Source organism: Kitasatospora sp. NPDC056446 (genome assembly GCF_042796115.1).
In the GTDB taxonomy this organism is placed as follows: domain Bacteria; phylum Actinomycetota; class Actinomycetes; order Streptomycetales; family Streptomycetaceae; genus Kitasatospora.
Window position 1 is genome coordinate 109,934 of the sequence record NZ_JBHTRF010000009.1, and the last position, 54,598, is coordinate 164,531.

54 protein-coding genes (2 of these 54 cut by a window edge) are annotated in these 54,598 nt (G+C 74.0%); 28 read left to right on the plus strand and 26 right to left on the minus strand.

What is annotated here, in order from left to right:
• Both ACFQ6N_RS08865 and ACFQ6N_RS08870 read left to right on the plus strand, forming a co-directional pair.
• Positions 1 to 119, plus strand: partial view of an ATP-binding protein gene (locus ACFQ6N_RS08865; RefSeq protein ID WP_380647886.1) — the end only. Its footprint begins 247 nt before the window's first position; the window shows 119 of its 366 coding nt (coding positions 248-366); its start codon lies beyond the left edge, outside the window; it ends in the stop codon at positions 117 to 119.
• Positions 119 to 370, plus strand: a complete 252-nt coding sequence (locus tag ACFQ6N_RS08870; RefSeq protein WP_380647888.1) for a hypothetical protein — start codon at positions 119 to 121, stop codon at positions 368 to 370. Before ACFQ6N_RS08865 ends, ACFQ6N_RS08870 begins: the two co-directional genes overlap by 1 nt.
• A gap of 182 nt (positions 371 to 552) precedes the next feature.
• Here ACFQ6N_RS08870 and ACFQ6N_RS08875 read toward each other — a convergent pair whose 3' ends face one another.
• A complete protein-coding gene (locus ACFQ6N_RS08875; protein WP_380647889.1) occupies positions 553 to 921 on the minus strand; it encodes a nuclear transport factor 2 family protein in 369 nt (122 codons plus the stop codon).
• A gap of 70 nt (positions 922 to 991) precedes the next feature.
• Here ACFQ6N_RS08875 and ACFQ6N_RS08880 point away from each other — a divergent pair, with 70 nt between their 5' ends.
• Positions 992 to 1,912: a LysR family transcriptional regulator gene (locus ACFQ6N_RS08880; RefSeq protein WP_380647891.1), complete on the plus strand. Its 921-nt coding sequence runs from the start codon at positions 992 to 994 to the stop codon at positions 1,910 to 1,912.
• Positions 1,913 to 1,928: 16 nt separating this feature from the next.
• On the opposite strand, the gene ACFQ6N_RS08885 is transcribed toward ACFQ6N_RS08880, so the two are convergent.
• The gene (locus tag ACFQ6N_RS08885) at positions 1,929 to 2,525 is read right to left on the minus strand and encodes a TIGR03086 family metal-binding protein (protein ID WP_380647892.1); all 597 of its coding nucleotides are present in this window, start codon (positions 2,523 to 2,525) and stop codon (positions 1,929 to 1,931) included.
• 65 nt (positions 2,526 to 2,590) lie between these two features.
• Between ACFQ6N_RS08885 and ACFQ6N_RS08890 the strand changes: the two genes are divergently transcribed.
• Entirely contained in the window at positions 2,591 to 3,436 is an 846-nt protein-coding gene (locus tag ACFQ6N_RS08890) for a DUF6597 domain-containing transcriptional factor (RefSeq protein ID WP_380647893.1), read from the plus strand.
• Between the two features lie 46 nt (positions 3,437 to 3,482).
• Here ACFQ6N_RS08890 and ACFQ6N_RS08895 read toward each other — a convergent pair whose 3' ends face one another.
• The 4 genes from ACFQ6N_RS08895 to ACFQ6N_RS08910 form a co-directional block, all read right to left on the minus strand.
• Entirely contained in the window at positions 3,483 to 4,466 is a 984-nt protein-coding gene (locus ACFQ6N_RS08895) for an ABC transporter substrate-binding protein (protein ID WP_380647894.1), read from the minus strand.
• 199 nt (positions 4,467 to 4,665) lie between these two features.
• Complete coding sequence (locus tag ACFQ6N_RS08900; protein ID WP_380647895.1) at positions 4,666 to 5,493, minus strand: ABC transporter ATP-binding protein; 828 nt, start codon at positions 5,491 to 5,493, stop codon at positions 4,666 to 4,668.
• Positions 5,493 to 6,539, minus strand: a complete 1,047-nt coding sequence (locus ACFQ6N_RS08905) for a FecCD family ABC transporter permease (RefSeq protein WP_380647896.1) — start codon at positions 6,537 to 6,539, stop codon at positions 5,493 to 5,495. Before ACFQ6N_RS08905 ends, ACFQ6N_RS08900 begins: the two co-directional genes overlap by 1 nt.
• The gene (locus ACFQ6N_RS08910; RefSeq protein WP_380647898.1) at positions 6,536 to 7,573 is read right to left on the minus strand and encodes a FecCD family ABC transporter permease; all 1,038 of its coding nucleotides are present in this window, start codon (positions 7,571 to 7,573) and stop codon (positions 6,536 to 6,538) included. Before ACFQ6N_RS08910 ends, ACFQ6N_RS08905 begins: the two co-directional genes overlap by 4 nt.
• 99 nt (positions 7,574 to 7,672) lie before the next feature.
• On the opposite strand from ACFQ6N_RS08910, the gene ACFQ6N_RS08915 reads away from it, so the two are divergent.
• Complete coding sequence (locus tag ACFQ6N_RS08915; RefSeq protein ID WP_380647899.1) at positions 7,673 to 8,299, plus strand: HAD family hydrolase; 627 nt, start codon at positions 7,673 to 7,675, stop codon at positions 8,297 to 8,299.
• 56 nt (positions 8,300 to 8,355) lie between these two features.
• On the opposite strand, the gene ACFQ6N_RS08920 is transcribed toward ACFQ6N_RS08915, so the two are convergent.
• The gene (locus ACFQ6N_RS08920; protein WP_380647900.1) at positions 8,356 to 8,586 is read right to left on the minus strand and encodes a hypothetical protein; all 231 of its coding nucleotides are present in this window, start codon (positions 8,584 to 8,586) and stop codon (positions 8,356 to 8,358) included.
• A 484-nt stretch (positions 8,587 to 9,070) separates the two neighbouring features.
• Between ACFQ6N_RS08920 and ACFQ6N_RS08925 the strand changes: the two genes are divergently transcribed.
• Entirely contained in the window at positions 9,071 to 9,454 is a 384-nt protein-coding gene (locus tag ACFQ6N_RS08925; RefSeq protein WP_380647901.1) for a cold-shock protein, read from the plus strand.
• A 65-nt stretch (positions 9,455 to 9,519) separates the two neighbouring features.
• Here ACFQ6N_RS08925 and ACFQ6N_RS08930 read toward each other — a convergent pair whose 3' ends face one another.
• The 4 genes from ACFQ6N_RS08930 to ACFQ6N_RS08945 form a co-directional block, all read right to left on the minus strand.
• On the minus strand, positions 9,520 to 10,374 hold the full coding sequence (locus tag ACFQ6N_RS08930) for a 1,4-dihydroxy-6-naphthoate synthase (protein ID WP_380647902.1): 855 nt from the start codon (positions 10,372 to 10,374) through the stop codon (positions 9,520 to 9,522).
• An 11-nt stretch (positions 10,375 to 10,385) separates the two neighbouring features.
• Positions 10,386 to 11,153, minus strand: a complete 768-nt coding sequence (locus ACFQ6N_RS08935) for a futalosine hydrolase (RefSeq protein ID WP_380647903.1) — start codon at positions 11,151 to 11,153, stop codon at positions 10,386 to 10,388.
• 10 nt (positions 11,154 to 11,163) lie between these two features.
• On the minus strand, positions 11,164 to 11,694 hold the full coding sequence (locus ACFQ6N_RS08940) for a hypothetical protein (RefSeq protein WP_380647904.1): 531 nt from the start codon (positions 11,692 to 11,694) through the stop codon (positions 11,164 to 11,166).
• A gap of 130 nt (positions 11,695 to 11,824) precedes the next feature.
• Complete coding sequence (locus tag ACFQ6N_RS08945) at positions 11,825 to 13,189, minus strand: MFS transporter (protein ID WP_380647983.1); 1,365 nt, start codon at positions 13,187 to 13,189, stop codon at positions 11,825 to 11,827.
• 654 nt (positions 13,190 to 13,843) lie between these two features.
• Between ACFQ6N_RS08945 and ACFQ6N_RS08950 the strand changes: the two genes are divergently transcribed.
• Together ACFQ6N_RS08950 and ACFQ6N_RS08955 are read left to right on the plus strand one after the other, a co-directional pair.
• Complete coding sequence (locus tag ACFQ6N_RS08950; protein WP_380647906.1) at positions 13,844 to 14,725, plus strand: DUF3027 domain-containing protein; 882 nt, start codon at positions 13,844 to 13,846, stop codon at positions 14,723 to 14,725.
• Between the two features lie 213 nt (positions 14,726 to 14,938).
• On the plus strand, positions 14,939 to 18,235 hold the full coding sequence (locus ACFQ6N_RS08955; protein ID WP_380647908.1) for a sacsin N-terminal ATP-binding-like domain-containing protein: 3,297 nt from the start codon (positions 14,939 to 14,941) through the stop codon (positions 18,233 to 18,235).
• A 58-nt stretch (positions 18,236 to 18,293) separates the two neighbouring features.
• Here ACFQ6N_RS08955 and ACFQ6N_RS08960 read toward each other — a convergent pair whose 3' ends face one another.
• From ACFQ6N_RS08960 to ACFQ6N_RS08970, 3 genes are all read right to left on the minus strand, one after another.
• Positions 18,294 to 18,503 (minus strand): hypothetical protein, encoded by a 210-nt coding sequence (locus tag ACFQ6N_RS08960; protein ID WP_380647910.1) that lies wholly within the window; start codon positions 18,501 to 18,503, stop codon positions 18,294 to 18,296.
• Between the two features lie 158 nt (positions 18,504 to 18,661).
• A complete protein-coding gene (locus ACFQ6N_RS08965) occupies positions 18,662 to 21,121 on the minus strand; it encodes an HAD-IC family P-type ATPase (RefSeq protein WP_380647911.1) in 2,460 nt (819 codons plus the stop codon).
• A 52-nt stretch (positions 21,122 to 21,173) separates the two neighbouring features.
• The gene (locus ACFQ6N_RS08970) at positions 21,174 to 21,476 is read right to left on the minus strand and encodes a DUF2530 domain-containing protein (RefSeq protein WP_380647913.1); all 303 of its coding nucleotides are present in this window, start codon (positions 21,474 to 21,476) and stop codon (positions 21,174 to 21,176) included.
• 253 nt (positions 21,477 to 21,729) lie between these two features.
• Between ACFQ6N_RS08970 and ACFQ6N_RS08975 the strand changes: the two genes are divergently transcribed.
• Complete coding sequence (locus ACFQ6N_RS08975) at positions 21,730 to 23,190, plus strand: NCS2 family permease (protein ID WP_380647914.1); 1,461 nt, start codon at positions 21,730 to 21,732, stop codon at positions 23,188 to 23,190.
• A gap of 101 nt (positions 23,191 to 23,291) precedes the next feature.
• Here the strand turns inward: ACFQ6N_RS08975 and ACFQ6N_RS08980 are convergent, their stop codons facing one another.
• Entirely contained in the window at positions 23,292 to 23,741 is a 450-nt protein-coding gene (locus tag ACFQ6N_RS08980; protein WP_380647915.1) for a VOC family protein, read from the minus strand.
• Positions 23,742 to 23,872: 131 nt separating this feature from the next.
• Between ACFQ6N_RS08980 and ACFQ6N_RS08985 the strand changes: the two genes are divergently transcribed.
• Complete coding sequence (locus tag ACFQ6N_RS08985) at positions 23,873 to 24,796, plus strand: DUF4231 domain-containing protein (RefSeq protein WP_380647916.1); 924 nt, start codon at positions 23,873 to 23,875, stop codon at positions 24,794 to 24,796.
• 261 nt (positions 24,797 to 25,057) lie between these two features.
• Positions 25,058 to 26,767, plus strand: coding sequence for an enoyl-CoA hydratase-related protein (locus ACFQ6N_RS08990; protein ID WP_380647917.1), 1,710 nt, complete (start codon positions 25,058 to 25,060; stop codon positions 26,765 to 26,767).
• Between the two features lie 99 nt (positions 26,768 to 26,866).
• Here the strand turns inward: ACFQ6N_RS08990 and ACFQ6N_RS08995 are convergent, their stop codons facing one another.
• Positions 26,867 to 27,721, minus strand: coding sequence for an MHYT domain-containing protein (locus tag ACFQ6N_RS08995; RefSeq protein WP_380647920.1), 855 nt, complete (start codon positions 27,719 to 27,721; stop codon positions 26,867 to 26,869).
• Positions 27,722 to 28,043: 322 nt separating this feature from the next.
• Complete coding sequence (locus ACFQ6N_RS09000; protein WP_380647922.1) at positions 28,044 to 28,475, minus strand: VOC family protein; 432 nt, start codon at positions 28,473 to 28,475, stop codon at positions 28,044 to 28,046.
• Positions 28,476 to 28,597: 122 nt separating this feature from the next.
• Here ACFQ6N_RS09000 and ACFQ6N_RS09005 point away from each other — a divergent pair, with 122 nt between their 5' ends.
• Both ACFQ6N_RS09005 and ACFQ6N_RS09010 read left to right on the plus strand, forming a co-directional pair.
• A complete protein-coding gene (locus tag ACFQ6N_RS09005; protein WP_030235202.1) occupies positions 28,598 to 29,032 on the plus strand; it encodes a MarR family winged helix-turn-helix transcriptional regulator in 435 nt (144 codons plus the stop codon).
• A gap of 92 nt (positions 29,033 to 29,124) precedes the next feature.
• Entirely contained in the window at positions 29,125 to 30,678 is a 1,554-nt protein-coding gene (locus tag ACFQ6N_RS09010) for an MFS transporter (protein WP_380647923.1), read from the plus strand.
• Positions 30,679 to 30,741: 63 nt separating this feature from the next.
• On the opposite strand, the gene ACFQ6N_RS09015 is transcribed toward ACFQ6N_RS09010, so the two are convergent.
• Entirely contained in the window at positions 30,742 to 31,260 is a 519-nt protein-coding gene (locus tag ACFQ6N_RS09015; RefSeq protein WP_380647925.1) for a GNAT family N-acetyltransferase, read from the minus strand.
• Positions 31,261 to 31,306: 46 nt separating this feature from the next.
• Between ACFQ6N_RS09015 and thpR the strand changes: the two genes are divergently transcribed.
• Positions 31,307 to 31,999, plus strand: coding sequence for an RNA 2',3'-cyclic phosphodiesterase (thpR, locus tag ACFQ6N_RS09020; protein WP_380647927.1), 693 nt, complete (start codon positions 31,307 to 31,309; stop codon positions 31,997 to 31,999).
• Between the two features lie 236 nt (positions 32,000 to 32,235).
• Here thpR and serC read toward each other — a convergent pair whose 3' ends face one another.
• Both serC and ACFQ6N_RS09030 read right to left on the minus strand, forming a co-directional pair.
• Positions 32,236 to 33,354 (minus strand): phosphoserine transaminase, encoded by a 1,119-nt coding sequence (gene serC, locus ACFQ6N_RS09025; RefSeq protein ID WP_380647929.1) that lies wholly within the window; start codon positions 33,352 to 33,354, stop codon positions 32,236 to 32,238.
• A gap of 150 nt (positions 33,355 to 33,504) precedes the next feature.
• Complete coding sequence (locus ACFQ6N_RS09030; protein ID WP_380647930.1) at positions 33,505 to 34,605, minus strand: citrate synthase 2; 1,101 nt, start codon at positions 34,603 to 34,605, stop codon at positions 33,505 to 33,507.
• Between the two features lie 417 nt (positions 34,606 to 35,022).
• Here ACFQ6N_RS09030 and pdxH point away from each other — a divergent pair, with 417 nt between their 5' ends.
• The 9 genes from pdxH (at position 35,023) to ACFQ6N_RS09075 (ending at position 48,175) form a co-directional block, all read left to right on the plus strand.
• On the plus strand, positions 35,023 to 35,655 hold the full coding sequence (pdxH, locus tag ACFQ6N_RS09035; protein WP_380647984.1) for a pyridoxamine 5'-phosphate oxidase: 633 nt from the start codon (positions 35,023 to 35,025) through the stop codon (positions 35,653 to 35,655).
• Between the two features lie 180 nt (positions 35,656 to 35,835).
• On the plus strand, positions 35,836 to 36,027 hold the full coding sequence (gene fxsA / locus ACFQ6N_RS09040; RefSeq protein WP_380647932.1) for an FxSxx-COOH cyclophane-containing RiPP peptide: 192 nt from the start codon (positions 35,836 to 35,838) through the stop codon (positions 36,025 to 36,027).
• 275 nt (positions 36,028 to 36,302) lie between these two features.
• Positions 36,303 to 37,697: a TIR-like protein FxsC gene (locus ACFQ6N_RS09045; protein ID WP_380647934.1), complete on the plus strand. Its 1,395-nt coding sequence runs from the start codon at positions 36,303 to 36,305 to the stop codon at positions 37,695 to 37,697.
• Positions 37,687 to 41,700: an FxSxx-COOH system tetratricopeptide repeat protein gene (fxsT, locus tag ACFQ6N_RS09050; RefSeq protein WP_380647936.1), complete on the plus strand. Its 4,014-nt coding sequence runs from the start codon at positions 37,687 to 37,689 to the stop codon at positions 41,698 to 41,700. The genes ACFQ6N_RS09045 and fxsT overlap by 11 nt, the downstream gene beginning before the upstream one ends.
• 43 nt (positions 41,701 to 41,743) lie before the next feature.
• On the plus strand, positions 41,744 to 43,009 hold the full coding sequence (locus ACFQ6N_RS09055; protein ID WP_380647937.1) for an FxsB family cyclophane-forming radical SAM/SPASM peptide maturase: 1,266 nt from the start codon (positions 41,744 to 41,746) through the stop codon (positions 43,007 to 43,009).
• A 175-nt stretch (positions 43,010 to 43,184) separates the two neighbouring features.
• Positions 43,185 to 44,285, plus strand: a complete 1,101-nt coding sequence (locus ACFQ6N_RS09060; RefSeq protein WP_380647938.1) for an aKG-HExxH-type peptide beta-hydroxylase — start codon at positions 43,185 to 43,187, stop codon at positions 44,283 to 44,285.
• Between the two features lie 372 nt (positions 44,286 to 44,657).
• Positions 44,658 to 44,843, plus strand: a complete 186-nt coding sequence (locus ACFQ6N_RS09065; protein WP_380647939.1) for a hypothetical protein — start codon at positions 44,658 to 44,660, stop codon at positions 44,841 to 44,843.
• Positions 44,844 to 44,907: 64 nt separating this feature from the next.
• Positions 44,908 to 47,304 (plus strand): FxsB family cyclophane-forming radical SAM/SPASM peptide maturase, encoded by a 2,397-nt coding sequence (locus ACFQ6N_RS09070; protein ID WP_380647940.1) that lies wholly within the window; start codon positions 44,908 to 44,910, stop codon positions 47,302 to 47,304.
• A gap of 157 nt (positions 47,305 to 47,461) precedes the next feature.
• Positions 47,462 to 48,175: an aminoglycoside N(3)-acetyltransferase gene (locus ACFQ6N_RS09075; protein WP_380647941.1), complete on the plus strand. Its 714-nt coding sequence runs from the start codon at positions 47,462 to 47,464 to the stop codon at positions 48,173 to 48,175.
• 71 nt (positions 48,176 to 48,246) lie between these two features.
• Here ACFQ6N_RS09075 and ACFQ6N_RS09080 read toward each other — a convergent pair whose 3' ends face one another.
• Entirely contained in the window at positions 48,247 to 49,353 is a 1,107-nt protein-coding gene (locus ACFQ6N_RS09080; RefSeq protein ID WP_380647943.1) for an alpha/beta fold hydrolase, read from the minus strand.
• An 83-nt stretch (positions 49,354 to 49,436) separates the two neighbouring features.
• Between ACFQ6N_RS09080 and ACFQ6N_RS09085 the strand changes: the two genes are divergently transcribed.
• The 3 genes from ACFQ6N_RS09085 (at position 49,437) to ACFQ6N_RS09095 (ending at position 51,289) form a co-directional block, all read left to right on the plus strand.
• The gene (locus tag ACFQ6N_RS09085; protein WP_380647946.1) at positions 49,437 to 50,171 is read left to right on the plus strand and encodes a TetR/AcrR family transcriptional regulator; all 735 of its coding nucleotides are present in this window, start codon (positions 49,437 to 49,439) and stop codon (positions 50,169 to 50,171) included.
• Positions 50,172 to 50,251: 80 nt separating this feature from the next.
• On the plus strand, positions 50,252 to 50,395 hold the full coding sequence (locus tag ACFQ6N_RS09090; protein WP_380647948.1) for a hypothetical protein: 144 nt from the start codon (positions 50,252 to 50,254) through the stop codon (positions 50,393 to 50,395).
• Positions 50,396 to 50,476: 81 nt separating this feature from the next.
• Positions 50,477 to 51,289, plus strand: a complete 813-nt coding sequence (locus ACFQ6N_RS09095; protein WP_380647950.1) for a hypothetical protein — start codon at positions 50,477 to 50,479, stop codon at positions 51,287 to 51,289.
• 85 nt (positions 51,290 to 51,374) lie between these two features.
• Here the strand turns inward: ACFQ6N_RS09095 and ACFQ6N_RS09100 are convergent, their stop codons facing one another.
• The 4 genes from ACFQ6N_RS09100 to ACFQ6N_RS09115 all read right to left on the minus strand — a co-directional run bounded on the left by ACFQ6N_RS09100 (position 51,375) and on the right by ACFQ6N_RS09115 (position 53,299).
• Positions 51,375 to 51,569, minus strand: coding sequence for a DUF397 domain-containing protein (locus ACFQ6N_RS09100; protein ID WP_380647951.1), 195 nt, complete (start codon positions 51,567 to 51,569; stop codon positions 51,375 to 51,377).
• A gap of 234 nt (positions 51,570 to 51,803) precedes the next feature.
• The gene (locus ACFQ6N_RS09105; RefSeq protein ID WP_380647951.1) at positions 51,804 to 51,998 is read right to left on the minus strand and encodes a DUF397 domain-containing protein; all 195 of its coding nucleotides are present in this window, start codon (positions 51,996 to 51,998) and stop codon (positions 51,804 to 51,806) included.
• A gap of 234 nt (positions 51,999 to 52,232) precedes the next feature.
• Entirely contained in the window at positions 52,233 to 52,427 is a 195-nt protein-coding gene (locus tag ACFQ6N_RS09110) for a DUF397 domain-containing protein (protein ID WP_380647953.1), read from the minus strand.
• Positions 52,428 to 52,429: 2 nt separating this feature from the next.
• A complete protein-coding gene (locus tag ACFQ6N_RS09115) occupies positions 52,430 to 53,299 on the minus strand; it encodes a helix-turn-helix domain-containing protein (protein WP_380647954.1) in 870 nt (289 codons plus the stop codon).
• Positions 53,300 to 53,445: 146 nt separating this feature from the next.
• Here ACFQ6N_RS09115 and ACFQ6N_RS09120 point away from each other — a divergent pair, with 146 nt between their 5' ends.
• Positions 53,446 to 53,814, plus strand: a complete 369-nt coding sequence (locus ACFQ6N_RS09120) for an ATP-binding protein (protein ID WP_380647955.1) — start codon at positions 53,446 to 53,448, stop codon at positions 53,812 to 53,814.
• Positions 53,811 to 54,062, plus strand: a complete 252-nt coding sequence (locus tag ACFQ6N_RS09125; RefSeq protein ID WP_380647957.1) for a hypothetical protein — start codon at positions 53,811 to 53,813, stop codon at positions 54,060 to 54,062. The genes ACFQ6N_RS09120 and ACFQ6N_RS09125 overlap by 4 nt, the downstream gene beginning before the upstream one ends.
• Before the next feature lie 160 nt (positions 54,063 to 54,222).
• On the opposite strand, the gene ACFQ6N_RS09130 is transcribed toward ACFQ6N_RS09125, so the two are convergent.
• Positions 54,223 to 54,598: the end of an alpha/beta fold hydrolase gene (locus ACFQ6N_RS09130; protein WP_380647958.1), read on the minus strand. The gene runs 416 nt beyond the window's last position; the window shows 376 of its 792 coding nt (coding positions 417-792); the start codon falls outside the window, past its right edge — the gene reads right to left on this strand; it ends in the stop codon at positions 54,223 to 54,225.

Here is a 54,598-nt window from a genome sequence, read left to right on the forward strand (position 1 = left end):
TGCTCGCCGAGTCCGGCCGGGGCCTCCAACTCGTCGCCGGCCTGACCCACCGCTGGGGCGTCGACCCCCAGGAGCACGGCAAATCGGTCTGGTTCGAGCTCGAGAAGGACGCGGCCTGATGATCTACCGCCCCCTCCCGCAGCCCATGCTGCCGACGGACCACCGGATCCGGTACTACACCCACGACCACATCCTCTCCCTCCTGGACGAAGTCGACGACCGGGGCCGCGAGTTCGGCCTCATCTTCCCCACCCTCAACACCAAGCGCACCCCGGACGGCCGCGTCCTCGTCCGCTTCGGCACCGCGCCGGCCTCCACTCTCCTCAACCTCCTCACCCTGCTCCTGGCCGCCGAGCGCAGGACCAGGTGAGGTTCCTGGTCGGGACGGCCTTCGCCGTCCTCCTCGCCCTCGCCTTCGTGACCGTCGCCCTGGGCGTCGTCACCGCCCTCCGCACCACCCCGCCCGACGAGGACGCATAGGAGCACGCAGAGGAGGGCCGTCACCGCCCCCGGCGATCACGGCCCTCCTGCTCTCCCTTGCTTTGCCCGAAGTCAGCTGGTCTTTTCGAATCCGGCGAGCAGTCCGCGCGGGTCGAAGGTGACCCGGATTCGGGCGATCTTCCCGTTCTCCGTGTGCATCCAGTTCGCCGTCGGTGCCGGCGGCGCGATGCTGGTGTTCAGTTCGAACCAGGTGACCACGTCGTCCCCCTCGGCGACCCGCACCTTCACGTCGATCTTCTCCAGCACCTGCCCGAGCCCCCGCAGTCCGGCCAGTGCCTCCTCCACCCCCGATGCCGTCCCCAGTGCCCCGACGAACTCCACATCGTCGGCCAGCAGTCCCCGGATGGTCTCGAACTCGCCCGCCTCCCAGGCGGTGAAGTAGCTCTCGGCCAGCTCGCGCGCGTTCTTCGTCGTCGTCATGACTCCATCCTCCGCCCGCCCCGTCCATCCGTCCAATAGATGGATCCGATGCCAGCTATCATCATGAGTTATGGAGATGCACCAGCTGCGCTACCTTGCCGCCGTCGTCGACGAGGGCACCTTCACCGCCGCGGCCGCCCGCCTGCACGTCAGCCAGTCCGGCATCAGCACCCAGGTGGCCAAGCTGGAGAAGGAGTTGGGCCAGCAACTGCTCGACCGCACCAGTCGCCAGGTCCGCCTCACCCCGGCCGGCGAGGCCGTCCTCCCGCTGGCGAAGAGTGCCCTGGCCACCCTCGACGCCATCCGCCACACCGCCGCCGAGTTCGCCGACGCCGTCCGCGGCCGGGTCCGGCTGGGCATGATCATGGGCTGCTCGATCCCGCCCTTCCTCGATGTCGTCGCCGACCTCGGCCGCACCCACCCCGGCATCGAACTCAGCCTGCACGAGGGCCACTCCGACCGGCTTCAGGCCCAGGTCCTGTCCGGCGGACTGGACCTGGCCCTGGTCGGCTTCGCGGGCGAGGCCGCCCCCGGCCTGGACGTCGACATCGTCGTGGATGAGCGGATCGTCGCCGTCGTCCCGGTCGGGCACCCGCTCGACCGCGCGGAGCTGTCCCTCGCCGACCTCCGGACCGAGAAGGTCTTGTGCCTCTCCCCGGGCACCGGCCTCCGGGCCGCCTACGAGGACTCCTGCCGCCGGCTCGGCCTCGACCCGCGCGTGGACATCGACGCCAGCTCCCCGCTCGCCGTGCTCCGCCTCGCCGAGCGCGGCGCCGGGGTCGCCGTGCTCAGTGCCTCCTCCGTGGAGGGCGCCGGCCTGCGGGCCGTCCCGATCACCGACGCGGCGACCTACGCCCGGCTCGGCCTGGTCGCCCGGCCGGACCAGCACGCCCCGGCGGTCCGGCTGCTGCGGGACAAGCTCCGCGCCGCGATGAGCGGTCCCCAGGCGCTCCCGGGTTTCCCAGGCGTTCCCGGGCCCGGGCCTCACTAGGCCTTCCTAGGCCTTCCTAGGCCTTCCAGCGCGGGTCGCGCCCGGAGGCGGCCAGCGCGCGGTCCCAGGCGGAGGCGTCCTGCGGCAGGGCGACCGGCTCGGCGAAGCCCGCGAACTGCCGGTACAGCTCGGCGTTCTCCTCGACGATCTCCAGCGCCACCGCCGCGAGTTCACCGTCGACCTCGACCCCGGCGGTCTCCCCACCGACCGCCCGGGCGACGTCCCAGCCGTGCAGCAGCAGCTCCAGCACCAGCATCCGGGCGATCCCGGTCGCCGGTGCCGGCGAGCCGCCGAGGTCGACGTCCCCCTCCCAGACGGCCGGGTCGGCCCAGGCCGCGACCGCCCGCTCCAGCTGTGCCGCGTACGCGGAGCGCCATTCGGTGTCGGCGGTGAAGTCCCGCGCGACCAGTTCTTCGGGCAGTTCGGTGCGCAGCGCCCGGTGCTCCAGGCCGTGCGAGGTGTAGAGCACCCAGTGGTTGATCAGCGTGCGGGTGTCGAACTCCCCGCAGGGCGTCGGCGCGTCCAGCGGGTGGCCGGCCGGGACGGCGGCGGCGATCCCGGCGGCCACGGCGGCGGCGCGGGCGAGAAGGGGGTGCATCGGGTGGACGTTCATGGTCCCGATCCTGCGCCGGGCGGTGCCGCGCGGTCTTGAAGAAACGCGACGCTAGCCTGGCCGCCATGGACTCAGCGGACGCACCGGACTCACCGGGGACAGCGGGTGCAGCGGACACGCCGGGCTCGCCCGATCTCGGGCGCGGCGTGCTGCACCCGGCCCGGGCCGCCGAACTGATCAGCGTGGAGAGGATCGCGCCCGACCCCGCGGTGGCGCGGTTCGTCGAGTACTACTGGCTGGTCCGCTGGGACCTGCACGGCCTGCCCCCGTACGAGCAGAAGGTGCTCGCGCACCCCAACGTCCACCTGGTCTTCGAGGCCCCGCGGGCCCGGGTCTACGGGGTCGACCGCTCGCTCTTCGTCCGCCGCCTGGAGGGCGCCGGGCACGTGCTCGGCGTGCGGTTCCGGCCCGGCGCCTTCCGTCCCTTCGCGGGCCGCCGGGTGAGCGACCTCGCGGACCGGTCCGTCCCCGCCGCCGAGTACTTCGGCCCTGCCGCCGACCGGTTCAACTCGGTGCTGCTGCACGGCGGTCAGGGCGATCCGGGCGCCCTCGCGGACGGCTTCCTGCTGCCCCGGCTGCCCGCCCCGGACCCGGTCGCCGACGAGGTCGCCGCCATGGTGGAACGCGTCACCGGCAGGCCGGACCTGCGCCGGGTGGACGACCTGGCCGGGGAGTTCGGCCTCAGCGTCCGGCGGCTCCAGCGGCTGTTCGCCGAGTACGTCGGCGCCTCCCCGAAGTGGGTGCTGCGCCGCGCCCGGCTGCACGAGGCCGCCGAACGCGCCGTCAGCGGCGGCGAGTCGGACCTGGCCGCGCTCGCCGTCGAGCTGGGGTACTCCGACCAGTCGCACTTCACCAGGGACTTTACCGCCGCCGTCGGCGTCCCCCCGGCCCGCTACGCCGGCGGGCGCTGACCACGCCGGGCCGGGCCAAGCCGATGCGGTGCGGTGCGGTGCGGGCTCACGCCCCCAGGAAGCGCTGCAGTTCGTCCAGCAGGTAGTTGGCCCCGGTGTAGCCGATCCCCTGGAACCAGAGCTGGTCGTCGACCGGGAACGCCCGGTGCGCCTTGACCGCCCCCAGCGCCTGCCACCCGGGGCTCGCCAGTGCCGCGTCGGTGCCCGCCGCCGCCGGGTCGCCGTACGTGGCGTACAGCAGCAGGTCGCCGTCCGCCTTCCCGATCTGGTCCAGCGGGATCTCGAAGTCGGCCTGGTCGACGTTCTGCGCGTCCGGCCGCCCGACCTGGGCGTCGGAGAGCACCGTCCCGGGGAAGCTCTGCCGGCCGGACAGCCGGATCCCGCCGCCCTCGACGAACCGCACCAGGCTCACCTTGCGCCCCGACAGCTTGGCCGACGCCAGCGCCTGGGTCACCTGCCCGACGTGCTTCTGGTACGAGGCGGCGAAGGCCGCCGCAGCCGCCTCCCGGCTCAGCGCCTGGGCGTGCAGTTGGACGTTGGCCTTCCAGGGCGCGCCGGTGGTCTGGGTGAGCACGGTCGGGGCGATCTCCCGGAGCTGGTCGTACCGGTCGCCGTCGCGTGCCTGGTTGGAGAGGATCAGGTCGGGCCGCAGCGCCCGGACGGTCGGCAGGTCGGGGGATCCGGCCGGGCCGACCAGGCGGATCCCGGTCGTCCGGGTGGTCGGCCAGTAGTCGGGGTAACCGGTGTCCCGGGCGGGGAGTGCGGCGCCGACCGGGGTGATGCCGAGGGTCAGCGCGGAGTCGAGCACGTCGGTGTCCAGCACGACGACCCGCATCGGCTCGCCCGGCACCAGCACCGGCCCGGTGGCGGCGTTCACGGTCACCGGCGGTACCGGGGTGGGGGACGGCGAGGCGCCGGTGTCGAAGCCCTCCGAGGCGGCCGGTGCCGGCCGCCCGATGCCGCCCGTGCACGCCGCGAGCGCGGCCCCGCCGAGGCCGGCGAGGAGGGTACGGCGGGCGATCCGGGGCATCGGCGGTCCTCGGGAGCTCAGGAGGCGAGGCGGGGGCGGGGCGCCGTCGATTATGTCCGAAATCGCACCTAAAGTTCCGCTAAGCGGGCCGCCCGGCGTCCGCCGCCTGGCTGCCTCCACCGCCTCGGCCGCCCCGCCGCCTGGCTGCCTCCACCGCCTCGGCCGCCCCGCCGCCTGGCCGCCCCGCCGCCTCGGCCGCCTACACGGCTTCGGCTGCCTCCGCCGCCTCGGCCGTCGCCACCCACGGCGCCCCCGGCACGACCAGCGGCGTGCCCGTCACCGGATCCGGCACCACCACCGAGTCCAGCCCGAACACGTCCCGCACCAGCTCCGCCGTCACCACCTCGCCGGGCGCGCCCTGCGCCACCACCCGGCCGTCGCGCATCGCCACCAGGTGGTCCGCGTACCGGGCCGCCTGGTTGAGGTCGTGCAGGACGGCGACGACCGTCCGGCCGCGCTCGACGTTCAGCCGGCGCACCAGGTCCAGCACCTCCACCTGGTGCGCGATGTCCAGGTAGGTGGTCGGCTCGTCCAGCAGCAGGATGTCGGTGCCCTGGGCGAGGGCCATCGCGATCCAGGCGCGCTGGCGCTGGCCGCCCGACAGTTCGTCCATGCTGCGCTCGGCCAGGTCCGCGGTGGAGGTGCGCTCCAGGGCCTCCGAGACCGCCGCCTCGTCCTCCGGGGACCACTGCTGCCACCAGCTCTGGTGCGGCTGACGGCCGCGCGAGACCAGGTCCGCCACCGAGATGCCCTCCGGCGCGGTCGGCGACTGCGGCAGCAGGCCGAGCCGCTGGGCGATCCGCTTGGTCGGGATCCGCGCCAGCTCCTCGCCGTCCAGCAGCACCGCGCCCCTGGCCGGCTTCAGCAGCCGGCCGAGGGCCCGCAGCAGGGTCGACTTGCCGCAGGCGTTCGGGCCGACGATCACCGTCACCCGCCCGTCCGGGATGCGGACGTCCAGGTCCTCGACGACCGTGCGCGCCTCGTAGGCCAGGGTGAGGCCCCTGGCCTCCAGACGGTGAGCGGACATCAGGAACCTCCACGGTGGGATCGGATCAGCAGCCACATCAGGTACGGCGCGCCGACCATGCCGGTCACCACGCCCACCGGCAGCTCGGTCGGCGCCAGCAGCCGCCGGGCGATCAGGTCGGCCAGGACCACCACCAGCGCGCCGGTCAGCGCCGAGCAGAACAGCGGGACCTGCGCCGAGCGGGCCAGCCGCAGCGCGATCTGCGGGGCCATCAGCGCGACGAAGTCCACCGGCCCGGCGGCCCCTGCCGCGCAGGAGGCCAGCACGATGCCCAGCAGCGCCATGCCCAGCCGGATCCGGTCCAGCCGCAGGCCGAGGCCGACGGCCGTCGCGTCGTCGAAGGAGATCGACCGCTGGGCGCGGGCCGCCCACAGCGCGACCGGCAGGGCGGCGAGCAGCACCCAGGCGAGCCAGTCGGCCTGGTCGTAGCCGGAGCCGTTCAGGCTGCCCGTCATCCAGACCTTGGCGGCCTGCGCCTGGAAGCCGTCGCCCTTGGTGAGGAACACGGACGTGAGCGAGGACAGGGCGACGCTGATCCCGATGCCGATCAGCACGAAGCGCTGCGCGTGCAGCCCGCGCCGCCACGCCAGCGCGTACACCAGTAGCCCGGCCGTCAGGCCGCCGGCCACCGCCGCGTACGGCGCCTGGCCGGTCGAGCCGACCACGCCGTACGCCATCAGGCCGACCACGGTCGCGGTCGCGCCCCAGGTCACGCCGACCACGTCGGGGCTGGCCAGCGGGTTGCGGGCGACGGTCTGGATCAGCGCGCCGGCCAGCCCCAGCGCGGTGCCGACCAGCAGCCCGACCACCACCCGGGGCAGCCGGAACTCGCCGACCACCAGCTGGTCCGGGCTCGGCTGCCCGAGGACGACCTTCACCACCTCGGCCGGCGACACGGTGGACTCGCCCAGGCACAGCGAGGCCACCACCGTCCCGGCGAGCGCCACCAGCAGGCCGACGGCGACGGCCACCGACCGCCGGTGCAGCAGGAAGGAGGCCCGCCCGGCCCGCACCACCGAGTAGCCGCGCAGCGGAACGGCGCTCATGCGGCGACCACCTTCCGACGGCGGACCAGGGCCACCAGCACCGGGACGCCCACCAGCGCGGTCATCACGCCCGCCGGGACCTCGGACGGTGGGAACAGCACCCGGCCGAGGGTGTCGGCGAGCAGCAGCAGAGCCGGGCCGAGGACGGCGGAGAAGGCGAGGACCCAGCGGTGGTCCGCCCCGGCGACCGCGCGGGCCGCGTGCGGGACGGCGAGGCCGACGAAGGCGATCGGACCGGCCGCCGCGACCGCCGAGCCGGTGAGGACGGTCGCGCCGAGCGCGCCGACCGCCCGGACCAGGCCGGTCTTCGCGCCCAGCCCCTTCGCGGTGTCCTCGCCCAGCGCCAGCGCGTCCAGCCCGCGCGCCACCGCGACGACCAGCACGGTGCCGACCGCCAGGAACGGCAGCAGCTGCCAGGCCACGTCCGAGGACCGCCCGGAGAGCGAGCCGACGTGCCAGAAGCGGAACTGGTCCATGGTGGCCGCGTCGGTGGTCAGCACCAGGGTGTTGAGCGAGGCGATGAAGGCGGACGTCGCCGAGCCGGCCAGCGCCAGCTTGATCGGTGTCGCCCCGCCCCGGCCGCGCCCGGCGAGGCCGTAGACCACCACGGTGGCGACCACCGCGCCCGCGAAGCCGAACCAGACGTACCCGGTGAGGGTGGAGACGCCGAAGCCGGAGATGGCGACGACCACGCCGGCCGCCGCGCCCTGGGAGACGCCGAGGATGCCGGGGTCGGCGATCGGGTTCCGGGTCAGGCCCTGCATGACGGCCCCGGCCAGGCCGAGCGCCGCGCCGACGGCCACTCCGACGACCGTGCGCGGCACCCGCAGCTCGCGGACCACCACCGCGTCGGCGGTGCCCCCGCCGTGCAGCAGGGCGTCGACGGTCGCGCCGAACGGGATGGTCCGGCTGCCGACCGCCAGGCTCAGCAGCACCGCGCCGGCCAGTACGGCCAGCGCGGCGGCGAGCCACAGTATTCGGCGCCGGGGCGCGCGCTGCGGCGCGCCGGGTGGTGCGGTGGTGTCGTCGGTCATGGGCCCTCTCCGCGAACAACTCAGGCAAACCTAAGTTCCGCCGCGAAGCCGGGGCAAATCGCCTCGTGGCCCGAGCAGACCGTTGGATAACCTGACGGTATGCCCGAGACCTCACAGCCCCCGCTCACCGTCGGCTTCGACCTCGACATGACGCTGCTGGACACCCGGCCGGGTATCCACGCCACCTACCTGGCGCTCTCCGCCGAGACGGGCACCCCCATCGACGCCGACCTGGTGGTCACCCGGCTCGGCCCGCCGCTGCTGGACGAGATCCGCAACTGGTTCCCCGAGGAGGAGGTCGAGCGGGTCGCGACCCGCTACCGCGAGCTCTACCGCGACCACGCCTTCGCCCCGACCGTGGCCCTCCCGGGCGCCTACGCGGCCGTCGAGGCGGTCCGCGAGCACGGCGGCCGGGTCGCCGTGATCACCGGCAAGTACGAGCCCAACGCCCGACTCCACCTGGAGCACGCCGGGATGGTCGCGGACACCGTGATCGGCGACCTGTGGGCGGAGACCAAGGGCGTGGCGCTGCGCGAGCACGGCGCGAGCATCTACGTCGGCGACCACCTCGGCGACATCCGGGGCGCCCGGCACGCGGACGCGGTCGCGGTCGCCGTGGCCACCGGGCCGTACGGCGAGGACGAGCTGCGCGAGGCCGGCGCGGACGTGGTGCTGGCGGACCTCACCGGCTTCCCGGACTGGCTCGCCCGCCACCTGGCCGGCTAGCGGCCGCCGTCGGCGGTCAGCGACCCAGGGCCTTCGGAAGCCCCGGACCGGGTGGGCTACGCCCCGACCCGGCCGCGCTGGGCGCGCGCGTTCAGGAACAGCCCGGTCAGCGCCGCCAGGAAACCGGCCGGCATCAGCATGCTCAGCCAGTACGCGGCCGTCGGCAGCGGCGTCAGGTGCAGGAACAGCGGGACGAAGGTGGCCAGGGTGGCGAGTGCCCCGAGACCGAAGACGATCGCCCCGGCCTTGACGTACACGTCGCCGGGTTCGGCGCTCTGGCTGCTCACGTCTGCTCACTCCTCGGGGCGGGGCCGGACCGACCCCAGTCTTGCAGAGTGGCGCAGCGACCCGCGGGGCCGTCCACCGGAGCGGCCCGGTCACGTTGCGCAGTTTCCCGGCAGCTCAACGTTTTGATCCCTGCTGGGCGGGGGTATGCAGGGGTTGCCGAGGGGCGCCGCAGGTGCGTCCCGTGTCCTCAGACCCGGGGGTGTGAGCCGATGGACCGCGACGAGCCGCGCCCCGGCCGTGCCAGTACCGGGGCGCCCGTGATCGCGAGATCCCCGTACCCCCACCGCCCCGCGCGGGCCTTGGAACGCGGATCCCTCGCGGAACGCGGATGAGGCAGTGACGGACCGTTAGTCTGCTCCTGCACAACGTGCTGACCGTGAGCGCCCGCGGGCGCGGAGCCGAGGTCGGCCGTCCGTTCCACCACCACCCACTGATTCCCGGCCAGGGCCGGGATCCCTCACACCCATTCGAGGACTGTTCGAGATGCCCACCGGCCAGGTCAAGTGGTTCAACGAGACGAAGGGCTTCGGCTTCCTGTCGCGCGACGACGGCGGCGACGTCTTCGTCCACACCAAGGCGCTGCCCGCCGGTGTCACCGTGCTCAAGCCGGGCCAGCGGGTCGAGTTCGGCGTGGTCGCCGGCCACCGCGGGGACCAGGCGATGGCCGTGCAGCTGCTGGAGGCACTGCCCTCGGTGGCCGCCGCCCAGCGCAAGAGCGCCGACGACATGGCGCCGATCGTCCAGGACCTGATCACCACCCTGGACGCGGTGCTGCCCGGTCTCCAGCGCGGGCGCTACCCGGCCAAGCCGACCGGCCAGAAGCTGGCCGGCCTGCTGCGGGCGGTGGCCGACCAGTTCGACGTCTGAGGCGACCGGGGCGTCCGGGGGCGACCGGGGCCTCGGGGCCGCCCGGTCACCCGGGCCTCAGTGCCCTAACCGAACGCGAGCGCACCCGGGTCGAGCGGGGGCACCAGTCCCTCCGCGGCGGCCCGGGTGAGCAGTGCGCGGACGGCCGCGTAGCCCTCCTCGCCGAGTTCCTCGGTGAAGTCGTTGACGTACAGCCCGATGTGCTGCTCGGCGACGTCCGGGTCCATCTCCTGGGCGTGCGCCAGCACGTACCCGCGGCTCTGCTCCGGGTCGGCCCAGGCCTGCCGGACGGAGTCGCGGATCGCGTCGCCGATCTCCCGCAGCCGCTCGGCGCCGAGCGAGCGCCTGGCGACGATCGCGCCGAGCGGGATCGGCAGGCCGGTCTCCCGCTCCCAGGCCTCGCCCATGTCGGCCAGGCTGTGCAGGCCGTACTGCCGGTACGTGAAGCGGGCCTCGTGGATCACCAGGCCGGCGTCCACCCGGCCGTCCCGGACCGCGGGCATGATCTCGTGGAACGGCAGGACCACGATCTCGCCGAAGCCGCCCGGCACCGCCGTCGCCGCCCAGAGCCGGAACAGCAGGTAGGCGGTGGAGCGCTCCGAGGGCACCGCGACGGTCTTCCCGGCGAGGTCGGCGGCGGAGTCCACGCCCGGCAGGGTGAGCACCAGCGGGCCGCAGCCGCGCCCGAGCGCGCCGCCGCAGGGCAGCAGGGTGTACTCGTCCAGGACCCACGGCAGCGCGCCGTAGCTGATCTTCAGGACGTCCAGCTCGCCGCGTTCGGCCAGGCCGTTGGTGATGTCGATGTCGGCGAAGGTCACCTCGGGGGCGTCCGCCCCGGGCACCAGGCCGTGCGCCCAGGCGTGGAACACGAAGGTGTCGTTCGGGCAGGGCGAGTACGCGATGCTCAGCCGTTCAGCCACGGCCGGCCTCCTCAAGCAGTTCGTGGATCGGCAGCCAGTTCGTGGACGGGCAGCGCGGCGAAGGCCCGCTCCAGGGCGGCCAGTGCCTCGCCGATCCGCCAGGCGGCCCGGTCGCGCGGGCCCACCGGGTTGGACACGGTGCGCAGTTCCAGGGCCGGTACGCCGTACCGGGCGGCGGCCTCGGCCACGCCGAAGCCCTCCATCGCCTCGGCGGCGGCGCCCGGGTGGCGGGCGGCCAGCAGGGCGGCCCGCTCGGCGCTGCCGGTGACGGTGGAGACGGTCAGCACCGGGCCGGTGACGGCACCCGGGCCGTCCGGGCCCGCCAGGGCCCCGACGACGAGCGCGACGGCGGCCGGGGGAGGCGTGTGCCGGACGGTGCCGAAGCCCAGCTCGGTGACGTCGGCGAAGCCCTCGGGGGTCTCGGCGCCCAGGTCCGCGGCCACGATCGCGTCGGCCACCACCGTGGCGCCCACCGGGGCGTGCGGGGCGAAGCCGCCGGCGATCCCGGCCGAGACGGCCAGCGCGTACGGGTGCGCGGCCAGCGCGGCCGAGGCGGCGGCGGCGGAGGCGGCCGGGCCGACCCCGGCGGCCAGCACGTCCACCGGGACGCCCTGGGCCCGGTACAGCGTCCCGCCGGGCATCGGCAGGGCATCGGCCCCGCCGGGCAGGCCGCGCAGGACGGCCTCGGCCTCGGCGGCCACCGCGACGACGACGAGCAGCCGGGCCCGCCCGGGGCCCGACTGCCGGTGGTCGCCGTCGCCGGCGTGCTGCGCGGTCACCGCGGGACCGTCAGTTGTCCTGGGTGTTCAGCTGGAAGTACCAGACGGCGATCGGGTTGTCCGAGTTCTTGTCGCCCTCGACCACGGTGACCAGGGTCTTGCCGCTGGCGTTGAGCACCTTGTTCGCCTGCTGGGCACCCGACCAGGTCTGGCCCTTGGCGTACGAGGCCAGGCTGGTGCGCCCGCCCTGGCTGGAGGAGCCGCCGTTGGTGAACGCCCACCAGCCCGAGTCGGCCACGTTCGGGGAGACCCCGATGCCGACCCGGTCACTGGCCACCACGTCCGAGGTGGGGAGGGTGCCGTTCTTCAGGGCCTCGGTGGCGTCGTCCTGGCACTTCTGCTGCAGGTCCTCGGTGATCGGGCTGCCGTTGTTCCAGCACAGCGGGTCGGCGACGATCGAGGAGTTGCCGACCGTGATGGTGGCACGGTGGGAGATGTGCTCGGTCTGGCCGGCGGCGATGGCGACGGAGGTGCCCACCGTGGCCGCGCCGACCACGACGACGGCGCCGATGGCGGCGATGGCACGGGTATTGAGGCTCATGGGATCAGAATCTACCGGGCCGGGCCGATCACGCTACGCGGGGGTCGGCCGCCGCGTGTTGCCGTGCCGCCCCCGTGCCGCCCCGGCAGCGCGGCCGCACCGCCCCGGCAGCGCCCCGGCAGTGCCCCGGTCAGGCCACCCGGGGCGTCGCCGGGTGCCGCCGCAGCCCCACCCGGAAGAGCGAGCGGAGCGTCCACAGCAGCACCAGGCCGACCACCGCGGCGGCGACCGACAGGCCCAGCTCCCCGTTCAGCGGCAGCAGGATCCCCACCGCGCCGCCCGCCACCCAGGACACCTGCATCAGCGTCTCCGACCGGGCGAACGCCGAGGTCCGGACCGCCTCCGGGACGTCCCGCTGGATCAGCGCGTCCAGCGCCAGCTTGCCCAGCGAGGCCGCCATCCCGGCGACGCCCGCGACCAGAACCACCGTCACCACGCCGTACCAGAGCGCCGCCGCCGCCGTCACACAGGTCGCCAGCAGCAGCATCGTGGTGACCGTCGCCTCCGGGCCCCGGGTGCGCAGCCAGGAGCCGAACACCGAGCCCAGCGCGTTGCCCGTCCCGGCCGCCAGCGCCACCAGGCCCAGCGCCAGGGTCGGCCGCAGACCGCCGATCGGCTCCTCCCGCAGCAGGAACGCCAGGAACATCACCAGGAAGCCGACCAGCCACTTCATCGCCGACATCGCCCGCAGCGCCAGGATCACCGACGGGCCGACGGCCCGCAGCGAGGCCTTCACCGGCGGCGGCCTGTGGTGGATCAGGTGCGAGCCCCCGCCGTCCGCCTCCGCGTGCACCTCGGCGTGCAGGACGGCGCGCTGCTCGCCCTTGGCCGAGTCCACGGCGTGCGGCAGGTGGAAGGCCATCAGGGTGCCGATCACGAACACCAGGAAGGCGCCGCGCAGCGGCCAGCCCGGGCCGATCAGGTGCAGCAGCCCGCCCACCCCGGCCGCCACGCCGGTGGCCAGCAGCCCGGCCAGGGTGACCCGGGAGTTCGCCTTCACCAGGGACAGCCGGCTCGGCAGCAGCCGGGGCACCACGACGCTGCGCACCACCCCGTACGCCTTGGACGCGACCAGGACGCCGAGCGCCTCCGGGTAGAGCGCGAGGCCGCCGCCGGAGATCACCCCGGCCATCGTCCAGGCCAGCACCGCCCGGGCCAGCATCGCCATCGCCATGGCCGCCCGGCGGCCGTGCGGCAGGCGGTCCAGCAGCGGGCCGATCACCGGGGCCAGCAGGGCGAACGGGGCCATCGTGATCAGCAGGTAGAGCGCCACCCGGCCGCGGGCCTCGCCGGTGGGGACCGAGAAGAAGATGGTGGAGGCCAGCGCGATGGTGATCAGCATGTCGCCGAAGGAGTTGATCGCGTGCAACTCGATCAGCTTGGCGAGGCCGGACTCGCCCGCGCCCTCGGCGGAGGTGGCCCGGCGGATCCGGCGGCCGGTGCCGTGCACCACCTTGCCGGTGCCGGCGCCGGCGGCGGAGGCGGTGCGGATCAGGAAGTGGCGGCGGGGCTCGGGGACCTCCTCCGGGGCCTCGGCCAGGTCCTCGTCGAGGGCGGCGAGGTGGCGGGCGTGGGCGTCGCCGGCCTCGGCGGCACGGTCGGCGACCGGGTCGGTGTCGGTCGCGGTGGAGGCGGCGGTGCCGGTGGCGCTGTCGGTGACGGCCTTGGTGCCGGTGCCGATCTTGGCCAGGTCCACGGGGGAGGCGGGCGCCCCGGGACGGTCCGCCGGCCGCGGTTCGCCCGCGCCGGGGACCGGCTGCTGTCGCGGCACGGCGTCCGCCTCGTCGGGGCCGCCGGCCTGCGAGGGGCGCAGTGCGTGCTGCGACGGGTTGTCGTCCGCCACAAGCCCATCCTGCCCCAGATTCGCCGCGACGACGCGGGATTGCGCTCCTCTCGGCGCGGTCGCGGAACGGTCGCGTCCGCCCCGGACTGTGCCGGGGGACCGACCGCCGGGTAGCCTGCCCCAAGGTCCGCCCGCCGGGGCGCCGGGGCGACGGCAGGCCGGCGGGCCGGTCGAGCGGCGCGGCCGGTACCCGAGGGGGCCTCCGGTCGCGCAGAATGGACGAGGGACTACCAAGCCGCGACGGAACAGGCAACACGCCGTGGGCGACAGAAGAACTGGGAGAGAATCGACGCCGTGAGTGCTGCGATGCGAAGCCGTACCCCCGACCGGCTCTGTGCCGAGGCCGTCGAACTCGCCCGCCAGGCGGCCGAGGAGGCTGTCGGAGCGGAGGCCGTCGGCGCGCACCTCGGTGTCCAGGCGGACGCCGACCGCGTCGTCACCCACACCTTCGAGTGCCTGGACGCGGCCTACCGGGGCTGGCACTGGGCGGTCACCGTCGCCCGTGCCCCGCGGGCGAAGAACGTCACCCTGGACGAGGTCGTCCTGCTGCCCGGCTCCGACGCCGTCCTCGCCCCCGAGTGGGTGCCGTGGAGCGAGCGGCTGCGGCCCGGCGACATGGGCCCGGGCGACCTCCTGCCCACCGACGCCGACGACCTGCGGCTGGAGCCCGGCTGGAGCGGCGAGGACGAGCCCGCGCCGAACTCCGTGATCGCGCTGGCCGAGGACGAGGACCTGGTCCTCACCGACCCGCACGTCCAGCCCGCCCCGGCCCGCGCCCGGATCAACGCCGTCGCCGAGGAGCTCGGCCTGGGCCGCAGCCGGGTGCTCTCCCGGCTCGGCATGCACCTGGCCGCCGAGCGCTGGGAGAAGGCCCACGGCCCGCAGTCCCCGATGGCGCAGGCCGCCCCGGCCTCGTGCGGGAGCTGCGGCTTCCTGGTCCCGATCGGCGGCTCGCTCGGGCAGGCCTTCGGCGTGTGCGGCAACGAGTTCGGTCCGGCCGACGGCCAGATCGTCTCCTTCGAGTACGGCTGCGGCGGGCACTCCGAGGCCGCCGTCATCCCGGCCCCGCCGGCGCCGTCCGAGCTGATCCTCGACGAGCTGGTGGTCGAGCCGCTGCAGCTCCACCCGGACCGCGCCTCCGGCTCCGTCGAGCCCGACGGCCCGGCCGAGGAGCTCGGCCACTCCTGAGGTCTGCGTCCCACGGCCCGCCCCGGTGACGAACCGGGGCGGGCCGTGGGCGTTCCGGGCGGTGCTGTCCGCGGGCCGGCGGTGCGCCCGGGCGGTCGGCGCCGCCGGGAACCGGGCGTTCGCACGGCCCCGGCGGGGCCGTGGTCGGGAGCAGTCAGTGGGGCAGGGAAGAATGCCCTACGACGTACAGGGCGGCGGAAGGCGGCAGGTCCAGTGGAACCTCGGATCATCGGCAGCAGCACGGACGAACACCTCGCCGACCCCTTCGGGAGCGCCGCGCTGCGGCGGCGGGTGCTGGACGCCTGGGTCGCCTCGCCGGCCCGGTTCCGGGAGGACGCCAACGCCGAGGAGGAGCTCGCGCTCGGCGGCTACCGCGACCGCCTGGTGGTCGAGTTGGCGCAGAACGCGGCCGACGCGGCGGTCCGCGCCGGACGCGGACCCGGCCGGCTGCGGCTGACCCTCGCCGACGGCGTGCTCGCCGCCGCCAACACCGGCGCCGCGCTGGACGAGGCCGCCGTCGAGTCGCTGTCCACCCTGCGCGCCTCCTCCAAGCGCGGCGAGGAGCCCGCCGTCGGCCGGTTCGGGGTCGGCTTCGCCGCCGTCCTCGCGGTCACCGACGAGCCCGCCGTGCTGAGCGCCACCGGCGGGGTCCGCTGGTCGCTCGGCGAGGCCCGCTCGCTCGCCGAGGCGCAGCCCGCGCTGACCGACGAACTGCGCCGCCGGGACGGCCACGTGCCGCTGCTGCGCCTGCCGTTCGCGGCCGAGGGCCCGGCCCCCGAGGGCTACGACACGGTGGTCGTGCTGCCGCTGCGGGACGCCGCCGCCGAGGACCTGACCCGGCGGCTGCTGGCCGGGATCGACGACGCGCTGCTGCTCACCCTGCCCGGCCTCGCCGAGGTCGTGGTGGAGACCGAGGAGGGCACCCGGACGCTCACCCGGGCCGCCGCCGAGGCCCGCCCCGACGGGGTCACCGAGGTCACCGTCACCGATGACGCGGGCGGCCGGCTGCGGCAGACGGTCTGGCAGACCGCCGGTGCCTCCGGGCGGCTGGCCGGCGAGCTGCTCGTCGACCGGCCCACCGAGGAGCGCGCCCGCCCGTACTGGACGGTGACCTGGGCCGTCCCGGTCGGCGCGGACGGCGCCCCGGAGCGGCCCGCCACCGCCTCGGTGCTGCACGCCCCCACCCCCAGCGACGAGCCGGTCGGCCTGGCCGCGCTGCTGATCGCCTCCTACCCGCTGGACTCCACCCGCCGGCACGTCGCGCCCGGCCCGCTGACCGACTTCCTCACCGAGCGCGCCGCCGACAGCTACGCCGAACTGCTGCGCGCCCGCGGCGCCGACCTCGGCTCGCTGGGCCTCGTCCCCGGGCCGCTCGGCCAGGGCGCGCTGGACAACGCGCTGCGTGCGGCGGTGCTGTCCCGGCTGCCCGACACGCCGTTCCTGCCGCACCCGGCGCCGGTCGAGGAGGGCACGCCCGCGCTGCGGCCCCGGGACGCGACGCTGCTGGAGGGCGCCGACGGCTCGGTGGTCGAGGCGCTCGCGCCGGTCTTCCCCGGGCTGCTGCCGGCCGGGCTGGAGCGCCGCCCCGAGCTGCGGGTGCTGGACGTGCGCCGGGTGCCGCTCGCCGAGGTGGTCGACCAGCTCGGCGGCCTGGACCGTGAGCCCGCCTGGTGGCGCAACCTGTACGCGGCGCTCGGCGGAGCCGACCCGGAGGCGCTCGGCGCGCTGCCCGTACCGCTCGCCGACGGCCGGACGGTGACCGGCCCGCGGCGGGTCCTGCTGCCCTCCGGGGACGCCGACTGGGAGGCCTTCCCGGGCTACCCCGAATCGCTGGCCGGCGCGCTCGCCGCGCTCGACCTGCGCCTCGCCCACCCCGAGGCCTCCCACCCGCTGCTCGCCAAGCTCGGCGCTGGCACCGCCACCCCGGCCGGGGTGCTGGACACCCCCGAGGTGCGGGCCGCCGTCGCCCGCTCCTACGAGGTGGCCGAGGACGACCTGGACACCGCGCTCGAACTCGCCGACGCCGTCCTGGCGCTGGTGAAGGTCGCCGCCCCGGCGCCGGGCGGGCACCCCTGGCTGGCCCGGCTGGCGCTGCTCGACGACGAGGGCGAGCCCGCCCGGGCCGGCGAACTCGTGCTGCCCGGCAGCCCGTTCGCGGCGCTCGCCCGCGAGGAGGACGCCGGCTGGGTGGACGACGAGCTGCTGGAGCGCTGGGGCCCCGAGGTGCTCGCGGCCGTCGGCGTCCTGGCCGACTTCGTGCTGGTACGGGCCGAGGACGTGGTGCTCGACCCGGACGACCTGGAGCGGCTCGACCCCACCGTCCCCGCCGACCGGGCGGCCGGCGGCCACCCCACCGGCCTGCTGGACGAGGCACCGGACGGGCTCGCCGACTGGGCCGAGGACGCGCTGGAGGCGCTGCAGGCCGACGAGGCGGTCGGCGTCCCGCCGGTGGCCGCCGAACTGCTGGCCGTGCGCGACCTCGACCTGGTGGACGACGACGCCTGGCCCGAGGCGCTGGCCGCGCTGGCCCGCCCGCCCTACCGGGACGCCGTGGTCAACCCGGTGCGCACCCTGCTGCCGGACGGCTCGTACGCCGACCTGCCGCCGTACACCGCGTGGTGGCTGCGCGACCACCCGGTGCTGGGCGGCCGCGAGCCCGCCGGGCTGCGCGCCGCCGGGGCCGACCCGCTGCTGCGCGGCCTCTACGACGAGGCCCGCACCACCCTGGACGAGCAGTTCCTGCACGCGCTCGGGGTGCGTACCACGCTGGCCGCGCTGCTCGCCGAGCCGCACGGGCCGGACGAGGTGCTGGACCGGCTGACCGACCCGGCCGCGGCCGTCGGGCACCGCCAACTGCACGGCATCCACAGCGCGCTGGCCCGGGTGGACGTCGAGCGGATCGAGCCGCTCGACGTGGTCCGGGCGCTGCCGCCGCTGGATCCGGCCACCGGGCGCCGGCCCGCCCACACCGTGCTGGTGGACGCCACCGAGGCGGTCGTCGCGGACGCCCCCGACCTGGTCCAGCTGCTGCACCCGTACCCGCTGCTGCCGGTCGCCCCGGCGCTCGCGGCCGACCTCGCCGAGCGGCTGCACGTGTCGCTGGCCAGTGAGGTGGCGGGCGGCCGGGTGCTCTCCGAGGGCGTGCTGCACCGGGTCCCGGCCGTGGTGCGGGAGCTGCTGCCCGGCTGCCCGGTCGCGTACGAGGAGCACGAGGACCTGCTGGTCGTCGGGCCGGACGGCGGCGAGGCCGCGGTGGACTGGCGCTGGGACACCGGGGCGGACGCCCCGGAGCCGCCGTACGACCCGGAGCTGGCCGAGGCCGGCGACGAGGACGACGAGTTCGACGTCCCGCCGGTGCCCGGGCTGCTGCACGCGGCCACCCCGGAGGGCCTCGCGGCCGGGCTCGCCTGGTCGGTCGGCCAGTGGCACCGGCGGTTCGAGGTGCTGGCCGCGCTCAGCGAGCCGGACCGGGCGTACGAGCTGTCGGCGGCGCGGGACTTCGAGGGCTGAGCACCGGGCGTCCAGGGTCGGGCGCGGGGACGTCGAGGGCCGGGCGCGTCGGCCGGGGTCAGCGGAGGCGTGCCCGGAGGCGGCCGTAGACGGTCACGGTGACGGTCAGCCAGACCGCGCCCAGGGTCACCAGGGCCGCCGTCCGCAGCGCGGGCGTCGGCCTGACCGACAGGCCGACGCCCGCCATGGCCAGTGCGGTCAGCCCGACCGCCAGCAGTCCGCCCAGGAAGGCGATGAACGCCTCCAGATCCCCACCCCTGCGCGCCATTCGGCACCCCCTCCCGGGGCCATCATCGGGCCCCGGGGCGGGGGTTGTCACTCATCCGGCGGTACGTGTCCGGCGGTGCGTGCCGGGTGGTGTGCGCCGGGTGGTGCGTGCGCTGCTGTCCCGGCCGGTGGGGGCGGTACCGGCGGGTGCGGCGCGTGTCACTCCATGCCGCGGCGCTTCATGTAGCGCCAGGCGATCTCCAGGGCGATGCCGCAGACCACGGCGACACCGACGCCGATCAGCGGGTCGCGGGTGCCGACCAGCGAGAGCTGGAAGAACTCCTTCAGCGGCGGGACCAGCAGGACCAGCGCGAAAGCGCCGCCCATGGCGCCGATCAGCAGCAGCCGCCACCAGCTGTACGGGCGGGCGACGATGGCGAGCACCCAGATGGCGATCAGGAAGAGCGTCAGGGTGGCCACGCTGGTGTCGGCCTTGAGGTCGGTCGCGTGGTCGGCGCGGGCGAGCGCGTAGGCGACGAAGGTGCCCGTCCCGGCGATGGCCCCGCCGGGGATCGCCAGCCGCAGCACGCGCTTCACGAAGCCGGTGCGGGCCCGCTCGTTGTTGGGGGCGAGGGCCAGGAAGAAGGCCGGCACGCCGATGGTCAGCGTGGACAGCACGGTGGAGTGCCGGGGCAGGAACGGGTACGGCGAGTGGGTGAAGATCACCAGCAGCGCCAGGAGCACCGAGTAGACCGTCTTCACCAGGAACAGCGAGGCGACCCGCTCGATGTTGCCGATCACCCGGCGGCCCTCGGCGACCACCGAGGGCAGCGACGCGAAGGAGTCGTTGAGCAGCACGATCTGGGCGACCGCCTTGGTGGCGTCGGAGCCGGTGCCCATCGCCACGCCGATGTCGGCGTCCTTGAGCGCGAGCACGTCGTTGACGCCGTCGCCGGTCATCGCCACGGTGTGGCCGCGGGACTGGAGCGCCCCGACCAGCTGGCGCTTCTGCTGCGGGGTGACCCGGCCGAAGACGCTGGTCCGGTCGGCGGTGTCGGCGAGCTCCTCGGGGTCGGTGGGCAGCGAGCGGGCGTCCACCGGGTGGTCGGCGCCGGGCAGGCCCAGGTGCGCGGCCACCGCGCCGACCGAGACCGCCGCGTCGCCGGAGATGACCTTGGCCCGGACCCGCTGCCCCTCGAAGTAGCGCAGGGTCTCGGCGGCGTCGCCGCGCAGCCGCTGCTGGAGCACCACCAGCGCGAGCGGGGTGAGGCCGGCCGCCGGGTCGGGGGAGTCCAGCGGGACCGGGGTCCGGCCCAGCAGCAGCACCCGCAGGCCGCGGGCGCCCAGTTCGTCCACCTCGGCCAGGGCCGGGTGCCCGGCGGGCAGCAGCACGTCGGGGGCGCCGAGCAGCCAGCTGGCCTCGACGCCCTGCGGCTCCAGCAGCTGCACGCCGCTCCACTTGCGGGCGGAGGAGAAGGGCATCGCCTCGATCACCCGCCAGCCGTCGTGGCCCGCGGAGGCACCGTCGTCGCCGCGCCCGTACGCGTCGATGACGGCCTGCATGGACGGGTTGGGGCGGGCGTCGGCGCCGGCCATCACGGCGAGCGCGTGCTTGACGGTGTCCGGGTCGACGGCGGCGGGCTCCCCGTTGGAGAGCACCCGCAGGTCGATCACGTCCATGCCGCCCTCGGTGAGGGTGCCGGTCTTGTCGAGGCAGACGGTGTCCACCCGGGCCAGGCCCTCGATCGCCGGGAGCTCCTGGACGAGGCACTGCTTGCGGCCGAGCCGGACCACGCCGATCGCGAAGGCGACGGAGGTCAGCAGCACCAGGCCCTCGGGGACCATCGGGACGATCCCGGCCACCATGCGCCGCACGGCCTCGCGCCAGTCCCGGCCCTCGACGGCCAGCTGGCTGATGATCAGGCCGAGCGCGGTGGGGACCAGCAGGTAGGTGATGAACCGCAGGATGCTGTCGATGCCGCTGCGCAGCTCCGACTTCACCAGGGTGAACTTGCTGGCCTCCTCGGCGAGCTGCGCGGCGTAGGCCTCGCGGCCGACCCTGGTGGCGGTGAACGCGCCCGCGCCGGCCACCACGAAGCTGCCGGACATCACCGGGTCGCCGGGCTGCTTGAGGACGGGGTCGGGCTCGCCGGTGAGCAGCGACTCGTCGATCTCCAGGCCGTCCGCCTCGGTGACCTCGCCGTCCACGATCACCTTGTCGCCGATGCCCAGCAGCACGGTGTCGTCGAGGACGATCTCGGAGACGCCGATCTGCCGGACGGCGCCGTCCCGGCGGACCTGCGGGCGGACCTCGCCGATCAGGGCCAGGCTGTCCAGGGTCTTCTTGGCGCGCAGCTCCTGGATGATGCCGATCGCCGTGTTGGCGACGATGACCAGGCCGAACAGGCCGTCCTGGATCGGGCCGACGACCAGGATGATCCCGAACATCACGCCGATGATCGCGTTGAAGCGGGTGAAGACGTTGGCCCGGACGATCTCCCTGGTGGAGCGGCTGGACCGCACCGGGACGTCGTTGACCTGACCCTTCGTGACCCGTTCGGCCACCTCGGCGGTGGTCAGGCCGCCGCGCCGCCCGGGCAGCAGCCCGAGCGGGTGGGCCCCGTCCGGTCGGTCCCCGTCGGTCGGCTGCTCTTCCGCTGGCTGGGCAGGCTGCGTCATGGCACCGACTCTACGGGCGCCTTATGTCCGATGCGTGCTACTAAAGGACTATTCAGTCCGACCGGGTGGCCGGGTCCTGGCCGCCCTCGTCCGCCGGGCGTGCGGCCGCCTCGGCGGCGCGGCTGCGGGCGATCGCGTCCCGCCGGGAGCGGCAGTACCAGAGGCCGATCAGGCCGAGCAGGCCGCCGGAGAGGCAGATCCACGGCCAGGTGCCGTGGTCGTGCTCGGAGAGGGTGCCCTGGAAGGGGAGCAGGGCGAGGAAGGCGACGAACCAAAGCACCGTGCCACCGCCGACGATGGCGACGTCGTTGGCCTCCAGCGGAGGGGGCGAGGGGTGCAGCGGCATCTTCGGCATGGGCACCAGCGTACGGTGCGGCGGGGTCCGGCCGTCGTCGCGCGGGCCCCGCGCGGGCCGGTCCGGCTCCGGAGCGGCCGCCGGGGGGTGCCCGGGCGTGGCACCGGGTGGCGTCCCGCCGCTGCTCGGGTGGGCTCTACGCGCGAAGATAGCGCGTGTGCGACCGGGAAACCATACTTGAAGGTCTACGCCCGGCCACCGTCGCCCCGGGCGTCAACTCCCCCTCCTCAGCTCCCCCACAGAGGACGCACGCATGCCTGTGGTCCAGCCGGCCACCGAGTCGCCCGAACCCGCCGACGCCGCGCCCGAGCCCCCCACCAGCGCGGTCGACCGCTACTTCCGGATCAGCGAGCGCGGCTCCACCCTGCCGCGCGAGATCCGCGGCGGCGTCGCCACCTTCTTCACCATGGCGTACATCCTGGTGCTGAACCCGATCATCCTGGGTAGCGCCACGGACATGACCGGGGCCCACCTGGACAGCTCCCAGCTGGTCACCGCCACCGCCCTCACCGCCGGTCTCACCACCCTGCTGATGGGCGTGATCGGCAACGTCCCGATCGGCCTGGCCGCGGGCCTGGGCGTCAACACCATCGTGGCGCTCCAGCTCGCCCCCAAGATGACCTGGCCGGACGCCATGGGCATGGTCGTGCTGGCCGGTTTCGCGATCATGCTGCTGGTGGCCACCGGCCTGCGCGAGCGGGTCATGAACGCCGTCCCGCTCGGCCTGCGCAAGGCCATCGCGATCGGTATCGGCCTGTTCATCAGCCTGGTCGGCCTGGTCGACTCCGGCTTCGTCAGCCGCATCCCGGACGCCGCGCACACCACCGTCCCGCTCCAGCTCGGCGGCAACGGGCACCTGCTCGGCTTCCCGGTGCTGGTCTTCGTCGTCGGCCTGGTGCTCACCCTGATCCTGGTGATCCGCAAGGTGCCCGGCGCGATCCTGATCAGCATCGCGGTCGCCACCGCGCTCGCCGTGGTCATCGACAAGGTGGTCGACATCCCGGCCCTCAAGTGGGGCCTCACCGTCCCGGCCTGGCCGGGCAACCCGGTCGCCGCGCCGGACTTCGGGCTGGTCGGCAAGGTCAGCCTGTTCGGCGGCTTCGAGAAGGTCGGCGTGCTGACCGGCGCGCTGTTCGTCTTCACCGTGCTGATGTCGTGCTTCTTCGACGCGATGGGCACCATCCTCGGCGTGGCCGACGAGGCCCACCTGCTGGACGAGAAGGGCGACCTGCCCGGCATCAACAAGATCCTGATGGTCGACGGCATCGCCACCGCGGCCGGCGGCGCCACCTCCTCCTCCGCCAACACCTGCTTCGTCGAGTCCACGGCCGGCGTCGGCGAGGGCGCCCGCACCGGCTTCGCCTCGATCGTCACCGGCCTGCTCTTCGTGGTGGCGCTCTTCCTCACCCCGCTCGCCACCATGGTCCCCGCCCAGGCCGCCACCCCGGCACTGGTCACGGTCGGCTTCCTGATCCTGGCCAACTCGATCAAGGACATCGACTGGGCCGACTACTCGATCGCGATCCCGGCGTTCCTGACGATCGTGATGATGCCGTTCACCTACAGCATCACCAACGGCATCGGCTTCGGCTTCGTCGCCTTCTGCGTGCTGCGCCTGGCCGCCGGCCGCGGCCGCAGCGTGCCGGCCCCGCTGTACGTGGTGGCGGCGGTGTTCGCCTTCTACTACCTGATGCCGGCCTTCGGCCTGCTCTGACGCCCGCGACGGCTTCGTAGACGGCCCGCGGACGGCCCCGCACTCCTCGGTGAGTGCGGGGCCGTTCCGCGTTCTCGGGCGCGCCCTGTTCCGGCGGCGGGTCAGTGGACGCAGAACTCGTTGCCCTCCGGGTCCCGCATGACCACCCAGGAGCCGCCGGGCTCCTCGACCTCCCGCAGGACGGCGGCGCCGAGGGCTTCGAGGCGGGTGACGGTGGCCGCGCGCAGGCCCGGGCCGGGGTGGACGTCGAGGTGCAGGCGGTTCTTGGCCTGCTTGGGCTCGGGGACGGCCTGGAAGAGGATGCGCCGGCCGAGGCCGGTGTCCGAGGCGGGGTCGAACGGGTCCTCGGGGTGGCGGACGGCGGCCAGGGTGCGCCAGGCCGGGCGGCCGTCGACCTCGGTGGTGGCGTCCGGTCCGACGGCGCCGGCCGCGAGCAGGCGGGTGACCAGCGGGCCGTGGTCCTCCGCCGTGTACTCCAGGGCGGCGGCCCAGAAGGCGGCCTGGCGGTGCGGGTCGGCGCAGTCGATGACGAGCTTCCAGTGCAGCGGCATGTAACCGTTTATACCGGTTACCGGATGGTCGAACAATCACCCACGATCGGACAGTGTCAAAAAGGCGCCCGTGTAGGCCAGTTGGCGGCGGGAATACTGGCTGGACGGAGAAGGGGGAGGGGACTCGACCGATGGTGCAACAGGATCCGCCCGGGGGAGTCGAGGCGCGTCTGCTGCCGGAGTTGTTCCGGACGGCGGACAAGGCCTCGCTGGACGGTCAACGCGAGACGCTCCGCTGGTACCGCGGACTGATCGCGATGCTGGTGGTCGCCGCCGTGCTCGGGGCGTTCCCCGACCCGGCGAACAAGGACGACCTGGACGTCTGGCCGCTGTTGTCGGTGGCCGCCTTCCTGATCGCCGGCTACTTCTGGTCCCGGCTGCGGCGCAGCAACCCGCAGGGCCGCTGGTACGAGGCCAGGGCGGCGGCCGAGTCGGTCAAGACGCTGGCCTGGAAGTACACGGTGCGGGCCCGGCCGTTCGACGGCGAGGCGGAGTCCGCAGACGTGGACCGCGGCTACCTGCTCCAGGTCGAGGACGTGATGCGGGCCTTCGAGGACCCGGAGATCGTGCCGCCGGACACCGTCGCCGAGATCACCCCGGAGATGCGCCGGCTGCGCGCCGAGAGCCTGACCGCCCGGCGCACCTTCTACCTGCGCACCCGGGTCGAGGGCCAGCGCACCTGGTACCGCGCCCGGGCCGACGCCTGCGACTCGCAGGCGGTCTCCTGGGGCCTCGGTGTCGCGGTGCTCATCATCCTCGGCGCGGCGGCCGCCATCGCCCAGGCCACCAACGCGCTCCAGGTGCACGTCTTCGGCGCCAGCTCGGCGGCGGCCGCGTCGATCATCGCCTGGACGCAGCTCAAGCAGCTCCGTCCGCTGGCCGCCGCGTACCAACTGGCCGCGCGGGAGCTGGAGAACGTCGGCAACCAGCTCTCCGACCTGGACGTCAAGGCGCCGGACGCCGAGGCGCGCTGGGCCCGGCTGGCCGCCGAGGCGGAGGACGCGGTCTCCCGCGAGCACACCACCTGGCGGGCGCGGCGGGCGTTCCCCCGCTGAGGCGGGCGTTCCCCCGCTGAGGCGGGGGCTCGGCCGGGCGCGGATGCGGGCCGGGGCCGGGGGGTGATGCCCCCCGCCCCGGCCCGCGCCAGTCCAACTCCGGGAAGGGACTGGGGAGATACCGCGACCGCGGGCCACGCCGGGATCACAGGTGTGCGGGGTGCGTGAGGGTAGGGCGCCGAGCCGCCGACCGTAATCATTACGTGTCCATGCCGTGGTTTCATCGCCTCCGCGCGACCCCTGTACCGCCGGAGGCCCCTCTTGCGCATTCTCCTGATCGCCAGTGCGTTCAACAGCCTGACCCAGCGCGTCCACACCGGGCTGCGCGAGCGCGGCCACCAGGTCGCGGTCCAACTCGCCCTGGGCGACGAGCAGATGAGGGCCGGGGTGGCCCGCACCGACCCCGAGCTGATCGTCTGCCCGATGCTCACCAAGGCCGTCCCGGAGGACATCTGGTCCACCCGGACCGTCCTGATCGTGCACCCGGGCCCCACCGGCGACCGCGGCCCCTCCTCGCTCGACTGGGCGATCACCGAAGGGGCGCGGCGCTGGGGCGTCACCGTGCTGCAGGCCGTCGCGGAGATGGACGCCGGGGACATCTGGGCCTCCGTCGAGTTCCCCGTCCCCGACTGCGGCAAGAGCGAGCTCTACCGGGGCGAGGTCGCCGACGCCGCCGCGGAGGCGGTGCTGCTGGCCGTCCAGCGGTACGAGGGCGGGCTGTTCACCCCCGAGCCGCTGGACTACGGGCGGCCGGACGTGCACGGCGAGCCGCGGCCCCTCCTGCGCCAGGAGGCGCGCCGGATCGACTGGCAGCACGACGACACCGCCGCCGTGCTGCGCAAGCTGCGCGCCGCCGACTCCCAGCCCGGCGTGCCGGACGAGCTGTACGGGCGGGACCTCTTCCTGCACGGCGGGCACCCCGAGGACGAACTGCGCGGCCCCGCGGGCACCGTGCTGGCCACCCGGGACGGCGCGATCTGCCGGGCCACCGTCGACGGCGCGGTGTGGATCCCGCAGCTGCGCCCGCGCCGCACCCCCGGCGGGCCGGCCACCTTCAAGCTGCCGGCCGCGACGGTGCTCGCCGACGAGCTGCACCGGGTCCGCGAGGTGCCGGTGAGTCCGGAGGCGGCGGCCGGCCGCGACACCTGGTCGGAGCTGCGCTACCGGGAGGAGGGCGGCGTCGGATACCTCGAATTCGCCCACGCGGGCGGGGCGGTGGGCACCGAGCAGTGCCGCCGGCTGCTCGCCGCCTACCGGGCGGCGGCCGAACGGCCCACCTCGGTGCTGGTGCTCGGCGCGCCCCGGGACTTCTACTCCAACGGGATCCAGCTCAACGTCATCGAGGGCGCGGCCTTCCCGGCGCTGGAGTCCTGGGAGAACATCAACGCGATGGACGACTTCGTCGAGGCCGTCCTGACCACGACGGACAAGGTGACCGTCGCGGCCCTCGCCGGGAACGCGGCGGCCGGCGGGCTGATGGCGGCGCTCGCCGCCGACGAGGTGTGGTGCCGCGACTCGGCGGTGCTCAACCCGCACTACCGCCTGATGGGCCTGTACGGCTCCGAGTACTGGACGTACACCCTGCCGAACCGGGTCGGCGCCGAGGAGGCCGAGCGGCTGACCGCCGAGGCGCTGCCGGTCGGCGCCGAACACGCCCGCCGGATCGGCCTGGTGGACCGTACGGCCGGCGGGGACGCGGCGGAGTTCCGCCGCTGGGTGGCCCGCGAGGCGGCCGCCCTCGCCGCCTCGCCGGAGCTCACCGGGCGGCTGGTGGACAAGAAGCGCCGCCGCGCCGCCGACGAGGAGGCGAAGCCGCTCGCCGCGTACCGGGCGGAGGAGCTGCGGCGGATGCACGCCAACTTCTACCGGGCGGGCGAGCCGTACCACGCGCTGCGGCGGGACTTCGTGCACAAGGTCTGCCCGGTGGCCACGCCGGAGCACCTGACCGGGCTGCTCGGGCGGCCCGCGTAGGGCAGGGCGAGGGTCGGTCGGGCGGGACGTGCGGAGCGGGGCGACGCCCGGCCGGGGTGGGGGGCCCGGCCGGGCGTCCGTTCGGGGTGGCGCCCGGGCTCAGCGCCGGGCGCCGGCTCCGCCCGGCCGCTCCCGGGGCTGCCGCTGCTCCCGGAGCTGCCGCTGCTGCGGGACGCGCGGAGGCCGCGGTGGCAGCGGCGCGGCCGGACCGGCCAGCAGCGGCTGGGTGTCGGGGCGGCTCGGGGAGACGGCGAAGGCCAGTGAGCCGAAGAAGACGTAGCAGCCGAGCCCGACCCCGAGCGGGAAGATGAACTGGAGCGCCATCACGCCGTCCTGGACGGAGCGCGAGAAGTCCACCTGGACCGAGAGCGCCGCCATGCCGGTGTAGTGCATCGCGCAGACCGCCACGCCCATCACCGGGGCGGCCGCCAGCACGGCGAGCGTGCCCCGGATGTTGAGTGCGGCCCAGAGCGCGGCGGTCGCGGCGACCACGGCGATGGCGACCGAGAGCGCCACCGTGCCCCGGTCGTACCCGAGCCGGCCGGGCATGACCATCGCGGCCATGCCGAGGTAGTGCATCGCGGCGACCCCGAGGCCGGTGGTCAGCCCGCCGGCCAGCAGTGCCAGGACGGGACGGCGGCGCCAGTACCCGACGGTGAAGAGCCCGACGCCGACCACGGCGACGGCGACCAGCAGGCTGAGCACGGTCAGTCCGGGCCGGTAGCTGATCTCGACGCCGGTCACCGAGAAGCCGAGCATCGCGATGAAGTGCATGGACCAGATCCCGGCGCCGAGCGAGGTCGACGCGAAGAGCAGCCAGACGACCCGGGTGCGGCCCTGCGAGACGAGTGCCCAGCGGGCGCTGCGCAGGGCGACGAAGGCACCGAGGCAGGCGACGAAGTACGAGACCGCCGGTGTCACCCAGCCGTGGTCGGCATGGTGGATCTCACCCAATTGAGCTCCCTGGACGCGGGGTTGAGGGCGCCAGGGCTCGGGCGGACGCGGTCGGCCGGAGACGGCCGGGAACGGGGCGTGCGGCAACGGGCACGGAAGGGGAAGGGTCCGCCGAGGGGAGACCTGGCGTGTGGTGCCCCTGACAATCGGGGACAGTAACCACTGCCCGGCGGTCGCACAATGTTCGTGCTTTTCGTGAAGTCCCAGGTCAGGATGGACCTTTACGGCGCCTGCATGATCTTGGCACCAACCCCTGACACCGCCTGCGCACGCTCCCCGGACCCGTCCGCGCCTACCGCACCGCCCCGGGCCCGTCCGCGCCCTACTCCAGCGGTGCTAGCCCGAACGGGTGGCCGGCCGGATCGATCAGTACCCGGAGGGTGCGCCCGTGCTGGTACGCGGGCTCGGTCGCGCCGAGCGCCAGCGCCCTCGCCGTGGACTCCTCCAGGTCGTCCACGTAGAAGTCGAGGTGGAAGTGCTTGCTCCCGTCCGGCTGCGTCCACGGCTCCGGCCGGTACCCGGTCACCCGGCCGAAGCCGAGCGGGCTGCCGCTCTCCGGGTTGTCCAGGATCGCGAAGTTCTCGTCCACGTGGCGGGTCTCCCAGCCCAGCAGCTGCCCGTAGAACGCGGCCAGTGCGACCGGGTCGGCGCAGTCGATGGTGACCATGGCGAGCCGGGCGAAGCCGGTGTCGCCCTCCCCGGGCCGCCCGGACTGCGCGGGCGGCTGGGACTGCTCGGCGGCGAGGTCGGACATGTCTGGTCGGCCCTTCTGGGAGTCGGGACCTGGGGCCCACCACCAATATGGCACCGGGCCGATCCTCCGGCGCGGTGGGAATCCGATTTTCTTTAGCGAGGGTAATGACGTAGTCTAAAGAGATGCCCGAGATGTCCGAGCAGGACCTCGCAGCGATCAGTCAGCTGCGGTCGTCCACGATGCGCCTCTCCCGACGACTCAAACACCAGCGGGTGGAGGAGTCGTTGAGTCCCACCGAGATGGGAGTGCTGGGCACCCTCGCCCGGTGCGGGAAGGCGACGCCGGGTGAGCTCGCCCGGAAGGAGCACGTGCAGCCTCCTTCGATGACCAGGATCGTCGCGATGCTGGAGGAGAAGGGTCTGGTGCGGCGGGAGCCGCACCCGGAGGACCGCCGACAGGTGGTCGTCAGCAGCACCGAGCAGGCCGAGACGATCCTCGCGGAGAGTCGTCGGCGCCGAAACGTCTGGCTCGCCGAGCTCGCCCAAGGGCTCGACGAGGAGGAATGGGCCGTCCTCCGGGAGGCCGCGCCCGTGCTCTACAAGCTCGCACACCTCTAGGCACACCGGACCCGGCCTGCCAGCCGGGAGGAGAAGGAGTCCGCATCACCGCAGGACCGCTGACAGACACCAGGAGCGCGACGGCCACCGCCATGGCCGTCGCGCCGCGAGGGGAGACCACCTTGACACCGCCGGCCGCAGCCAGCGCCGCCGCCATCCGTACCGACGACCCGACCAACGACCTAGCCGCGGACAGCGCCGCGGCAGCCGACGGCCAGGCACCCGCCCCCACGGGGCTGCCCGGCAGCGGCGACGACGACCCCGACGAACGCACCGCGGCGGACGACCCCGCCGCTCCCGGCCGAACCCGCTCGGCCCCGTCCCCCACAGGCGCCCGCTTCACGCGGCCCGGGGGGATGTTCTCCTCCCTGCGCGTTCGCAACTACCGCTACTACTTCGCCGGCCAGGTGGTGTCCAACACCGGTACCTGGATGCAGCGGATCGCCCAGGACTGGCTCGTGCTGAGCCTCACCGGCAGCCCGCTCGCGGTCGGCATCACCACCGCGATGCAGTTCCTGCCGATGCTGCTGCTCGGCCTGTTCGGCGGCGTGCTCGCCGACCGGATGCCCAAGCGCCGGCTGCTGATCTACACCCAGGGCGCGATGGGCCTGCTGGCCGCGGGCCTGGCCGTGCTGACCGTCGGCGGTGTGGTGACGCCGTACTACGTGTACGCCTTCGCGCTGCTGCTCGGCCTGGTCACCGTGGTGGACAACCCGACCCGGCAGGCCTTCGTCTCCGAGATGGTCGGGCCCAAGGACCTCGCCAACGCGGTCAGCCTGAACGCCGCCAACTTCCAGACCGCCCGCCTGGTCGGCCCCGCCGTCGCGGGCCTGCTGATCGCCGCGGTCGGCAGCGGCTGGGCCTTCGCCGTCAACGCGGTGTCCTTCGCCGCCGTGATCGGCGGACTGCTCGCGATGCGGGAGAGCGAACTGCGCCCGACCGAGCCGATCGCCCGCCAGAAGGGCCAGCTGCGGGAGGGCCTGCGGTACGTCAAGGAGCGGCCCGAGCTGCTCTGGCCGATGGTGCTGGCCGGGTTCATCGGGACCTTCGGCTTCAACTTCCCGACGCTGCTCTCCGGTTTCGCGTACGACACCTTCAAGGTGGGGGCCGGCCAGTACGGCCTGCTGAACACCGCGATGGCGGTCGGCTCGCTGGCCGGCGCGCTGCTCGCCGCCCGCCGGGGCGTGCCGAGGCTGCGCCGGCTGGTCGGCGCGGCACTGGCCTTCGGAGCGCTGGAGGTGGTCGCCGCGTTCGCGCCCGACTACTGGACCTTCGCGCTGCTGCTGATGCTCATCGGGGTGTTCGGGCTGAGCTTCAACACCTCGGTCAACTCCATGCTGCAGCTGTCCACCGACCCCGAGATGCGCGGCCGGGTGATGGGCCTGCTGGTGCTGGTCTTCACCGGCGGCACGCCGATCGGCGCCCCGGTCGTCGGCTGGGTGACCGCCTCGTACGGGCCCCGGCTCGGCCTGCTGGCCTGCGGACTGGTGTCCGCGCTGGCGGCCGGAACGGTCGGCCTGGTGCTGGCCCGCAGCGCGGACCTGAAGGTGCGCTTCGACCTGCACCCGGGCCGCGGCGGCCGGGTGGTGGCCTTCGTGCCGCGCACCGCCGTGCCGAGCAAGTCGGCGCTGGCGCCCGCCTGCTGACGAGTCATGGGGAAACCCCGGGGGCGCTCCCCGGGGTTTCCCGACGGTGCGTCAGGGCGGCTGTCAGACGCGGATCTCCAGCACCTGGCCGGGCCAGGGGCCGGACGGCTGCTCGACCTCGAAGCCGACGGTCTCGGTGAAGCCGAGCGCCCGGTACCGGCCGACCAGCTTGCGGTCGTTGCCGGCGTAGCAGTCCACCCGCATCAGGCCGATGCCGCGCCGGCGGGTCTCCTCGACCGCGTCGGCTATCAGCGCGGCGCCGATGCCGGAGCCCTTGCGGCTGCGGTCGGTGACCAGCAGGCGGACGTAGAGCTCGCGCTCGTCCACGGTCGGCGGGTACTTCCCGCAGTCCTCGGACAGCACGCAGCAGCCGATCGTCCGGCCGTCCTCGTCCACGGCGAGGCGGACCAGGAAGGGGTCGGCGGTGTACGAGGACACCTGGTCGACCCGGGCCGGGACGCTGCTGAAGGGCTGGTCTCCCCACTGGCCGGTGCGGTTCTCGCCGGTCAGCCAGGAGACGGCGCCGTCGAGCAGGGACAGGATGTCGGGGACGTCCGCGGGACCCCCGTTGCGGATCTTCATGAATGAACGTTCTACCCCAGACGGCCGATCGGGGGAAGCTTGGCCCATGAGACTCTTCGTGGCAGTGCTCCCGCCGGCCTCGGCGCTGGAGGGGCTCGCCGCCGCCGTCGCGCCGCTGCGCGCGTTGCCCGGGGCGGACCGGTTGCGCTGGACCGCCGTCGAGGGCTGGCACCTGACCCTGGCCTTCCTCGGCGAGGTGCCGGCCGAGCGGCTGCCGGGGCTGGAGGCGGGCCTGGCCGCCGTCGCCGGGGCCCACCCGGCGCACCGGCTGCGGATCGCGGGTGCCGGGCGGTTCGGCGACCGGGTGCTCTGGGCCGGAGTGGAGGGCCGGACCCGGGAGCTGCGCCGACTGGCGGAGGCGGTCACCGAGGCGGTCGCCGAGGTGCTCGCCGAGGCCGTCGCGGACAGCGGCGGGGAGAGCGGCGCCGAGAACGGCGGGGACAGCGCCAAGGGGAGCGCCGGCGCGGCCGACGCCTTCGCCTTCCACCCGCACCTCACCCTGGCCCGGGCCGGCTCCCCGCGCGGCCGGCGGCGGGCCCCGGCGGCCGGTCAGGGCGGTCAGGGCGGTCAGGGCGGTCAGGCCGGTCAGGGTGGCCCGGCCGGGCTCGCGGCGGCGCTCGCGGACTACCGGGGGCCGGAGTGGGAGGCCGCCGAGCTGCACCTGGTGCGCAGCGACCTGGACGGCGGCTTCGCCCACTACGAGTCGCTGCGCTCCTGGCCGCTGGCGGGCCGTGGCTGAGGCCTGCCCGGGACCTCCGATCCGGCCGGGCGCGCGGCGGAGGTACGCTCGTTGACCGTGGACCCCAAGACTCGAAACCGCATCGTCTCCGGCACCCTGCTGCTGCTGCTGGTCGTCGTGCTGATCAGCTCACTGGTCGGCCGGTAGGCCCGGAACGGCCGTGAGGGCCACCACCCGGCCGGGTGGTGGCCCTCACGCATGCCTCAGAGGCTGCTCAGAGGCTGCTCAGCGGGTGCTCAGAGCTGCCCGACCACGTAGTCGACGCAGTGGGTGAGCGCCTCGACGTCCGCCGGGTCGATCGCCGGGAACATCGCGATGCGCAGCTGGTTGCGGCCCAGCTTGCGGTACGGCTCGGTGTCCACGATGCCGTTGGCACGCAGTGCCTTCGCGACCGCGGCGGCGTCCACCGACTCGTCGAAGTCGATGGTGCCGACCACCTGGGAGCGCTCGGCCGGGTTCGCCACGAAGGGGGTGGCGAAGGGCGACTTCTCGGCCCAGGTGTACAGCCGGGACGAGGAGTCGGCGGTCCGGGCGACGGCCCAGTCCAGCCCGCCGTTGCCGTTCAGCCACTCCAGCTGGTCGGCCAGCAGGAAGAGCGTGGAGATCGACGGGGTGTTGTACGTCTGGTCCTTCGACGAGTTGTCGATGGCCGTCGGCAGCGAGAAGAACGGCGGGATGTAGCGGCCGGAGGCGGCGATCTCGGCGGCGCGCTCCAGGGCGGCCGGGGAGAAGGTGGCCAGCCACAGGCCGCCCTCGGAGGCGAAGGACTTCTGCGGGGCGAAGTAGTAGACGTCCGTCTCGGTGATGTCCACCGGCAGGCCGCCGGCGCCCGAGGTGGCGTCCACCAGCACCAGCGAGCCCTCGTCGGCGCCGGCCGGGCGCCGGATCGGCATCGCGACGCCGGTCGAGGTCTCGTTGTGGGTGAGCCCGTAGACGTCCACACCGTCCTCGGCGACCGGCAGCGGGTGGGTGCCCGGGGCGGTCTTGATGACGCTCGGCTCGGCCAGCCACGGCGCGGCCTTGACCGAGGAGCCGAACTTCGAGGAGAACTCGCCGAAGTCCAGGTGCTGGGACTTCTCCCGCACCAGGCCGAAGGCGGCGATGTCCCAGAAGGCGGTGGAGCCGCCGTTGCCGAGGACGACCTGGTAGTCCTCGGGCAGCGAGAAGAGGCTGCTCACGCCCTCGCGTACGCGCTTGACCAGGTTCTTCACCGGGGCCTGGCGGTGCGAGGTGCCGAGCAGGGAGGTCTGGGTGGCGGCGAGGGCACTCAGGGCCTCGGGGCGCACCTTGGACGGTCCGCAGCCGAAACGGCCGTCTGCGGGCTTGATGTCAGCGGGGATCTGGATCTGAGCCACGCGCGCAGCCTACCGGCCGGGGGCCGCGCGGGGGTACGGTCGTCCGCCCGCTGAGACTGTGATCTCCGCTGCTCAGAGACGCCGACAGCGGGCCCGGCCGAAGCCGGACCCGCTGGTCAGGGGCACTGTTCGGACGGGCGTCCGGTGCGGTCAGCGGACGACGGCGTCCCAGCCCTCGATCTCCTCGGGGCGGCGCGGGCCGGGGCCGATGTAGCGCGCGGAGGGGCGCACGAGCCGGCCCGTGCGCTTCTGCTCCAGGATGTGCGCCGACCAGCCCGCGGTGCGGGCGCAGGTGAACATCGAGGTGAACATGTGCGCCGGGACCTCGGCGAAGTCGAGCATGATCGCGGCCCAGAACTCGACGTTGGTGGCCAGCACGCGGTCGGGGCGGCGGTTGTGCAGCTCCTCCAGCGCGGCCTTCTCCAGCGCCTCGGCGACCTCGAAGCGCGGCGCGCCGAGCTCCTTGGCGGTGCGGCGCAGCACGCGGGCGCGCGGGTCCTCGGCGCGGTACACGCGGTGGCCGAAGCCCATCAGGCGCTCGCCCTTGTCCAGGGCGTTCTTGACCCAGGCGGTGGCGTCGCCGGTGCGCTCGATCTCCTCGATCATGCCGAGCACGCGGGAGGGGGCGCCGCCGTGCAGCGGGCCGGACATCGCGCCGACCGCGCCGGACAGCGCGGCCGCGACGTCGGCGCCGGTGGAGGCGATGACCCGGGCGGTGAAGGTGGAGGCGTTCATGCCGTGCTCGGCGGCGGAGGTCCAGTAGGCGTCGACGGCCTTGACGTGCTTCGGGTCCGGCTCGCCGCGCCAGCGGATCATGAACCGCTCGACGACCGTCTCGGCCTTGTCGATCTCGCTCTGCGGGACCATCGGCAGGCCCTGGCCGCGGGCGGACTGGGCGACGTAGGAGAGCGCCATCACGGCGGCCCGGGCGAGGTCGTCGCGGGCCTGCTCGGCGGAGATGTCCAGCAGCGGCTTGAGGCCCCAGACCGGGGCGAGCATGGCGAGCGCCGACTGGACGTCGACCCGGATGTCGCCGGAGTGCACCGGGATCGGGAACGGTTCGGCGGCCGGCAGGCCGGGGTTGAACTTGCCGTCCACCAGCAGGCCCCAGACGTGCCCGAAGGAGACGTTTCCGACCAGGTCGTCGATGTCGACACCGCGGTACCGCAGGGCGCCGCCTTCACGGTCGGGTTCGGCGATCTCACTCTCGAACGCGACGACTCCCTCAAGCCCGGGTACGAAATCGGACATGCGACGGCTCCTTCAGTTCTGCGATCGGTGCTCCGCCGTGGTGGGGCGGCGCGCCAGTGACCGAATCGTGGTTGGCACTCGGTGCCAGGGTGACAGGCACGGGGTGCATTGCGCCATACACCACCGTGGTGATGTTTGCCGTGGGCCCGCTTGACTTCCGTCGAGGGTTCGGTCGTGCCCGGGAACGATCCGGCACCAGAACGCCTGGTTCCGGACAATTCCCCGTACGACGGGCGGCCGAGCGGTGGCGAGTCACCATATCTCCCACCGGGGTTTGTCCGGAGGTAGCGGTGCCGGTTGCTTGTCGTACGGGATGATGTCGGCGTGCAGACCCCGGAACGCGCCCAGTCGACGCCCCCGAGCCCCGCCCCCCGGCCCCCGGCCGTCGAGGCCCGCCCCGGCCCGGACCTCACCGTGATGCGCAAGCACTACACCCACGAGGGCCTGGTCGAGGAACAGCTCGCGCCCGAGCCGATCGGCCAGTTCACCCGCTGGTTCCACGAGGCGGACGACGCCGGGGTGGTGGAGGCCAACGCGATGGTGCTCTCCACCGCGGACGCGGACGGGCGGCCCAGCTCGCGCACCGTCCTGCTCAAGGGCTACGACCTGCGCGGCTTCGTGTTCTTCACCAACTACGGCTCCCGCAAGGGCTCCGAGCTCGCCGTCAACCCGTACGCCGGGCTGCTGTTCCCGTGGATCGCGCTGGCCCGCCAGGTGATCGTCCAGGGCCGGGTGGAGAAGGTCGGCCGGGACGAGACCGCCGCGTACTTCCGCACCCGCCCGCACGGCTCCCAGCTGGGCGCCTGGGCCAGCGAGCAGTCCAGCCCGGTCGGCGGGCGCGAGATCCTCGAACAACGCTACGCCGAGCTGGAGCGCCGCTACCCGGAGGGCGAGGGCGTGCCCGTCCCGCCGTTCTGGGGCGGCTACCGGGTGGTCCCGGAGAGCGTCGAGTTCTGGCAGGGCCGCGAGAACCGCCTCCACGACCGGCTCCGCTACCGCGCCGACCAGGCGAGCCCGACGGGCTGGCGGGTGGAGCGGCTCTGCCCGTGAGGGCCGCGCCGTTCCCGGCCGTGAGGGCGGCCCCGTGAGCCGACCGGGTCGGCCCGGGCGTGGCGGTGACGCGGAGCTGATTGCCCGTCACGTCGCGGGTGTACGATGCCCGTCGCGGACCTGGGCCGAAGCGTATCCGGCCGGCGACGCGCTGTGCCGGCACGATCGAGTGAGGGACTGATGGGCGTCACCGGCGCGGAAACCGCCACTGGACTCGGCTCCGACCTGGTCGACGTCGCCGCCCTGCCGCTCGACGCGCTCGACGCCCTGCCCGACACCGTCCTCGGCGACCTGCTGCGCCGGGTGGTCGCGGACGCCCTGACGCCCGGCGCGGAGCCGCTGGCCGCCTTCCAGTCGTCGCTCGGCCGTTAGGGCGTCAGGCCGACGCGGTCGGTCTTCGCCGGCCGGTCGTCGCCCGGCCGGTAGCGCGGCCCGGCGCGCGTGATTCCGTCGGCGCTCCCGCGCCCCGGTCGGCGCGCCTCCGGGCGCCGGAGCGCTCCCGGCTGCGGGCGTGCGCCTGACCACCGGCTAAACCCCCGGTGTCAGCCGAATCCGCCAACTCGCCCGCGCGGACGGTGGAGTTCACGACATGCTGGGGTATGAAACCAGCGCCGTCGCGGCACCGCCAGGCACGGGGGGAACAGGTGATGGAGCAGGAACAGCACCGGCCGTACTTCTTCTTCAGCTACGCGCGTCGTGACTACGAGGCCGAGGACGCCTTCGTCAACCAGTTCTTCAACGACCTGCGCGACGAACTCGGCCGGCTCGTCGGGACGGGCGTGCGCGTCGAGGAACTCGCCTACCGCGACACCGAGCAGCTGCGGCTCGGCGACGACTGGGCCGACCAGCTGGCGATGATGCTGGGCCGCAGCCGGACCATGATCGCGCTGTACTCCCCGGCCTACTTCACCAGCCTGTACTGCGGCAAGGAGTGGACCGCCTTCCGCGGCAGGGTCCGCCGCCACCACGAGGACGCCGGGGAGCTCATCTCCGCGTTGATCCCGGTCCTCTGGGAGCCCGTGGTGCCCGGCGACCTGGCCGACGAGGTGAACAAGATCCAGTGGGCCCAGCCGGACATGGGCGAGGCCTACGCCCGGTACGGCCTGCGGGCCCTGCTGCGCACCGCGCAGAGCGAGGCGTACGAACAGGTCGTCCGGGTGGTCGCCGAACGGGTCCGGGACGCCGCCGCCCGGCGGCTCGGCGAACTGCCCGAGTTCGACCTCGGCGCGGTGCGCGGCTACTTCCCGCCCCCGGCGGCGCCGGAGCCGGTCTCCGCGCCGGGCATGGTGCGGCTGTTCATCGCGGCCGGCCGGGCCTCGGAGCCCGCCGTCGCGGAGGGCGGCTCCCGCGCGGGCGGCTGGTACGGCGCCAAGCCCTGGCACTGGGCGCCCTACCACCCGCCCACCCACCCGTCGCTGGCCGCGCGCGCCCAGCAGGTGATCACCGCCGCCGGGCACACCACCACCCTGGAGGAGGTCGAGGGCGGCCTCGGCGGCCGGCTCGACCAGGCCCGCGAGGACAGCCAGGTCAGCATCCTGCTGGTGGACCCCTGGGTCGCCGGCGCCGAGCGCTACCGTTCCGCGCTGCGCGAGTACGACGACCAGAACCACCCCGTGACCGGAGTGATGGTGCCCGCCGGCAGCGCCGACCCGGCCGACGGCCCGGAGCGCGACGCACTCTGGGCGGGCGTGCGCGACGTGTTCCGGCGCAACTGGCTGCGCCGGAGCGACCTGGAGCACTTGTTCCGCGTCAAAGTGAGCCGGGAGAGCTTCGACAGCGACCTCACCATCATGGTGACGGTTGCCCAGAACAAGCTCATGGACGACAACTTGGATTGGGGGGACGATGGCGGCGACGCCTTCGGCTTCGGCCCCGGCAGTCCGGTCATGCCCGGGCTCTCCATCCCGGCCGGCCCGCCGGGGCCCCGCCAGGGCCCGCCCGCACGCCCGGACCCGGGCCCGGGCCGCAGGGAACTCCCGCACCAGAGTCGTGGCAAGGACAACGCCGTCCCGCTGAGGGGAGACCAGGACGATGACCACTGAGCCCGGCGCACAGCTGGAGCGCGGCGGACCGGGATCGGTCGTCACGTTCTACTCCTTCAAGGGCGGCACCGGCCGCACCATGGCCCTGGCCAACGTCGGCTGGATCCTCGCCAGCCGGGGCCTGCGCGTCCTGGTCGTCGACTGGGACCTGGAGGCACCGGGCCTCCACCGGTACTACCACCCCCTCCTGGTCGACCCCGAACTGCACTCCACCGAGGGCCTGATCGACCTGCTGCGCGGCTACGTCAAGCAGGCGCTGCCCTCCGCCACCGGGCCGACCGGCCAGTCCCCGGCCGCCTGGCTGGACGAACCCGGGCGCCTCGACGGCTACCTCTGCGGCCTCGCCCTCGACCTGCCGCCCGGCGGCCGGCTCGACTTCCTGCCCGCCGGCCGCCAGAACGCCGCCTACGCCGCCGCCGTCACCAGCTTCAACTGGCGCAGCTTCTACCACGGCCGGGACATCCGCGGCGGCGAGTTCCTGCGCGAACTGCGCGACCGCTGGGCCCGCTCGTACGACTACGTGCTGATCGACAGCCGGACCGGCGTCAGCGACACCTCCGGGATCTGCACCGTCCTGATGCCCGACACTGTCGTCGACTGCTTCACCTTCAGCGCCCAGAACATCCGCGGCGGCGTCGACGCCGCCCGGGCCATCGCCGAGGCCGAGGAACGGGCCATCCGGGTACTGCCGGTGCCGATGCGGGTCGAGGACGCCGAACAGGAGCGCCTGGAAGCCGGCCGCGACTACGCCCGCGAGGCCTTCGCGCCCTACCTCGGCCGCTGGCTGGCCGGCGACCGGCGGGCCGCCTACTGGGCCGACGTCGAGGTGCCGTACAAGCCGTTCTACGCCTACGAGGAGGTGCCCGCCACCGTCGCCGACCGGCCCCAGGAGGCCCGCAGCCTGCTCAACGCCTTCGAACGGCTGGCCGGTTGGATCACCGACGGCAGGGTCCGCACCCTGCGCCCGCTCGGCTCCGAGACCCGCCGCCGGCTCTACGGCGCCTACCTGCGCTCCGCCCGCGCGGTGCCCCGCCAGGTCTACGTCAGCTACGCGCCGGAGGACCGGATGTGGGCCGAGTGGGCCGCCGGCACCCTCACCCGCTTCGGCTACCAGGCCTCCCTGCACAACGCCGCCGAGCCGTACAGCGGCCCCCGGCCGCCGGAGGTCGTCGGGCCGCTCGACGGCCAGGGCCGGCTGCTCGCCCTGCTCTCGCCCGAGTACACCGCGCTGCCCCGCGCCGCCGAGGCCTGGCAGCTCCTCCAGGGCCGCGAACTCGTCTCCGGCTCCACGGCGCTGGTCGCCCTGCGGCTCCAGGACTCGGACGAGCCGGTGCCCCGCCCGTTCGCCGGCCAGACCGCCCCCGACCTGGTCCGCGCCTCCGCCGCGGGCGCCGAGTCCCAGCTGTACGGCGAGGTCGGCCCGCCGCCCGGCAGCACCAACCGGCTCGACACCGACAGCGGCGAGATCATGGCACCCGCCCGCTTCCCCGGCACCGCCCCGCAGGTCCAGGAGGCGCCCTCGCGCAACGCCGCCTTCATCGGCCGGGGCAAGCTGCTCGAACTGCTCCGCAACCGCTTCACCGGCGGGCCCGCCGCCGTGCTCAGCCAGGTCCTCTACGGCTTCGGCGGCGCCGGCAAGTCCCAGATCGCCGCCGAGTACGCGCACCGCTTCAAGGCCGCGTACGACGTGGTCTGGTGGGTGCCCGCCGAGGAGCCCGCCAACATCCCGCAGAAGCTCGCCGAACTCGCCCCCCGGCTCGGCGTCCCCACCAGCGACGACGTCGCGCACACCGCCGCCGCCGTCCTCGACGCACTGCGCCGCGGCCAGCCGTACCGCCGCTGGCTGCTCGTCTTCGACAACGCCGGCACCCCCGAGGAGCTCGCGCCCTGGCAGCCCGCCGGGTCCTCCGGCGGGCACGTGCTGATCACCTCCCGCAACCAGGGCTGGGCCCGGCACGCCGGCCTGGTGGAGGTCGACGTCTTCCTCCGCGAGGAGAGCGTGCGGCTGCTGCGCCGCTTCAACGGCGGCCTCTCCCCGGAGGACGCCGACCAGGTCGCGCACCGGCTCGGCGACCTGCCGCTCGCCGTCGGCCAGGCCGCCGTCTGGCTCCAGGAGACGTCGATGCCGATCTCCACCTACCTCGAACTCCTCGACGAGGAGCTCACCGAGATGCTGGAACGCACCCGGCTGCGCACCGCCGACTACCCCAACTCGGCCGCCGCGACCTGGCGCATCTCGGTCGAGGAACTGCGCCGGATGAACGCCCCGGCCGCCCAGATCCTGGAGATCTGCGCCTTCTTCGGCCCCGACGCCATCCCGATGCGGCTGCTCTACAGCCGGGCCGTCACCCGCGCCCTGCGACTGCCCCCGCGCGCCCCCCGCGACAAGCTCGCGATCGGCGAGTTCCTGCGCGCCATCAACCGGTTCGGGCTCGCCCGCACCGACCAGGGCAGCGAGACCATCACCGTGCACCGGCTGGTCCAGGCCGTGCTCCGGGACCAGGTCGAGGAGGAGCGGCGGGCCGAACTGCGCGGCGTCGTCCACGCCGCGCTCGCCACCGCCAACCCCGGCGACCCGGACGTGCCCGCCAACTGGGCCGAGTACGCCGAACTGCTGTCCCACCTCTGGCCGTCCGGCGCCGTCGACAGCGCCGACGAGGACGTCCGGCAGTGGATCATCGACTCGGTCCGCTACCAGTGGAAGCGCAGCCTGCACGAGTCCGGCCGGGAACTGGCCGAACGGACCCTGCAGCACTGGCGCCAGGACGGCTACGGCGGGCCCGGCTTCGACGCCGACAACGACGCCCAGACGCTGATGCTGCGCACCCAGCTGAGCAACATCCGCCGCTCCCAGGGCGCCCTCCAGGAGGCGTACGAGATGGACCGGGACATCCTGGACCGCTTCACCGCGACCCTCGGGCCCGAGCACTCGCACACCCTCGCCGTCGCCAACAGCCTCGGCGCCGACCTGCGCTTCCTCGGCCGCTACGACGAGGCCCGCACGCTCGACCGCCGGACCCTCGACGCCGCCCGGCGCACCCTCGGCCCGGACCACCCGCGCACCCTGATGATCACCAACAACCTCGCCGTCTCCGACTACCTGGCCGGCGACCGCCGGGCCGCCCTGGAACGGCACCGCAGCAACTACCTCCAGCAGCGCGACGCACTCGGCGCGCACAGCCTCTACGCGCTGTCCTCCGCCTCCAACTACGCCCGCGACCTGCGCGAGACCGGGCGGCTGCGGGAGGCCCTGGACCTGCTGGAGGAGACCGTCCGGATCTACCAGCAGACCATCGGCGACGCGCACACCGACACCCTGCGCGCCCGCAAGAACCTCGCCGTCGCCCTGCGCCGGGCCGGCCGGTACCACGAGGCCCTGGAGATCGACGAGGACATCTACCAGCGCTACCTGGACATCAACGGTCCCGAGCACCCCGACACCCTGGCCGCCGCCACCAACCTGGCCAGCGACCTCAGCGCCCTCGGCGACACCGCCCGGGCGATCCCGCTCGCCGAACGGGCCCTGGCCAGGTACCGCGACTACCTGGGCGAGAACCACCCGGTGACCCTGGCCGGCGCCAACAACCTGTCGGTCTACTTGCGGCTCGCGGGACGCACCGAGGAGGCCCTGGAACTGTCCGGGCGCACCCTCACGCAGTTCCGCAACGTCCTCGGCGCCCACCACCTCTACATCCCGATCGCGATGATGAACCACGCGAACGACCTGGCGCTGTCCGGGCAGACCCAGGCCGCGCTCGACGTCGAGATGGAGGCCGCGCCGCTGATGTCCGAGGCCCTCGGCCCGGACCACTACGACACCATCGGCATCACCTCCAACCTCTCGCTGTCGCTCGCCGCCGCCGGACTGCCCGAACGGGCCGCCGAACTCCGCTCGGACTGCATCCGGCGGGCACGGGTGACACTGGGGGAGGAGCACCCGACGACGGTGGCGGTCCGGGCCGGGACGCGGCTTGACTCGGACGTGGAACCCCCGCACGTGTGACGGACGATCAGCGGGCCCGCCGGGCGGTGCTAGGTTCACCGGCATGGTGGCGTTCCGGCAGTTCCTGCTGAAGATCCACAGTCGGTGCAACCTGGCCTGCGACTACTGCTACGTCTACGAGGGCGCGGACCAGAGCTGGCGCGAGCGGCCCCGGCGGATGGCGACCGCGACCGTCCGCCGCACCGCCCGGCGGATCGCCGAACACGCCGCCGAGCACGGCCTGGACGAGGTCTCCGTGGTGCTGCACGGCGGCGAGCCGCTGCTCGTCGGCGCCGCCCACCTGGCCGACCTGCTCGCCGAGTTGGACCTCGTCTCGGCGAACGGCGGGCCGCGGGTGCGGTTCGGGCTCCAGACCAACGGGCTGCGGCTGCTGGACGAACCGGCGCTGTTCGACGTGCTGCACCGGTACCGGGTCGCCGTCGGGGTGTCGCTGGACGGCACCCGGGCCGACCACGACCGGCACCGCCGGCTGCCCTCCGGCGCGGGCAGCTGGGCGCGGACCGCCGAGGCGGTCCGGCTGCTCGGCTCGGAACGGCACCGGGAGCTGTTCGCCGGGCTGCTGTGCGTCGTCGACCTCGCGGCGGACCCGGTCGACACCTACGAGGCGCTGCTGGAGTTCGCGCCGCCCCGGATCGACCTGCTGCTGCCGCACGCCACCTGGCTCGCCCCGCCGCCCGGGCCGCTGCCCCGGGCGCTGCCCGTCGTGCCGGCGCCACGGGCGGTGCCGGACGCGCCGCCGTCCGGGGCGGGGCCCGCGCCGTACGGGGACTGGCTGATCGCCGCCTTCGACCGCTGGTACGGCGCGCCTCGGCGGGAGACCGGGGTGCGGCTGTTCGAGGAACTGGCCGTGCTGCTGCTCGGCGGCCGGGCGGCCAGCGAAGCGGTGGGACTGGCGCCGGTCGACCTGGTCGTGGTCGAGGCGGACGGCACCATCGAGCAGGCCGACAGCCTCAAGGCGGCGTACGACGGGGCCCCCGGGACGGGCCTGGACGTCTGGCGGCACGGCTTCGCGGAGGCGGCCGCGCACCCGGCCTTCCGGGCCCGCCAGCGCGGCCTGGCCGGGCTCGGGCCGGTCTGCGCGGGCTGCCCGCTGGCCCGGGTCTGCGGCGGGGGGCTGTACGCGCACCGGTACGGGGGGGACGGGTTCGGGCACCCGTCGGTGTACTGCGCGGACCTGGACCGGCTGATCCGGCACATCGCGGGGCGGCTGCGGGCGGGGGTGGCCGGGCTGGCGGAGGCAGCGGGGGTGACTGGGCCGGCCGGGTCGGCGGGGGCGGCGGAGGCGGCCCGGGCCGGGCGTGCGGGGTGACGGGAGCGGACCGGCCGACCGGGCCTGCCGGCGGGACCGGACGGGCTATCGGCTCACCCGTCCGGGTCATGCCCGGGCGGGACGCGGCTGACCGGCCCCGGTGCGGGGAAAGTGCGGGCGGGTACGGCGGGCCGGCGCGCTGGTCGCGGCCGGCCGCACACGAGGAGGAGGACCGGTGGCGGGTACGGACGAGGCGGTGGCGGCCGGGGTACCGGGCGCGCGGGAGGCGGACGGGCTGCCCCGGCACGGCGTGGACCGGGCGACGTTCCGGGCGATCGCGGGCGCGCGCGGCGGGCCGGAGGCCGTCCGCCTGCTGCGTGCCGGGCAGTTGAGCAAGCGGGCGCTGCTGCTGCTCGCGCTGCGCCGGGCGGCGCCGGAGGACGAGGGCTACCGCGAGGCGTACGCGCGGGTGCGGGCGTTGCAGCGGGACGACCCGGCCCGGTGGGAGGAGGTGCTGTTGTGGCCGGAGCTGGACGCCTGGGCGGCGGACCGCCTGCGCGGCCTCGCGGCGGGCGGGTCCGGGGAGCCGGAAGAGCCGGAAGGCCCGGGCGGGCCGGGCGGGTTGGGCCGGTTCCTGGGGGCCGGTGCCGGTCGGGTGCTCGCGCTGGAGTGCGACGGGTTGCGCTGGACGCCGTCCGTCGACCACGCCGGGCCGCGCCTGGTGGACTACGGCCGCCCGCCGTCCGGTCCGCTGTCCGAGCCCGAACTCGTGCGCTGGGAGGAGCGGTTGACCGAGGCCTGGCGGATCCTGGTGCGCCGCCACCGGCACCACGCGGAGGCGGTCGCGGCCTGTGTCGCCACGATCGTCCCGCTGCGTCCGGCCCCCGGCGGGGAGGCGGTCAGCGCGGCGGCCCGTCGGGCCTACGGCGCGGTGGCGGCCTCGCTTCCGGACGATCCGGTGCTGCTGGCGCTGGCGCTGGTCCACGAGTTCCTGCACGTCCAACTCGGCGCCCTGCTGGACCTGGTGCCGTTGCACCGCCCCAACGGTCCGGCCGTCTACCACGCCCCCTGGCGGCCCGATCTGCGCCCGGCCGGTGCGCTGCTGCAGGGCACGTACGCGCACCTGGGGGTGGCGGACTTCTGGTGCGCGGAGCGTGCCGCCGGTGCGGGCGGGACGGCGCGGGCGGAACGGGAGTTCGCGCGCTGGCGGGAACACACCCTGACGGCCGCCGGGACCTTGCTGGAGTGTGGTGAACTGACCGGGCACGGGCTGGAGTTCACGAACGAGCTGGTCCGTGCGGTCCGCGGGCTGGGCGGCCCCGGTCGGCGGGCTTGAGCGGGATCCCGGGGCCGGCGCGGGCCGGCCCTCCGGGGCGTCGGCGCGTTCGGCGGCCCGGGCGGGGGAATCATTCGGCGGGTCCGGGTGCTGACCCGGGGGCTGTGGTGGTGCCCGTGGTGGCGCCGGTGGCGGTGCGGCCCTGGCGCTTGACCCGGCGACACGCTTCGGCGTGCGCCACGGCGAAGTGCGCGACCGCTGAACGGGTGATTTCTCGGGGCTTCGCGGGCCGTCGTACGACGTCGGCCGCCTGGGGGCCACAACGTGAGTCGGCAAGGTGCCGCGCGGAGTCTTCGCGGGCACTACATTTGGTCTCAACCGGGTGGGCTTACCCACCCTCGGCAGGTCCTAACCGCGTCTAAGGAAACGAATATGACACCGGTAACCAGCACCAGGCCGGCCGGCACGCTCACTGACACTCAGGAGTCGCCGGAACGCCCGTCCCTCGCCGATCTCGCCGCGCTGGGCGCGGAGGAGCTCGCCTCCCGGCTGCAGCGCGCACTCCCCGGCGCGGAATCCGGCCTCGTGCCGGTAGCGGCCTTCAACTCCTCGATCTGAAGAGGCCCGGAACACCGGGCGGAACCCAGACCGAGCCGATCCGAACGGATCAACGAGAAGTTCCATGACGACGTCAATTCCGCTGCCCCTGACGCAGTTCGTGGTCAAGATGCACAGCAGGTGCGATCTTGCGTGCGACCACTGCTACGTCTACGAGCACGCGGACCGCAGTTGGAGCTCCCGTCCGAAGGTCATCGCGGACGGGATCATGGCCAAGGCCGCCGAGCGCATCGGCGAGCACGCGGCCGCCCACCGGCTGCCCGCCGTCCGGGTCGTCCTGCACGGGGGAGAACCCCTGCTCGCCGGCCCGGACCGCTTGCGCCGCGCCGCCGAGACGCTCCGGGCCGCCCTGCCGCCCGGCTGCGCGCTCGACCTGCGCATCCACACCAACGGCGTGCTGCTGAGCCGCGCCTTCTGCACGCTGTTCGCGGAGTTGGACCTCAAGGTCGGCATCTCGCTGGACGGTGACCGGGCCGCCAACGACCGCCACCGGCGCTTCGCCGACGGACGCAGCAGCCATCCGCAGGTCCTGCGGGCCGTCGGGCTGCTGAACGAGCCCGGGTACCGGCACCTCTTCGCCGGGCTGCTCTGCACCATGGACGTCCGCAACGACCCGGTCGCCGTGTACCGCGCGCTGGCCGAACTCCGGCCCCCCGCCGTCGACTTCCTACTTCCGCATGCCACCTGGGAGGATCCCCCCGAGCGTCCCGCCGGGCCCGGGTCCACCCCGTACGCGGACTGGCTGCTGACCGTCCACCGGCTCTGGGAGGCGGACGGGCGGCCGTTCGCCGTACGGACATTCGAGTCCGTGCACCGGACCCTGCGAGGGCTCTCCAGTCTCACCGAGTCGCTCGGCCTGGAGCCCTCCGACCTGGCGGTCCTGGAGACCGACGGCACCTTCGAGCAGGCCGACAGCCTGAAGACCGCGTACGACGGCGCGCCCGCGACCGGGATGAACGTCTTCGCGCACAGCATCGACGACCTCGCCCGCCACCCCGGCATCGCGGCCCGCCAGTCCGGCCTGGCCGGACTGAGCGAGGCCTGCCGCGCCTGCTCCGTGGTCCGCTCCTGCGGTGGCGGGCTGTACGCCCACCGCTATCGGCGGGACGATGGAGGAGGCAGCTTCGACCATCCCTCCGTCTACTGCGGTGATCTCATGACGTTCATCAACGGCCTTGCGGGCAGCGGTGGTCCGGCCGCCGGCCCGGCCGAGCCGTCGCGCCCCGGAGCCGAGCCGCTGCTGCCCGGCGCGCTCACCCCGTCGCAACTCGACGAACTCGCGCGCGGGTACGGCGGCGCGGACACCGTCGCCGCCCTCGGCCGCTCCCAACTCGCCCTCACCCGGGCGCTGCTGGCCGCCGCCTGGGACGCCTCCGGACAGGGGCGGCCCGAGGCGTGGGCCCTGCTGTCGGCACTGGACACCGAGGCCCCCGCCGCCGTGGACGCCGTCCTCGCCCACCCGTACGCCCGCGCCTGGGCGGCCCGCCGGCTCGCCGGGGACCTGCCGGTCGGGCTCGGCCCGCTGGCCGCGCTGGCCGCCGCGGCGGCGGTGCGGGCCGGCCGGGGCGACGCGGTGCCGGTCCCGGTGCGCGGAGGGTGGCTGCACCTGCCGACCGTCGGCCGGATCGCCGTGCCCGACGGCGAGGCGGTGGTCACCGGCCGGGCCGACGGCTTCGAGGTGCGGGCCGGCGACGGCTCGGTGTTCACCGCACCGGACGAGCCGCTGCGGCGGATCCGGCTGGCCGGCGGCTGGACGGTCGCCCTGGAGGACACCGACCCGCTGCGCGACAGCCACGACCACCCGGTGGCGGACCGGCTGCCGGACGGCGAACTGCTCGCCTGGACGGGCGCGCTGCGCGAGGCCTGGGAACTGCTCGGGCGGGACCTGCCCGGGTACGCGGAAGGCATCGGGGCCGGGCTCACGACGGTCACCCCGTTGCGTCCCGGCCCGGCCGGCCGGGACGTCAGCTCGGCGGCCCGGCAGGCGTACGGCGCGGTCGCCATCGCCCGGCCGGCCACCGCGCCGACGCTCGCACTGCTCCTCGCGCACGAGTTCCAGCACGTCAAACTCGGTGCGGTGCTGGACCTTTCGGACGTGTACGACCGCGCCGACGACACGCTCTACCTCGCCCCCTGGCGGCCCGACCCCCGGCCGCTCGAAGGGCTGCTCCAAGGCACGTACGCCCACCTGGCCGTCACCGAGTACTGGGGCACCCGCACCCTGGCGTACGACGGACTGCCGGGCGAGGCCGCCCACCGGGCGCGCGCACAGTTCGCGCTCTGGCGGCGGTACACCGCCGAGGCCGTGGAACGGCTGGCCGGGTCCGGATCCCTGACCGGGACCGGCTTGCGCTTCGCCGACGGCATGCGTGCCACCGTGGCACCCTGGCTCGCCCTGCCGCTGCCCGCCGCCGCCGAGCAGGCGGCGGACCGGGTACGACGGGAACGCGCCGGGGTCTGACCCCCACCCGCCCCGCCCCGGGTCCTCCCTCGCCCGGGGCCCTCAACCCCGGGGAACCGTCATCCTCACCGAACCCCGCGCCGGCAGCGTCGCCGTCGCCGACCCCGTCCACTTCCTCGCCCGCGACTTCACCCGGCTCGGAGTCCGCCCGGGCACGGTGCTGCACGTCCAGGCGTCCCTGCGCGCCCTCGGCCCGGTACCGGGCGGGGCCGGCACCGTGGTCGAGGCCCTGCTCGAAGCCCTGGGCCCCGGCGGCACCCTGGTCGCCTACACCGCCACCCCCGAGAACTCCGCCACCTCACGCGTCCACCAGGCCGCCACCGCCGGGCGCTCCCCGGCGGAGGTCGCCGACTACCAGGCCCGGATGCCGCGCTTCGACCCGGCCGCGACCGCCGCGTCCCCGACCATGGGCGCGCTCTCGGAGGCGGTCCGCACCCACCCGGGCGCGCTCCGCAGCCGCCATCCGCAGACCTCCTGGGCGGCGGTCGGCCCGCTCGCCCGGGAGATCACCCGCCGCCACCCCGACACCTGCCACCTCGGCCCGGACTCCCCCCTGGGCCGGCTCTACGACCTGGACGCCAGGGTGCTGATGATCGGCGTCCCGATGGACCGCTTCACCGCCTTCCACCTGGCCGACCTGCGGCTGCCCGACGTGGCCGTCCGCGAGTACCGCTGCGTGGGGGAGGGCGGCTGGACCGCGTTCGAGGCGCCCGACCTGGACGACCTCCACTTCGGCCCGCTCGGCGCCGAGGTCCTGAAGGCCGCCCGGGGCGTCACCACCGGCCGCATCGGCAGCGCCGACTGCCGGCTCGTCCCGGTACGGGAGGCCGTCGACCTCGCCGAGTCCGTCCTGCGCCGCACCCGCCACTGACACCCCAGCCCCGTGCGCGGGACGTCGGCCCGGCCGACTTCCCGCGCACAGGGGTGTGAGGGGGCCTGGCCTCAGCGGGCCGCGAGCTCACCGGTGACGACCGGGCGGACCCTGGTGAGCATCAGGTCGAGGAACTGCTCCGGCTCCCGGAACGACGCGAAGTGGCCGGCGCCGCGGATCAGGGCGAAGTCCTTGACCGGGGCGCTGACGGCGTCGAAGAGGCGGCGGGCCGGCCCGGGCGGGGTGAGGACGTCGCTGTCGCCCTGGAAGACGAAGAAGGGCAGCGCGAAGTCGGTGCCCTCGGCCCACTCGTCGACCGCCATGGCCTGCGGGCCGAGCCGCTCGGCGAAGGTCATGCCCTTCAGGTAGGTCCGCAGTCCGCGCAGGGTGTGCAGGGGCGAGAACCAGAGCGAGCGGACCACGACGGTCTTCATGGTGTCGAAGGTCAGCGGGTCGGTGGTGACGACCAGCTTGTTGAACTCCGACCACTGGTGGGTGCTCCAGGCCGTGGCGTCCGGGCCCATCGCGGTGGCGGCGGCCAGTTCCTTGCGCTTGCCGGCCGCGCGGAGGCGGTCCAGTAGGGCGTCGTACGCGGGGTGGCGGCGGCCTCCGGCGAGGACGTTCTGGTCGGTGCCGACGTAGGCCGAGTACAGCTCGGGGTGGTTGCGGGCGAGGCGCAGGCCGAGCACGGTCCCGATCGAGTTGGCGACCAGCAGCACCTTCGGCACGCCGAGCCGGGCGCGGACGTACTCGGTGACCTCCAGCGCGTCCCGGTACACCCGGTCGAGGGTCATCTCGCCCTGCCCGTCCGGGCCGCCGTGGGCGAAGGTCATGCCGCCGCCGCGGATGTCCCAGCGCACGATCGTGAAGTGCCGCTCCCAGGCGCGGGTGCGGGGGACGAACGGCAGGTTGGAGGCACCGGGGCCGCCGTGGACCTCCAGCACCACCGGGTTGTCGAGGCTCTCGCCGCGCACCGAGACCCACTGGTCGATGCCGCCGATCCGGACGAACCCGGACTCGTCGATGCCGGCCGGCGAGGTGATGCGCATCCGCTCGGCGTTGGCGTGGCGCTTCAGGGCCCGGTAGCCGAGCAGACCGGCGACCGGGGCGGTGAGGACGGCGGCGGAAGCGGTGAGGACGGTGGCGAGCATGGTGGTTCCCCCAACTGTGTACGGCATCAGCAGTTTGATGTGTTTAAGGTATATACAGTTCCTGTCGGTGTCAACGGACCCGGCACGGCGCAGACGAGAGGGAGAGCCGCATGGCCAAGGAGAAGGCGCGCGACCTGCGCACGGGCATCGCGCTGCTGTGGGGCGAGCAGGAGCGGCCCACCCGGGGCCCCAAGCCGAGCCTCACCCCGGGCCGGATCGCCGAGGCGGCGGTCGCCATCGCGGACGCCGAAGGCCTGGACGCGGTCTCCATGAACAAGGTCGCCGCCGAGTTCGGGATGTCCGCGATGGCGCTCTACCGGTACGTGCCCGGAAAGGCCGAACTCGTCGAGCTGATGGTGGAGGCCGTCCTCGCCGACGCCCCCGACCCCACCGCCGCCGGCCCCCACTGGCGCCCCCGCATCGTCGCCTGGGCCCGGGCCTCCGAGCAGGTCCACCGCGCCCACCCCTGGCTGCTGGCCGCCACCGCGATGCGCCGCCAGCTCATGGGCCCCCACCAGCTCGGCTGGCTCGACGCCGCCCTCACCGCCCTGGCCCCCACCGGCCTGAGCGCCTCCCAGCAGCACCGGGTCTTCGTCCTCGTCGCCGGCTTCGTCCGCACCCACGTCCAGCAGCTGCTCGACTTCGACGAGGAGCACAGCCGCGAGTGGGGCCGCCTCACCGGCGAACTCCTCGCCCGCCACCCCGACCGCTTCCCCACCCTCACCGCCGCCATCACGGCCGGCGCCTTCGCCCCCGACACCGCCGACCCGGACGCCGCCGACTCCCTCGGCTTCGGCCTCGACCGCATCCTCGACGGAGTCCAGGCACTCATCGACCGGGCCTGACCGGCACGGGCGCCCGGGGACCGGATGGCACGGAGATCAACCACTCGTTCGGCCGGACGGTTGGCGCCATCAAGTTCCCGATGGTGAACCTCAAGGTCCGTTTCGCCGATGCGTCATATGCCATCGGTGACGACGGCCAGGAAGGCGAGAAGTTCCGTGGTTGGGATGTGTGCGTGGCGGCAAGTGACAGCAAGCTCTGCCCGACCACCGGCCGAGGTGACTGACCGGGCCGAGGACGAGTGAGGCAGCCGATGACGTCAACAGCTCCTGTGACACCGGGGGCCCTTACCGGCCTGTACCGGGCCGTGCGGCCCCGCGTGGACAACGGCCCCGGCCATCCCCCGGCCGAGAACGTCGAAACCACGATCGAGTTCGCCTTCCAGGCGCCGTCGCTGTGGCGGCTCGACCTCGGCGGCAGCATCGCTGTCCGAGACGGCAACCACACGCCGTGGACACCGCCGGGACTCTCCTTCCCCGGTGACGGCTGGCCGTGGGCCTTCGACCCCGACCCCGCACGGCTCGTCCTACCAGCCTTGCCGGACCCGGAAATCGGCCATCGGACCTCGCACGACGGACGGGAGGCCGTGCAGGCGGGACTGGCAGGACCCGAGGGCGTGCGGCTGCACCTGGTCATCGACGGCGAGACCGGCATGGTCCTGAGGGCGACCGCTCCGGGCACCGCCTACGTGGAGGAACTCACCGGCCTCGGATTCCCCGAGTCGTTGCCGGTGGAGCAGTTCATCCAACCCGAGTACGGCCAGGAGCCGCCTGACCGGTGGGAGCGTATCCGCGAGTACTACCGCACCCGGCCGCTTCCGGTGCCCGCCTCGTGGCCGGGCCCGCTCGGGCAGCCGTCGCCGATCGACGGTGACTCCGACACCGGCTTCCTCGTCCTGGACCTCGACGCCCGGCCGTCACCGGACGCGCCGACCGCGGCCCAACTGGTGCGCCAGCCACCGGCCGAGCCGCCGTACTCGGCCGGCTGGGCCCGCAACCCGAGCCATCACCTCCATCGCTGGCGGGACGCTCACTGGCAGTGGACGCTGGTGCTCTCCGATCACCCGTTGACCGTCGAGCAGCTGAGACTCGTCCGGGAGGAACTGGCGGGCGCGGGATAGACCTTCCCGCGCCTCGGCGGGCATGGCCCTGCGCGGGAAGTCGGCCGGGCCGACTTCCCACGCACGGACGGTCGATCCGAACCGCTCAGGTGGTGAGGTGGTCGAACTCGCCGGCTTTGGCGCCGCGGATCCAGGCGTGGAGCTTGGTGCGGGTGGTGGTGACGACGGTGTCGGGGTCATCGGACTCGCGGATGTGGACCAGCTCACCGGTAGAAGCAATCTCGACGCAGTTGGCCTGGTCGCTGCTGAAGCTGGACTTCTGCCAGTTGAGTTGGCTCATGGTCACCGTCCTCGGATCTTGTAGCGGATGCGCTGGAGCAAGCCTCATGAGTCGCGAGATGTGGGCGAGGGCTCGGACGCTACTGCTTCAGGCTCGCCCAGGAATGGCAAGTCCTGGGGTTATTCGTCGTCATCGTCGCAGTTCGGCCCGTCGAACCTGCTGGTGCTCTACCACGCCGGGCTGGCTGCGATGCCTGTGCCCCGGCGGGGTCCGCCGGGGCACAGGGGGTGATGCTCAGGTGGTGAGGTGGTCGAACTCGCCGGCTTTGGCGCCGCGGATCCAGGCGTGGAGCTTGGTGCGGGTGGTGGTGACGACGGTGTCGGGGTCATCGGACTCGCGGATGTGGACCAGCTCACCGGTAGAAGCAATCTCGACGCAGTTGGCCTGGTCGCTGCTGAAGCTGGACTTCTGCCAGTTGAGTTGGCTCATGGTCACCGTCCTCGGATCTTGTAGCGGATGCGCTGGAGCAAGCCTCATGAGTCGCGAGATGTGGGCGAGGGCTCGGACGCTACTGCTTCAGGCTCGCCCAGGAATGGCAAGTCCTGGGGTTATTCGTCGTCATCGTCGCAGTTCGGCCCGTCGAACCTGCTGGTGCTCTACCACGCCGGGCTGGCTGCGATGCCTGTGCCCCGGCGGGGTCCGCCGGGGCACAGGGGGTGATGCTCAGGTGGTGAGGTGGTCGAACTCGCCGGCTTTGGCGCCGCGGATCCAGGCGTGGAGCTTGGTGCGGGTGGTGGTGACGATGGTGGTGGGGTCGTCGGACTCGCGGACGTAGACCAGCTCACCATCGGAAGCGATTTCGAGGCAGTTGGTCTGCTCTCCGCTGAAGCTCGACTTCTGCCAGTTGAGCTGTTCCATGCTTACCTTCCCTGTACTGCGTAGCGAATGTGCTGGAGCAAGCCCCATGAGTCGCGGTATGCGGGCGATGGTTCGGATGAGCCGGTCGACAGAGGTGGGAGTGCCAAGCCCTTGAGTCGTTCGAACTGCCGCCGGAACGAGGCTACTCCTTCGGGCTCGCCGAGGAACGGCGAGCCCTGGGGCTGTTCCATCAGGACCGTGTCCAGCCTGGAGTGTCGGCCGTGAAGCAGCATGAACGGGGTGTCGGCAGACGCGAAGACGACGCAGTCGAACGGCAGGATCTGGATGGTGATGTGAGGCAGCCTGCCGACCTCGATCAGGTGGTTCAGCTGGTCGCGCATGATGGTCGGTCCGCCGTACATCGTTCGTAGTGCTGCTTCATGGATCACGGCATGGAAGGGCGTCTTGTTCTCGACGCTCAGGATTCGTTGCCGCGCCTGCCGGAACTCGACGGTCTTTTCCGAGTAGTCGAGGATGACCTCGCTGTAGGCCTTGGTCTGGAGCAGGCCAGGGATCAGTAGCGTCTCGTACGTGTCCAGGCGGGTGGCGCTGTGTTCGAGCTCGGCGAGATCGAGGGCTGAGGTCGGAACGTGGTGCCGGGAGTCGGACCACCAGCCCTTGCCGTTGCTCTGGCTCATGGCGAGGAGGCCTGCACGGTACTCGGGATCGTTGGCTTGGCAGGCGTCGAGCCAGAGAAGCAGACGCGCAGGATTGATACCAAGCCTGCCCGATTCGGTGTGGCTGACGGCGGGACCTTTCATCCCGATCTGCTCACCGAGTTCCGGCAAGGACATGCCCGTGCTGTTGCGGAGACGTCGCAGCTCATCGCCAAGTCGGCGCTGGCGCTCACTGATTACGGTCCTGAATCCCACGCACATGCCCTTCTCGCACAGTGGTTCGGCCGACGGGGTGGCCGTCTACTGAAAGTGTAGGCCTAGTTGCGGAGAGTGTTGCAGGATTGTGGTCATTGGCCCTACAGTCCAATCACCAACTACTCCGCACCGCTGGGAGATTCCCCATGTGTGACCCCAAGCTCAACTCCCCCTCCCTCACCGTCTCGCGCGAGGTGTTGCGTGATGCCATGGCGCGCGCCGGGTACGCCGATCCCTCCATCGGGGATGCCGAACTCGCGCTCGCGGAGCTGATCGTGAACGCTTGGCGGCACGGGGCGACGCCCTCGCCCGTGGTGGCGGTCGTGATCGCCGGCAAGACGCTCCGTGTCACCGTCGCCGACCGGAGTTCCCAGCTTCCATGGCAGCGGAAGCCGTCCGAACTCGCCGAATCCGGCAGGGGGTTGCAGCTGGTGGAGGGGCTCACCCACCGTTGGGGCGCCGAGCCGCAGACGCTGGGCAAGCGGGTCTGGTTCGAGCTGGACGGCATGGCGTGAACGCCCTGCATCCGATCCGCCCGGCCGATCCGGCGATCCACCACCTCACCCGCCGGCAGCTCACCCAGTTGATCGTGGAACTCCGCACCGAAGGCCGCGAGTTCGGGCTGCTCTGGCCGTCGGCCGGGCCGGGCGAGACGACTCTGGACGGCCGGGGTCTCGTTGCTCTCGGCAATGTCCCGGCCAGCACTTTGGTCAATCTCCTCGCGCTCATCCGCGAGTTCAGGCGCCACCAGGGTCGCCGGTGACAGCCTTGCTGGTTCTCGTCCTCCTGGCCGCTGCCGTCGGTGGCGTCTGCCAGGTCTGCTCCCAGCGGTTCCGGGAGCGCCGCCGCACCGAGGTGTAGGTGTCGGTCGTGGCGCGCGGGCTCTGTCGGTCGGGCGGGGCCCGCAGCGGCGTGCGTTCCGGTCAGGCGAGTTCGCGGACGGCGGCGGCGACGGCGCCGAAGTCCTTGCGCAGGATCTTGGAGTGGTTGCTCGGGACCTTCGCGCTGAGCTTGATGTTGGGGTTGCGGGCGGTCACGGCGCCGAGGCCGGCGCGGAGCTGTTCCATCACCTTCGGGTCGCCGCCCAGGTTGCCGCCGGTGGCGAGGACGTACCGGGTCGGCACGGTCACGCGGTCGAAGACCGGGTCGAGGGCGGCGGGCGCGCAGAGTTCGTTGAGCTCGATGTTGATCTCGGCGTGCTGGACGGCGCTCATCCGGGCGGCCAGCCCGATCCGGCGGCAGATCGGGAACAGCGGGCTCAGCCGGCGGAAGAGCTTGCGGACCTGGGCTTTGGTGGCG

Bases quoted from the DNA above. Each gene is read 5' to 3' on its own strand.
- ACFQ6N_RS09030 (WP_380647930.1), bottom strand. From the start codon at position 34,605: ATGTCCGATTTCGTACCCGGGCTTGAGGGAGTCGTCGCGTTCGAGAGT.
- ACFQ6N_RS09110 (WP_380647953.1), bottom strand. From the start codon at position 52,427: ATGGAACAGCTCAACTGGCAGAAGTCGAGCTTCAGCGGAGAGCAGACC.
- ACFQ6N_RS08985 (WP_380647916.1), top strand. From the start codon at position 23,873: ATGGTGCAACAGGATCCGCCCGGGGGAGTCGAGGCGCGTCTGCTGCCG.
- ACFQ6N_RS09070 (WP_380647940.1), top strand. From the start codon at position 44,908: ATGACGACGTCAATTCCGCTGCCCCTGACGCAGTTCGTGGTCAAGATG.
- ACFQ6N_RS09120 (WP_380647955.1), top strand. From the start codon at position 53,446: ATGTGTGACCCCAAGCTCAACTCCCCCTCCCTCACCGTCTCGCGCGAG.
- ACFQ6N_RS08885 (WP_380647892.1), bottom strand. From the start codon at position 2,525: ATGAACGTCCACCCGATGCACCCCCTTCTCGCCCGCGCCGCCGCCGTG.
- ACFQ6N_RS08970 (WP_380647913.1), bottom strand. From the start codon at position 21,476: ATGCCGAAGATGCCGCTGCACCCCTCGCCCCCTCCGCTGGAGGCCAAC.
- ACFQ6N_RS08895 (WP_380647894.1), bottom strand. From the start codon at position 4,466: ATGCCCCGGATCGCCCGCCGTACCCTCCTCGCCGGCCTCGGCGGGGCC.
- ACFQ6N_RS09000 (WP_380647922.1), bottom strand. From the start codon at position 28,475: ATGTCCGACCTCGCCGCCGAGCAGTCCCAGCCGCCCGCGCAGTCCGGG.
- ACFQ6N_RS09085 (WP_380647946.1), top strand. From the start codon at position 49,437: ATGGCCAAGGAGAAGGCGCGCGACCTGCGCACGGGCATCGCGCTGCTG.
- ACFQ6N_RS08870 (WP_380647888.1), top strand. From the start codon at position 119: ATGATCTACCGCCCCCTCCCGCAGCCCATGCTGCCGACGGACCACCGG.
- ACFQ6N_RS09055 (WP_380647937.1), top strand. From the start codon at position 41,744: ATGGTGGCGTTCCGGCAGTTCCTGCTGAAGATCCACAGTCGGTGCAAC.
- ACFQ6N_RS08890 (WP_380647893.1), top strand. From the start codon at position 2,591: ATGGACTCAGCGGACGCACCGGACTCACCGGGGACAGCGGGTGCAGCG.
- ACFQ6N_RS08965 (WP_380647911.1), bottom strand. From the start codon at position 21,121: ATGACGCAGCCTGCCCAGCCAGCGGAAGAGCAGCCGACCGACGGGGAC.
- pdxH (WP_380647984.1), top strand. From the start codon at position 35,023: ATGCGCAAGCACTACACCCACGAGGGCCTGGTCGAGGAACAGCTCGCG.
- ACFQ6N_RS08880 (WP_380647891.1), top strand. From the start codon at position 992: ATGGAGATGCACCAGCTGCGCTACCTTGCCGCCGTCGTCGACGAGGGC.
- fxsA (WP_380647932.1), top strand. From the start codon at position 35,836: ATGGGCGTCACCGGCGCGGAAACCGCCACTGGACTCGGCTCCGACCTG.
- ACFQ6N_RS08900 (WP_380647895.1), bottom strand. From the start codon at position 5,493: ATGTCCGCTCACCGTCTGGAGGCCAGGGGCCTCACCCTGGCCTACGAG.
- ACFQ6N_RS09045 (WP_380647934.1), top strand. From the start codon at position 36,303: ATGGAGCAGGAACAGCACCGGCCGTACTTCTTCTTCAGCTACGCGCGT.
- ACFQ6N_RS08975 (WP_380647914.1), top strand. From the start codon at position 21,730: ATGCCTGTGGTCCAGCCGGCCACCGAGTCGCCCGAACCCGCCGACGCC.
- ACFQ6N_RS09015 (WP_380647925.1), bottom strand. From the start codon at position 31,260: ATGAAGATCCGCAACGGGGGTCCCGCGGACGTCCCCGACATCCTGTCC.
- ACFQ6N_RS09090 (WP_380647948.1), top strand. From the start codon at position 50,252: ATGGTGAACCTCAAGGTCCGTTTCGCCGATGCGTCATATGCCATCGGT.
- fxsT (WP_380647936.1), top strand. From the start codon at position 37,687: ATGACCACTGAGCCCGGCGCACAGCTGGAGCGCGGCGGACCGGGATCG.
- ACFQ6N_RS09080 (WP_380647943.1), bottom strand. From the start codon at position 49,353: ATGCCGTACACAGTTGGGGGAACCACCATGCTCGCCACCGTCCTCACC.
- ACFQ6N_RS09065 (WP_380647939.1), top strand. From the start codon at position 44,658: ATGACACCGGTAACCAGCACCAGGCCGGCCGGCACGCTCACTGACACT.
- ACFQ6N_RS09100 (WP_380647951.1), bottom strand. From the start codon at position 51,569: ATGAGCCAACTCAACTGGCAGAAGTCCAGCTTCAGCAGCGACCAGGCC.
- ACFQ6N_RS08950 (WP_380647906.1), top strand. From the start codon at position 13,844: ATGCGAAGCCGTACCCCCGACCGGCTCTGTGCCGAGGCCGTCGAACTC.
- ACFQ6N_RS09010 (WP_380647923.1), top strand. From the start codon at position 29,125: ATGGCCGTCGCGCCGCGAGGGGAGACCACCTTGACACCGCCGGCCGCA.
- ACFQ6N_RS08910 (WP_380647898.1), bottom strand. From the start codon at position 7,573: ATGACCGACGACACCACCGCACCACCCGGCGCGCCGCAGCGCGCGCCC.
- ACFQ6N_RS08925 (WP_380647901.1), top strand. From the start codon at position 9,071: ATGCCCACCGGCCAGGTCAAGTGGTTCAACGAGACGAAGGGCTTCGGC.
- ACFQ6N_RS08905 (WP_380647896.1), bottom strand. From the start codon at position 6,539: ATGAGCGCCGTTCCGCTGCGCGGCTACTCGGTGGTGCGGGCCGGGCGG.
- ACFQ6N_RS08960 (WP_380647910.1), bottom strand. From the start codon at position 18,503: ATGGCGCGCAGGGGTGGGGATCTGGAGGCGTTCATCGCCTTCCTGGGC.
- ACFQ6N_RS08980 (WP_380647915.1), bottom strand. From the start codon at position 23,741: ATGCCGCTGCACTGGAAGCTCGTCATCGACTGCGCCGACCCGCACCGC.
- thpR (WP_380647927.1), top strand. From the start codon at position 31,307: ATGAGACTCTTCGTGGCAGTGCTCCCGCCGGCCTCGGCGCTGGAGGGG.
- ACFQ6N_RS09105 (WP_380647951.1), bottom strand. From the start codon at position 51,998: ATGAGCCAACTCAACTGGCAGAAGTCCAGCTTCAGCAGCGACCAGGCC.
- ACFQ6N_RS08875 (WP_380647889.1), bottom strand. From the start codon at position 921: ATGACGACGACGAAGAACGCGCGCGAGCTGGCCGAGAGCTACTTCACC.
- ACFQ6N_RS08915 (WP_380647899.1), top strand. From the start codon at position 7,673: ATGCCCGAGACCTCACAGCCCCCGCTCACCGTCGGCTTCGACCTCGAC.
- ACFQ6N_RS08940 (WP_380647904.1), bottom strand. From the start codon at position 11,694: ATGAGCCTCAATACCCGTGCCATCGCCGCCATCGGCGCCGTCGTCGTG.
- ACFQ6N_RS09005 (WP_030235202.1), top strand. From the start codon at position 28,598: ATGCCCGAGATGTCCGAGCAGGACCTCGCAGCGATCAGTCAGCTGCGG.